General features: G+C 48.6%; 39 protein-coding genes and 1 tRNA gene (1 of these 40 running past the window's edge). 18 read left to right on the top strand and 22 right to left on the bottom strand.

Features of this window, described 5'->3' with window-relative positions:
* From FIM25_RS06290 to FIM25_RS06235, 12 genes are all read right to left on the bottom strand, one after another.
* Nucleotides 1-768, bottom strand: a 768-nt coding sequence (locus FIM25_RS06290) for an Rpn family recombination-promoting nuclease/putative transposase (protein WP_246052039.1), incomplete at its 3' end; no start/stop codon positions are given.
* Between the two features lie 152 nt (nucleotides 769-920).
* Nucleotides 921-2,456 (bottom strand): class I SAM-dependent methyltransferase, encoded by a 1,536-nt coding sequence (locus FIM25_RS06285; protein ID WP_139447410.1) that lies wholly within the window; start codon nucleotides 2,454-2,456, stop codon nucleotides 921-923.
* Between the two features lie 11 nt (nucleotides 2,457-2,467).
* Nucleotides 2,468-3,472, bottom strand: coding sequence for a DUF6447 family protein (locus tag FIM25_RS06280; RefSeq protein WP_139447409.1), 1,005 nt, complete (start codon nucleotides 3,470-3,472; stop codon nucleotides 2,468-2,470).
* A 34-nt stretch (nucleotides 3,473-3,506) separates the two neighbouring features.
* Nucleotides 3,507-4,316 carry a SapC family protein gene (locus FIM25_RS06275; protein WP_179953202.1) on the bottom strand — a complete coding sequence of 270 codons (810 nt, stop codon included), beginning with the start codon at nucleotides 4,314-4,316 and terminating at the stop codon, nucleotides 3,507-3,509.
* Nucleotides 4,317-4,348: 32 nt separating this feature from the next.
* Nucleotides 4,349-5,188 (bottom strand): FkbM family methyltransferase, encoded by an 840-nt coding sequence (locus FIM25_RS06270; protein WP_139447407.1) that lies wholly within the window; start codon nucleotides 5,186-5,188, stop codon nucleotides 4,349-4,351.
* Nucleotides 5,188-7,194, bottom strand: a complete 2,007-nt coding sequence (locus tag FIM25_RS06265) for a tetratricopeptide repeat protein (protein WP_139447406.1) — start codon at nucleotides 7,192-7,194, stop codon at nucleotides 5,188-5,190. The genes FIM25_RS06270 and FIM25_RS06265 overlap by 1 nt, the downstream gene beginning before the upstream one ends.
* 91 nt (nucleotides 7,195-7,285) lie before the next feature.
* Nucleotides 7,286-10,573 carry a DUF4214 domain-containing protein gene (locus tag FIM25_RS06260; RefSeq protein WP_179953201.1) on the bottom strand — a complete coding sequence of 1,096 codons (3,288 nt, stop codon included), beginning with the start codon at nucleotides 10,571-10,573 and terminating at the stop codon, nucleotides 7,286-7,288.
* 338 nt (nucleotides 10,574-10,911) lie between these two features.
* Nucleotides 10,912-11,907, bottom strand: coding sequence for an acyltransferase family protein (locus FIM25_RS06255; RefSeq protein WP_139447404.1), 996 nt, complete (start codon nucleotides 11,905-11,907; stop codon nucleotides 10,912-10,914).
* Between the two features lie 20 nt (nucleotides 11,908-11,927).
* Entirely contained in the window at nucleotides 11,928-13,238 is a 1,311-nt protein-coding gene (locus FIM25_RS06250; RefSeq protein WP_179953200.1) for an HlyD family type I secretion periplasmic adaptor subunit, read from the bottom strand.
* Nucleotides 13,239-13,381: 143 nt separating this feature from the next.
* Entirely contained in the window at nucleotides 13,382-15,127 is a 1,746-nt protein-coding gene (locus tag FIM25_RS06245) for a type I secretion system permease/ATPase (protein WP_218961310.1), read from the bottom strand.
* Between the two features lie 506 nt (nucleotides 15,128-15,633).
* The gene (locus FIM25_RS06240; protein ID WP_139447398.1) at nucleotides 15,634-16,968 is read right to left on the bottom strand and encodes a TolC family outer membrane protein; all 1,335 of its coding nucleotides are present in this window, start codon (nucleotides 16,966-16,968) and stop codon (nucleotides 15,634-15,636) included.
* A 211-nt stretch (nucleotides 16,969-17,179) separates the two neighbouring features.
* Nucleotides 17,180-17,386, bottom strand: a complete 207-nt coding sequence (locus tag FIM25_RS06235; RefSeq protein WP_139447396.1) for a DUF6447 family protein — start codon at nucleotides 17,384-17,386, stop codon at nucleotides 17,180-17,182.
* A 298-nt stretch (nucleotides 17,387-17,684) separates the two neighbouring features.
* Between FIM25_RS06235 and FIM25_RS06230 the strand changes: the two genes are divergently transcribed.
* The 6 genes from FIM25_RS06230 (at nucleotide 17,685) to FIM25_RS06205 (ending at nucleotide 27,145) form a co-directional block, all read left to right on the top strand.
* Nucleotides 17,685-18,497, top strand: a complete 813-nt coding sequence (locus tag FIM25_RS06230) for an ABC transporter permease (RefSeq protein WP_139447394.1) — start codon at nucleotides 17,685-17,687, stop codon at nucleotides 18,495-18,497.
* A complete protein-coding gene (locus FIM25_RS06225; protein ID WP_139447392.1) occupies nucleotides 18,494-19,735 on the top strand; it encodes an ABC transporter ATP-binding protein in 1,242 nt (413 codons plus the stop codon). The genes FIM25_RS06230 and FIM25_RS06225 overlap by 4 nt, the downstream gene beginning before the upstream one ends.
* Nucleotides 19,732-20,904, top strand: coding sequence for a class I SAM-dependent methyltransferase (locus FIM25_RS06220; protein ID WP_179953199.1), 1,173 nt, complete (start codon nucleotides 19,732-19,734; stop codon nucleotides 20,902-20,904). Before FIM25_RS06225 ends, FIM25_RS06220 begins: the two co-directional genes overlap by 4 nt.
* The gene (locus tag FIM25_RS06215) at nucleotides 20,901-24,647 is read left to right on the top strand and encodes a glycosyltransferase (protein WP_139447388.1); all 3,747 of its coding nucleotides are present in this window, start codon (nucleotides 20,901-20,903) and stop codon (nucleotides 24,645-24,647) included. Before FIM25_RS06220 ends, FIM25_RS06215 begins: the two co-directional genes overlap by 4 nt.
* 1 nt (nucleotide 24,648) lies before the next feature.
* Nucleotides 24,649-25,821, top strand: coding sequence for a glycosyltransferase family 4 protein (locus FIM25_RS06210; protein ID WP_179953198.1), 1,173 nt, complete (start codon nucleotides 24,649-24,651; stop codon nucleotides 25,819-25,821).
* 148 nt (nucleotides 25,822-25,969) lie between these two features.
* Nucleotides 25,970-27,145 carry a glycosyltransferase gene (locus FIM25_RS06205; RefSeq protein ID WP_139447384.1) on the top strand — a complete coding sequence of 392 codons (1,176 nt, stop codon included), beginning with the start codon at nucleotides 25,970-25,972 and terminating at the stop codon, nucleotides 27,143-27,145.
* A 210-nt stretch (nucleotides 27,146-27,355) separates the two neighbouring features.
* Here the strand turns inward: FIM25_RS06205 and gmd are convergent, their stop codons facing one another.
* The 3 genes from gmd to FIM25_RS06185 form a co-directional block, all read right to left on the bottom strand.
* A complete protein-coding gene (gene gmd / locus FIM25_RS06200; protein ID WP_139447382.1) occupies nucleotides 27,356-28,390 on the bottom strand; it encodes a GDP-mannose 4,6-dehydratase in 1,035 nt (344 codons plus the stop codon).
* Between the two features lie 34 nt (nucleotides 28,391-28,424).
* Entirely contained in the window at nucleotides 28,425-29,006 is a 582-nt protein-coding gene (locus FIM25_RS06195; RefSeq protein ID WP_139447380.1) for a YqaA family protein, read from the bottom strand.
* Nucleotides 29,007-29,633: 627 nt separating this feature from the next.
* Entirely contained in the window at nucleotides 29,634-29,954 is a 321-nt protein-coding gene (locus FIM25_RS06185) for a hypothetical protein (protein ID WP_139447376.1), read from the bottom strand.
* A gap of 610 nt (nucleotides 29,955-30,564) precedes the next feature.
* On the opposite strand from FIM25_RS06185, the gene yedE reads away from it, so the two are divergent.
* From yedE to FIM25_RS06130, 11 genes are all read left to right on the top strand, one after another.
* Nucleotides 30,565-31,650, top strand: a complete 1,086-nt coding sequence (yedE, locus tag FIM25_RS06180) for a YedE family putative selenium transporter (RefSeq protein WP_179953197.1) — start codon at nucleotides 30,565-30,567, stop codon at nucleotides 31,648-31,650.
* Nucleotides 31,651-31,803: 153 nt separating this feature from the next.
* The gene (locus FIM25_RS06175) at nucleotides 31,804-32,025 is read left to right on the top strand and encodes a sulfurtransferase TusA family protein (protein WP_139447372.1); all 222 of its coding nucleotides are present in this window, start codon (nucleotides 31,804-31,806) and stop codon (nucleotides 32,023-32,025) included.
* Nucleotides 32,026-32,188: 163 nt separating this feature from the next.
* Nucleotides 32,189-32,728, top strand: a complete 540-nt coding sequence (locus tag FIM25_RS06170; RefSeq protein ID WP_139447370.1) for a putative Se/S carrier protein — start codon at nucleotides 32,189-32,191, stop codon at nucleotides 32,726-32,728.
* On the top strand, nucleotides 32,719-33,576 hold the full coding sequence (locus FIM25_RS06165) for an NAD(P)H-hydrate dehydratase (protein WP_139447368.1): 858 nt from the start codon (nucleotides 32,719-32,721) through the stop codon (nucleotides 33,574-33,576). Before FIM25_RS06170 ends, FIM25_RS06165 begins: the two co-directional genes overlap by 10 nt.
* 115 nt (nucleotides 33,577-33,691) lie before the next feature.
* On the top strand, nucleotides 33,692-34,291 hold the full coding sequence (locus FIM25_RS06160; protein ID WP_139447366.1) for an aminotransferase-like domain-containing protein: 600 nt from the start codon (nucleotides 33,692-33,694) through the stop codon (nucleotides 34,289-34,291).
* Nucleotides 34,292-34,432: 141 nt separating this feature from the next.
* Nucleotides 34,433-35,377: a DMT family transporter gene (locus FIM25_RS06155; RefSeq protein ID WP_139447364.1), complete on the top strand. Its 945-nt coding sequence runs from the start codon at nucleotides 34,433-34,435 to the stop codon at nucleotides 35,375-35,377.
* Between the two features lie 120 nt (nucleotides 35,378-35,497).
* Nucleotides 35,498-36,028 carry a bifunctional pyr operon transcriptional regulator/uracil phosphoribosyltransferase PyrR gene (gene pyrR / locus FIM25_RS06150; RefSeq protein ID WP_139447362.1) on the top strand — a complete coding sequence of 177 codons (531 nt, stop codon included), beginning with the start codon at nucleotides 35,498-35,500 and terminating at the stop codon, nucleotides 36,026-36,028.
* Nucleotides 36,025-36,531: a MogA/MoaB family molybdenum cofactor biosynthesis protein gene (locus FIM25_RS06145; RefSeq protein WP_342774329.1), complete on the top strand. Its 507-nt coding sequence runs from the start codon at nucleotides 36,025-36,027 to the stop codon at nucleotides 36,529-36,531. The genes pyrR and FIM25_RS06145 overlap by 4 nt, the downstream gene beginning before the upstream one ends.
* Nucleotides 36,532-36,550: 19 nt before the next feature.
* Nucleotides 36,551-36,958 carry a hypothetical protein gene (locus FIM25_RS06140; protein ID WP_139447360.1) on the top strand — a complete coding sequence of 136 codons (408 nt, stop codon included), beginning with the start codon at nucleotides 36,551-36,553 and terminating at the stop codon, nucleotides 36,956-36,958.
* A gap of 121 nt (nucleotides 36,959-37,079) precedes the next feature.
* On the top strand, nucleotides 37,080-37,661 hold the full coding sequence (locus tag FIM25_RS06135) for a CBS domain-containing protein (protein ID WP_139447358.1): 582 nt from the start codon (nucleotides 37,080-37,082) through the stop codon (nucleotides 37,659-37,661).
* A 270-nt stretch (nucleotides 37,662-37,931) separates the two neighbouring features.
* Nucleotides 37,932-38,285: a TraR/DksA family transcriptional regulator gene (locus tag FIM25_RS06130; RefSeq protein ID WP_139447356.1), complete on the top strand. Its 354-nt coding sequence runs from the start codon at nucleotides 37,932-37,934 to the stop codon at nucleotides 38,283-38,285.
* Nucleotides 38,286-38,353: 68 nt separating this feature from the next.
* Here FIM25_RS06130 and yhbY read toward each other — a convergent pair whose 3' ends face one another.
* The gene (gene yhbY / locus FIM25_RS06125; protein WP_139447354.1) at nucleotides 38,354-38,686 is read right to left on the bottom strand and encodes a ribosome assembly RNA-binding protein YhbY; all 333 of its coding nucleotides are present in this window, start codon (nucleotides 38,684-38,686) and stop codon (nucleotides 38,354-38,356) included.
* 205 nt (nucleotides 38,687-38,891) lie between these two features.
* On the opposite strand from yhbY, the gene FIM25_RS06120 reads away from it, so the two are divergent.
* Nucleotides 38,892-39,863 (top strand): pentapeptide repeat-containing protein, encoded by a 972-nt coding sequence (locus tag FIM25_RS06120; protein WP_139447352.1) that lies wholly within the window; start codon nucleotides 38,892-38,894, stop codon nucleotides 39,861-39,863.
* Nucleotides 39,864-40,068: 205 nt separating this feature from the next.
* On the opposite strand, the gene pabB is transcribed toward FIM25_RS06120, so the two are convergent.
* The 6 genes from pabB to FIM25_RS06085 form a co-directional block, all read right to left on the bottom strand.
* Nucleotides 40,069-42,447: an aminodeoxychorismate synthase component I gene (pabB, locus tag FIM25_RS06115; RefSeq protein ID WP_139447350.1), complete on the bottom strand. Its 2,379-nt coding sequence runs from the start codon at nucleotides 42,445-42,447 to the stop codon at nucleotides 40,069-40,071.
* A gap of 2 nt (nucleotides 42,448-42,449) precedes the next feature.
* On the bottom strand, nucleotides 42,450-43,016 hold the full coding sequence (locus tag FIM25_RS06110; RefSeq protein WP_139447348.1) for an anthranilate synthase component II: 567 nt from the start codon (nucleotides 43,014-43,016) through the stop codon (nucleotides 42,450-42,452).
* A gap of 242 nt (nucleotides 43,017-43,258) precedes the next feature.
* Nucleotides 43,259-43,345: transfer RNA gene (locus tag FIM25_RS06100), tRNA-Leu, on the bottom strand.
* A 41-nt stretch (nucleotides 43,346-43,386) separates the two neighbouring features.
* Nucleotides 43,387-44,058 (bottom strand): L-threonylcarbamoyladenylate synthase, encoded by a 672-nt coding sequence (locus FIM25_RS06095; RefSeq protein WP_246052035.1) that lies wholly within the window; start codon nucleotides 44,056-44,058, stop codon nucleotides 43,387-43,389.
* On the bottom strand, nucleotides 44,048-45,814 hold the full coding sequence (gene purD, locus FIM25_RS06090; protein WP_139447344.1) for a phosphoribosylamine--glycine ligase: 1,767 nt from the start codon (nucleotides 45,812-45,814) through the stop codon (nucleotides 44,048-44,050). The genes FIM25_RS06095 and purD overlap by 11 nt, the downstream gene beginning before the upstream one ends.
* A gap of 93 nt (nucleotides 45,815-45,907) precedes the next feature.
* Nucleotides 45,908-46,300 carry the 3' end of a D-alanine--D-alanine ligase family protein gene (locus tag FIM25_RS06085; RefSeq protein ID WP_139447342.1) on the bottom strand. 552 nt of this gene lie beyond the right edge of the window, so only the last 393 of its 945 coding nucleotides appear in the window; its start codon lies off the right edge, out of view — the gene reads right to left on this strand; the stop codon is at nucleotides 45,908-45,910.

The following is a 46,300-nucleotide window of genomic DNA, read 5'->3' as shown; positions in this document are numbered from 1 at the left end:
AAGACGCATAATGGTCTGGAACTTCTCTCTGGTCTCTCCCTTCTGCTCTGCAAGAAACAAAGCCGATTCATGATCCCGCTTCCACCTGATGTGGGAATTATAGGCTTCACGCATATGTTCGTCCTGAGTAAAGCTCATGTACTTTTCTCTGGCGTTGGCTATCTGAGGATTGTTTTTCAAGATGTTTTCCATAATACCATCCTCCTTATTCAGGCCTTCATTTTTGAGATAATAAAGCCAGTTGTCCAGACTCTTATCCAGATTGTAAGCAGTAATCTTGGGAAGTTCAAGGAAATGCAGGGAAAGGTGATCCGTCAGGAGCAGTTCCGGCGTATCCTTTTCTCTAAGCATGAAGCAGAGGTGGTATCGATCCACATTCTTAAACATCTTAAAATCAAGGATATTGATGCAGACCACAGGACGCAGGGTAGAATAATTGTCACCTGTAACCAGCTGATCTCCGTAGAGGTCAGTCCAGTAATACAAAGCCCGTTCCCCGAAAAAGCCCTTATCCGAGTTCTGCATTTCCATATCAATCCACCTGCCGTCAGAAGATTTTGCCTTGATATCCAGTATGGTTTCTTTGGCATTGAGGATGGTCTGGATGTTGAAAGGGTTTTTAATCACAAGGTCTGTGATCAGAGGGAATCCTGAGTTTTTCATAACGGCATTGATAAAATCAATGAGAATGGGCTTATGCTCTTCCTTGCCGAAGAGAAACTTGAAGAAAATATCCGATGTGGGCTTTACATAAAAATCCGTGAGCATCTGGTTCAAGGGGGCCTCCCGCTGGTTGCTGGTTCATATGACAGGGAGAACCATAACCTGAAAAAGGGGCAGTGGGAAGGGGGGAGTAGGAAGGGGGGCAGCCAGCACAGGGCAGGCACAAAGAACCTGCCCTGTGCACGGCATTATACCCCCTACCCCACCTGCAGGGCCTTCAGCACGGGAAGCTGCTTTTGGGCAAACTCCTCAGCCTGCCGGGTAATCTCTGCGATGTTTTCTTCCATGGTGTCCAGGGCCTTGCCTTCCTTCACGATGCGCTGGCCCTGCGCCGCCAGTATATCCCAGACAAAGGCGGCCTGTTCCGCAGGCTGTTTTTTACCCTTGGCCGCTGCAAGCAAATAGAGCTGCTGGAACCGCCCCACCTGTATGCCGCTGCCCGTAACGGGGCTTGCAAGGTAGCTGATGTCTCCGCTGCTGCGGGCTTTGTCCATAATAAAGGCGTTCAGCTTATCCGTGCGCTTTTTCATCTTCTGGATGACACCATCCTCCTGAACGGCTGCAAAATGACCCGCACCGGCAAGCACCATCACAGACTGCAAGACCTGCACAAAGCTGATCTTCTTTTCATCCATGGCCTTTACTATCTGGCCTATGGTTTTGGGCTTATGGTCTGCCATGAAATCCAGAATGGGAAGATAAACACCCTCGTTCATGGTGGCTTCGCCCAAAGTGCCGTTTACCTTCAAAGATATATCCGGTCTGTGGGATACCAGCACCACCCGCTGCTCCCGGATGCTTTCGGCCTGCTCTAAGGGCTGGAGCTTACGGATGCCCTTGACCCAGTAATCCCTTCGGAACTGCTGGTTCACCATGAAGTCCCGGACTGTCTCACGGAACAGAGGATGGGGAATGTCCTTTAACAGGGCCTGCTGCTCTTCGGTGAGGTTCAAGGCATCAATGTGATCCATGTAATGTGCGGAACAGGCATAGGAGAGCTTGGCAGGTTCCAGCCATTCACCCATGGTGGATACATGCATGGGGTGCCAGTCTTTGTTGAAATACTCATGGGCAAGGTAATGGCGGTTCTGCTCCTTCACCTTGGTAAGCCTGTCGGCTATCTGGGTGTTGGCACGGGCGTAAAGGGGCTGGGTAGCCATGAGCTTTTCTGCAAAAATGAGGGATGCGTCTATGCGGCTTAGGATACCGCTGCCCTCGGCACCCATGACTTCGGAATGCTCTGTCATCAGATGACGCATGGGAGCAAAGGCAGCCCAGCCGGGTAAAGTGTTGTAGCTGATGTAGAGCACACCGCCCACATTGAGTTTCCTGCGGATGAAATCCACAATCACAGCCCGGTTGTCATCGGATATCCAGCTCCAGATGCCGTGCAGCCCGATATAATCAAAGCCGGGAAGGTCGTCTTTGGCACAGAACTCATCAAAGGCTGCATCGGAAAGATGGAGATCCGCACCGGATATATCGGCAAGGCCTCTGGCAAAGGCTGCCTGTGACGGGTTGAAATCCGTACCATGCCAGATACCGGGGGATGCGGCTGCGTGGATGTTCACACTTAAACCCTGACCAAAACCCAGCTCACAGGCGGTTTTTACTTCGGGATAGACAAGGCCTGCGTTCAGAAAAGCAAGGCGCAGCAGCAGGGGGTTCAGCTCTTTGTAGTATCCGTAGGTATAGCCGATATCCGATACATAACCCGATGACCAGTCTGACATGGTGATCCTTTCTATGATTGAAGATGGTTATTGCCCTCACCCATGGATGACTGCAAACCAGCGGCAAAGGCTGCCCGTGCCGTAAGGGTTATGGCCAGCCTGTTTTTCAGATGGGCAATCTGCTGATCCGTACTGTGGATGCTGATGACCAGCTGCCGGGCTTCATGGCTCAGTCCGGAGACCTCGTAAACACTGCCGTCCAGATCAAGTTTGGCTGGAAGAACAACAGGCGCATCCGGAGGCGGAAGAAGGGCAAGGTTAAAAACAGCGGGTGCAGCCTTTAGTTCTGCATGGGGAAGTTCCGGCCCGGATACAGAAGAATGATTCATGGAGGGGGAGCTGACAAAAGCCCCTTGTTGTTCCGAAGCAGTGTTTACAGGTGTATTGTTAAACAGAATAAGTCCTGAAGAAGATACGGTGGAAGGAGCGGGGCTGAAAGAAGAAGATGCGGCAAGCTCAGAAATGATGTTTGCAGCACGGGTTTCATAATCTTCCGGCAGCGCCTCTGTTTTACGAATGCCGGGAAAATACCTTAAAAGCATACCATGAAACAAACCGCCCACATACCATGAAACACCCAGAACAGGCAGTACAAGCAACACTGTGGTCAGAAAAAAACCCGCAAGATTTCCCGGTGTAAAATGCAGATGGGAAAGCTGGGTTTTCCAGAAAAGAAGGACCGCAATAAAAAAAACAAGGGCCATGGGCAAAGGAGAATCCAGCAGAGACTTACGGGGAAGACAGATGCAGTCATCATCCACAAGCCAGGCCCTTGCAAAGGCGGCTGCAAGGGTTTCCGGGGCATACCCCTTAGCTATCAGACGGGCAAGGCGGGTTTTATCTGCCTGATGCCTTGAAGCATAAGTGTTTTGTATGGCAGCAAGCAGAAGGACGGAGGCCAGATCCACAAATTTTTCCGCATCCCAAGAGGCCTCTGACAGAAGACTTTGTTTCAGCTCTGTGTCCTGTCGCATGTTCTCAAACCGGGGAAATTCACTGCAATGGTATCTGTTCATGGTTTCTTTTGCCTGAAGGGCTTAATCCTTATTGCTAAAATTTCAGCATATCATCATCTTCACCAAACAAGACATCCAGATCCACATCTTCAACCTGCTGAGCTGCAGCTTCCTGCCGTCCCTGATGCTCCAACATTTTTTCCAGACGCTCTATCAGATTGGTTGAAATCAAATGGCTGTAAATAAATGTCAGAATCCCCCTGTTTTTCAGATCCGCCAACTGCTCAAGAGGTAAAGCTTCCAGCGCAGCTTCATCAATACGATAAAACCCCTTAATCACAATCGGTACACCGTTTGCCTTATCCTGGACCTTTAAATCCCACTCCATAAAGAGATTCATCTCGGACAGTACCTTACAGGCAGCATATGTGACCCGTCTGTTGTGATCCGTCTGCTCATAAAAATGCAGCAGGTTTTTCATATCCGGTGAAAGGTTGCCCTCTTGATCAAATATACGGGAATATTTTTCACCCCTTGCCAGTTTTTCCGGCATAACCAACGCACTGTCCGGGTCAAAACACAGCACCATTTTATCGTCTGAAGCAGTACGGGCTATGCGAAAAGGATAAGTACGAAGCTGAGCGGGTATATAGTCACCCACCCACTGTCCCTGAGGGTTTACAAAAAGATTATTATCTTCTTTCAGGCCCAGCAAGGCAACAGGGAATAGCTGCTCTGAATCATCACGCATAAAAAGAACAGGAAAACTTAAACAAGCCTTGGCAAACTCCGCACCAACAAGGGGAAAATACATAAACCTTTTTGCATAGTGGTAATTATGCGATCGTATCCATACATATTCCCCGTGCTTAGATACGCTAATGGCCTCAAGATTTTGTGTCACTATATATTCTCCCTATTTTTCTTTACAACGAATCAGATTTTTTTTTGCAAAGGGTGTTTTTTACTATCACTTATTTTTTCTGCATTAATGTTAATATGGCTGTGTGTGGAATGAACACATATCATATTAAAAGAAGAAATTCCGGGCCACAAATTATATTTTATACCAAAATAATTCTTATCATTATAATAGGGCGTAATATGCCAATACAAAGAATAACCAAGCTCCCATAACAACTCTATCAATTCAGCAGAATATTCGACACGGTCGTTTTCAACATAAAGAAGAGGAGGAGTCACGGATATAAGCTTGCGCAAACCTGAAATAACTGCCGCTTCCATACCTTCAACATCAATTTTTATAAACGCAGGCTTTGGAAGGTAATTCAAATCACTCAAGCTTTTTGCTTCCACCCTTACAGCATCTGCGTCAGGTAATGACTTTTTACTATTAACCAAGGAAACAGCACCAAAGTTGCCCGGAGCATGGTAATTTTGAACCTTAACAACTAATTCTTGTGATCGATCTGCCAAGGCAAAGGGAAGGCAACGCACATTGTTAAGACCATTTATACTCACATTAGCAGCTAGATTGTTAAAGATAACTGGTTGAGGCTCAAAAGCAACAATTCTGCCTGACTCGCCAACAAGATGCGCCAAGGGCACTGTCAAAGCGCCAATATTAGCTCCTACATCCCACACGCAGCTACCTGGCTCAATCAATTTAGAAAATAATGAAACCTCATGCTCACAATACTCTCCATAAAGCTCAAGGGACTTTCCGATATAATGGTCATGTAAATTATACACAAAATATCCGTGCCGTCCTTTTACCATGCGCTGGGTCTCAGATAAAACCTTAATGTCATGCATTAAATGACCTCATAAATTGATTGAAACGATTTGTTTTTGTCTATCTTCTTCAACTTTGTTTTAAGCTTTTGAAGGTCATCATAAAGATCAAACTTTTCAGAAAACAGCTCGATGTAACTGGAGGCAGCCTGGTATCTTGATAATTTAATTGCAGCCAGACAGGAATTAAAAATATACTTTGGCTCATCGGGCTTTTTCAATACAGCTTGCTCAAACAAACTCAAAGCATTTTCAGGCAAAGCCCTTCTCATCATAATAACCCCCATCATATTCAACAATTCTGAATTATCAAAGCGATGTCTCAAATTTTCAACCAACAACTGCAACTTCCCCAGCTTAAGCCCTGTTGCCTCAGTGCGCAAATAGTTCATGGCTTGAGTTACATTCTCAATATCTGCCCCCGGTTCCATTTCCATTACTGAATCAGAATTACTACAAAAGCAAAAATCTTGTATTTTTTTAATATGTTCACGTTTTTTAGTAGCCTTAAAATTTCTGGCTACTTTCAGGGGTACATAGCCACCGACATGCCACTCCTTGGGGAGGGTATGCCCTTCAGGAAATGGCCGGGTATCATAACCAACATCGTAGAAGGTGTCATGGGTCAGGGTATAGGGCTTGATCAAGGGCCATATATACCTCTGTTGAAACTGTTGATCCGCCCAGCGGCTCATTCCAGGGCGGTAGTAATCTTCAACAAGCTTTTCCAGATCCGGCAACCAGCCTGATACGCCACCCCAGAGACCTGCCAACATAATTTCTGCGTGCTGAACATGATCCCGCATAAGATGGAAAGGCTTACCCGAATCCAGCCACTCCTGAACGGCCAGATATTCCTTGTCGTTTAGCAAGGCATCGCAATCACGACAAATAAAATAATCAACATCAGGATCATTTGCAGCATAAAATCGCCAGAAAAGGCCAGTATAACGCCCTCTGGATTCATCCATCAGCTTTACCTGAGCACCCTCTTTACGCAAAGCATCAAGAATTTCATCCGGAACGCTGCTGCCGCAGTAAAAACGAGCTGTCCAGCCCGGATATATTCTTCTGGCAAGCTGTGCATTGGCAACGGCTGCAAGGGTATATTTTTCATTATCACCAAATAAGCTGAAGGCAATAATATTACGCTCAGGCTTGTCACTATTGAATTCTGGAAGAGTGCGATCTCCCCAGCCCGCCGTTACTTCCTGCACCCAGTTCAGATCCGCACTTTCATGGCCGCTTCTGTCCTTAAACTCCAAAAGCCATTGACCACTAGGAATGGCGGTTTGATCTTCACCGGCTTTGCCGTAGGTTTTAAGTATTTCTGTGTGGTACCCAAATCCATCTCGCAAATTTTCCGGTATTAAATCAAGCCAGGCTTGTGATTTTTGGAAATTAATCTGCTCCCGGTAAAGACGGGACAAACGCAGATAAATATTAATATCCGGGTTAGCGGAATTTGCCTGATTTTCATCTTTTGCAAGAAGAATTTCTTCCAGCTTTTCATATTCTTCAAATTCAAAAAGCAAATCAAAAAAATAAGACTCCAGCTGGGGAGTCATTTCCTCATTCTTTTCAAGGCAAGCGTTGTAATAGGACTGCAGCAGCTCAAACATCGGTCTGCGGGCATCCCTACTCATATATGCCATATAAAGACGGATTACATACAAAGGGTTGGAGGCATCCAACGAAACCAGGTACTCTCCAACCTGTTCAGCCTTCCCATAGTCTTTATAATGTAAATGGATCAAAAGCAGATTATTCAGAGCATCTTTAAAATCAGGGGCTGCTTCCAGAGCTTTGCTAATATACCGATATGCCTGATCAAACTGCTCTCGGGCAAGATATATGGCACCGATATTGCCTAAAACAACAGCATGATCTGGTCGAAGTCGTAACAACTTATGATAGCTTTGCAGAGCCTTTTCATAATTGCCTTTGACATGAAGACGCTGAGCTTCTTCAAGATGACGAATAAAACCCTTAGAAGCTGGTATAGCGATTCGCTTTCTTCGTTTCATAGATTTCCACACCGGGAGGGCATATATGAAAAAATCCCCACCCGAAGGTGGGGATTTCTAAGTTAGACAAAAATGATACGATACTAATTATTTAGGCTGCTTGTAAACCCAGATCAAATACGGATTCAACATTGGTAACACCAGTCAGCTCAACAAGGAGATCATCATCAGCATCGAATCCTGCTGTCGCATCGGCATTGGTAACATAGGTATTGCCACCAAATTCGAACACGGAGTTACCAGTGCTTGCAAAAGCAGCTGCTTCTACAGCAGCCCAGCTGGTGCCAGCAAGGGCAAGCTCGAGACTGCCAGGGGTTCCTGAGGCGTCCGCTTCAACAAGAGTATAAGTTCCATCTAATGCCAACTGATCACCACCGGTCAGGCTGAAGTCCGTGATGGTAACTTTGCCTGTGATACTGGTTCCTGCATCAAGGTATTCCTGCTGAGCTTCGTAATTATCCCAAGTTTCAGAAACAGGGTCTGTTGCCGCAATATAAGCAAGATCAGCACCATCAATCACTAGGCCCGATCCTGCTTGTTCCGTTGAGGCTGCAAGGGTTATGGTGACAACTCCACTTGTATTGCCGACAGTGATACCCTGCAGTTCAGGATTTACCAACTCATTTGTTGTTGCATCCGTTGCAGCAACTGCTTCTGAAATAGCAGTTGCAATGGCACCACCAACGTCATCGGCAGTAAGTTCTGAGGCTACAGTACCTGAGGGAGCAGCAGCTCTTAATTCAACGGTGATTTCTACACCATTTAGCGTTATAGTCATCACTTCTGCAGGCGTATCACTTGCTTCGGCATCAGAAGCTATCGTTTCTGCAGTGAATGATACTGCATCCGTCACTCCTGCTGTTGTTGCCGAAGTAGCTGCGCTATCAGTCAAGTTAAAGATATCTGCACCCAAACCACCCGTCAGCGTATGCTCGCCATTGGCTTTTACCCAAATCACGTCATCCTGAATACCACCCACAACCGTTACATCTCTACCTTCACCGACAGTAATTTCATTGGTACCGATGTTGGAGCCGATGATCTCGGCCGTACCCTGAGCAACACCCGTTACATCCTGATCAGCAAGCTCAACGATAAAGTCACCCTTCAGCTCACGGGCATTAATTTCAATGTTTTCTGCCTTTGAGCCGACAGCCTGATCAAATTCAACTGCGCCATTGCCTCTTATTTCAGACTGGGACAGTGCATTGAGACTCGCATCAACTGTAAACTCTTCTGCCGTTGTGATATTGAGAACCTGTACTTTATTCAGGTCTGCAGAAGTAAGAGTAAAGTCTTCACTTGCCGTAATATCAATCTGGTTGGCTTCTTTAGCGTTGAGTGTAAGAGCACCTTCACCGAGGGTAAGATTCAGGGTTTCGGCTGCATCCACATTCAATGTTGCAGCAGCTCCCATTGCTCCTTCTGCCAGAACATTCACCTGCGTTGCCTTAGCTGCGGTAAGCGTACCATTAAATTCAGTAAGCTCAGCACCTTCAGTGGTATCTTCCGCATTTTGCTTAGCAGATTTTACAACAAGGGTAACCAGCTCTGCTTCGGCAGCAGTCATCTCACCAGTATAAGTGCTGTTTTCAGATACCATGAATGTAACATTGGAGGCATTAACCGCTACGACATTGGCACTGGAGGAAGTAGCGTTACCAACATTTGCCTGCAAATCACCTTTGCAGTCCACAAAATCTACCTTGCCTGCTACGGTGGCAACGGCAAGATTACCGTACCCATCGTAGGTCAGGGTACTTGCTGAACCACTGGCCAGCGCCACAGTCAGGTCCTCTGTCTGCATGTTGGCCAGAACAACCGGCCCTGTTACCCTTGCATATACAAATGTTTCCAGATCCTGAATCTTGGTGCCGTCAATGGTGAGCCTGCCCGCAAGGGCACCAGACTGCGCCACAGTAAGCTTTCCAACCTCCTGCATATCCAGACTAAGGGCACGGGAAGTGGTATTATCGGCATTGATCCGCAAAGCATTACTGCCTTCGCCGCCGGATATGGCCGCTGTGGCGGAAAGACCGCTCACATTAACCGTAAAGCTGTTGTCACCACTTCCGCCCTCAATGGATGCAAGCTTGGAGCTGGTTATACCGGTAAGATCACCAGTTACAGTACCTTTACTGTCAGAGGCATCAACAGAAGTTACAGTGCTGGCCACATTACTAAAGGCCAGAGTCCCTGCGCCTGTAACAGTAAGCGTCTTGGAGCCGTTTCCATCCAGATCAATGCGATTGTACGAGGACATGGCATTGAGGGTAAGATGTTCAATACCATTGGTCTTCAGGACAACGGAACGGGGATTATCGGTATTGTCACAAAGATCACCAAGCCGCCCCACACCATTCAGGCCAAGGGTAAGGGCATCGTTCTGACCAGCTACGGCTTTAGCATCAAAACCGATATTAAGGTTACTGTCTCCGGTGCCTTTTGCCTGTGCCTGACCTGTTACCTCAACGGTAATTCCCGCTTCAGCAAGGTTGGTAAGCTTCACGGCACCTTCGGTAGCGTCCAGCTTATAAGTTTCCACATCCTCAACGTTTTTGGCATTGAAGGAACGCTCAAACTTGGTGGAATTGGTCAGTTCAACGGTTCCCACGTTCTTCATGAAACCGCCATCATCGCCACCGCTGAAGCCATTGAAATTGGCATTCATGGTTACCTGAAGGGTATTGTTGCCTTCGCCACCATCAATCTGATCTGTTGCGTCCAGGGTACGCTTGGTAGCAAGGTTATCCACCACACCCTTGATGGTGTCGTTATTCTCTGTGGTCTTGAACCCTTCTTCTGCATCGGGGCCTACAATGTCCTTACCAGTAGTGAGGGTAATGGTCTCACCGGGAACGCCGGGATCGGGGACGTCTGCATCAACTTTTTCCTTAGCTGCGGCAACAGTAGACTCATCATCTGTTACCTCGGAAACATATCCCACAAACTCATCAAGTTCAGAAACTTTAAGGTCTTCTCCGGGTACCTTATCTGCCGTGTAATCGGATACTGCAACACGGTTGTTAAAGGTAGCATAACCCACAGGATCAATTTCTTTATTATCTTCTATAGCGGCTATAAATTCTGCGGCTACTTCACCTCGGCTCGCACCACCTTCAAGGGATGCCACCCAGTGATCAAGGCCTTCTGCATCCGGAGCTTTATTCATGGTATTGAGATAAAGCATTTCTACAAAGGCTGCATCATCATCATACTTATCACCATAAAACTCTTCAGCAGCATCGGTTTCAACCATGCCCTGAGCTGCAGACTGCATGTCTTCCGCACCCTGCCAGAACTTGTTACCTGCACCTTCGGAAGCCCGGCCGAACAGTGCCACATAAAGTTGAGAAACCTGCGTTTGTGTTAAAGCCATGAGTCTATACCTCCACTTAATGTTGTTTTTGCCCGGATACCAAGACATTGCACAGCCCGGGAGTTTCCGAACTTCTCAAACCAACGTTTACTTACCGGATACAAAAACCATTCCGAAGCAAACAAATTTTCTGAACTAAATTTTTCAAAGGCACAATATCAAAAACAGCACGTACCATGCAACAAAAAAAAACAAAACAAAAATATTATCAGTCAAAAAAGATTGTTTGCCTGATTTTTTCAGCTTACAAAAAACATTATCACATATACTTTTTTGCCAAAAAACAAAACCCTTAACCCCATAAACCATTTAAACAAACCCCGAAAAAAGCAAAAAACTTATTTTTTTGCAATGCGCCAATACGTCACCGGAGATTCTATAAATCTCACACCGAACCAGGAAATAAAAACACTTAAACAAATAACAACGGTGGAATAAAATAAGCCGCCCGCATTGGCTTCCGAAGACCAGCCCATATGATCCAGAAACCATATAACCAGAAAATGGCTGAGAAAAACCCCATAGGAAAGACCTGCACAAAAGGCATTGCCCTGAAGGTGCCTGCCTGATTTATGCATCATATAAAGAAGAGGCAAGCCCATGGACAGACCAAGAAAAGTTTCACGGATATAGTCTGCCCTGTGAAAACCCTTCATCCAGAGAAAAGAAAAAACCACAAGCGCAGCAAGCCAGATAATAACAGGAAAACATCTGTCAAATAAATCAGCACGCCCTCTGTGGATCTGAAACAGGCAGCTCCCCAGAACAAAAAAGAACAAAACTCCCGGCAAAAGCCTGTAACCAAAATAATCCGTATGCAAAAACCCGAACGCAGCCATAAGAAAAACAAGGAAGCTGGCCGTTGCAAGAAGATGCTTCAGGGGCTTAAAAATAAAAAGAAACATCATTAGCAGATAAGCCTGCAGCTCTGCACCAAGGGACCACGCAGGAGGAACAATGCAAAGCCCATGCCCGGAAAGAACCCCGCTGTCAAGCCACATATAATAGTTCAGCGGTACAATGCTAAAATTATAAAATATTTTTACTACAGTAAAATCAGCAGGACCATAACCCGTTGTCAGAAAAAAAGCAACGGTCAGAACGCAGACATAAAGATACAAAGGGTAAATACGCAAAAAACGATCCCTTAAAAAGCGGAATACCAGACCGGAACCACCGGGAAGTATTTCATGCCAGAGCTTTGAAACCACATACCCGGCCAGCATATAAAAAATAACAACGGCAACAACTCCGGGATTCATATCAAAAAAACGCACATGAATATGGGAAAGAAGTACCATGCAGGCCAGGATAAGACGAAAATACCCTACCATTAAAACTACTCCTCAGAAAGCTACTCCTCTTTGAAGGAAACAAAAAGTCTTTCTATAAAAGGATCAATCAGATAACGCAGCAGGGTTCTTTCTCCTGTCTTGATGACCACCTCAGCGGGCATACCGGGAACAAGCTGCCTGTCCCGGCCAAGCCTTTCAAGCTCTTCGTGGGGAATGGCAATCTTGGCCATATAGTAGGGCATTCTTGTGTTTTGATCAATAAGCCTGTCGGGAGAAACTGCAAAAACATCCCCCTCAATTACAGGTGTGTTTCGGGTATCAAAGGCACTGAAGCGCAAATCCGCCTTCATATCACCATGAACCCGGTCAATGTCTTTGGGCTGAATCTGGGCCTCAATAATAAGAAGAGAATCACTGGGAACAATCTCCATAATCTTCTGGCCGGGACTGATCACACCACCGATGGTGTGAGTTTCAAGGGAGAGAACAATACCATCATCGGGGGAGCGGATTTCCGTGCGGCGAAGCACATCCTTTACCGCCTCATACTGCTCCATAAGGGAAGCAAGCCTGCGCTGGGTCTCACTGAGTCCGGACTCTACTTCCTTCTGAAAATCCTGATCCAGCTTGAGAATGCGGAGACGCAGCTCTGTAATATGGCCATTTGCCCTTGAGATGTTTCCGATATCCTCAGACCTGCGGGAATTTACCTCCTCAAGGCTGCGCTCCAGAGTGAGCAGGTTATTTCTGGGATAATGCCCCTCATTCACAAGCTCCTGAAGGTCGGATATTTCATCCAGCAGAAGGCTGGCCTGACGGGTCCTGCTGGAAAGGGCCGACTCAAGGGTTTCAATATAACGCTGCTGGGAACCGATGTTTTCCTCCAGAATCTCCTTTTCCCTGAGAAGACTGCCCCTGCGGCTGGAGAAAAGCTCCCGCTGGGTGTGAAGAATCTCCTCCGCAACCGAATCCTTGTGGAGAAGGAGATCTGCAGGGAAGGCGATGCTGTCATGGCCAAGCCTTTCCGCAAGTAGTCTTGCATGGGTGGCCTTGGCACTGATGTACTCACTGCGGACGGCTGCGTACTCCGCACGGGGACGGACATCACTTAAGCGGATAAGGAGTTCATCTTTTTTTACGGGCTGGTTCTCCCGGACATAGATGGCATCCACAATGCCGCCATAAAGGTGCTGCACTGCCTTGCGGTGGGTCTCTACGGAAACAATGCCCTGACAGACTATACCCTTATCAAGGGGAGCTGTGACGGCCCAGAAAACAAAGGAAAAAAATCCCAGTATGAGAATGGCAAAGCCTGTAAAAATGGCCTTGGCCGGATTGGTATCTGGTTTTGGTATTTGGGGGTTCTGCATGGGGATCCTCTTTGAGCGTAAATAATGTTGCCCTAAAAGCGAACGGACAGCGACTGCACACATACAAAATACACGGACAAACAAAGACTGACACGGACTGACAGAAACTGCCTGAACTCCACACGGACAAGCAGCCCCATCCCTCATGTAATGGCCTTGCGGGCGGCGGCCTCGGCATTAGCCCGCTGCTCCTGTATCCAGCGCAGCACGTCATCCCTTGGACCAAAGGCCTGAAGCTGGCCTGCGGAAAGCATCATGAGCTTATCCACGGTACTGAGGATGTTGGTTTTATGGGTAATGACAAACACCGTTTTTCCGTCCGCCTTCATCTGCTCTATGGCCGACACAAGGGCCTGCTCTCCCACATCATCGAGATTGGAGTTGGGTTCATCCAGCACCACCATGACAGGACTGCCGTAAATTGACCTTGCCAGTGCTATGCGCTGGCGCTGGCCTCCGGAAAGAACCACACCGCCCTCGCCTATATAGGTATTATATCCGTCGGGAAAGTGCAGGATCATCTCATGGACACCTGCTGTCTGTGCCGCTTTCACAACCGCAGCATCATCAATATCTCCGAAGCGGGCAATATTTTGAGCAACGGTGCCCTCAAGCAGCTCTATGTCCTGTGGAAGATATCCGATAAAAGGACCCACCTGCTGCCTGTCCCAGCTATGCATCTCGGCACCGTCCAGACGGACGGCACCCATGGCCGGCGGCCATGCCCCCACAAGGAGACGGGCCAGCGTGGATTTACCCGATGCACTTGGCCCCACAATACCAACAATCTCTCCGGGATGCACCTCAAAGGTAATATTTTTAAGTATCTGGGCATTGGAATTGGGAGCTACTGCCACAAGGCCGGCTGCACTCACGCGTCCCTTGGGAGGCGGCAGTTTCAGAGACTCCGTATCCGCTGGAAAAAGAGCAAAGGTTTCTTCAAGACGCTGATAAGCACCCCTTGCCGTGACAAACTGCTTCCAGGTACCGATGAGAAGCTGCACAGGGGCAAGGGCCCGGCCCAGAAGGATGGAACCTGCGATCATCATACCCGCGGTCAGTTCATGCTGTATGACATAATAGGCACCAAGCCCCAGAATAAGGGACTGGGCCGAAAGGCTGACAAATTTAGTGATGGCCTGCACGGTGCCCGCCCGCTCACTGGCAACGGACTGCCATGCAATGTGGGCCTGATGTTTAGGATCCCAGTGCCTTCTCACGTTATTCAGCATACCCATGGACTCAATAACTTCCGCATTGCGAAAATTCATGTTGGCAAAGTTGGTGGCAGAGGCATAGTGCTTATTGGACTCTCCCAGAGGTGCACGGCTGGTCCATTCCGTGACAAAGGCAAGGAAAATAAGAATAATGGCTGCTCCTAAGGCAAAAAGCCCCAGAGCCGGATGCAACATGAAGATAATGAAAATATAAATGGGTGCCCAGGGGGCATCAAAAAAGGCAAAAAGACCATTACCCGTAAGAAACTGCCTCACCTGAGTCATGTCGCTGAAGGTCTGGGAAGCCCTGCCCGATGCACCGCGCAGGGACCTTTCATAGGCCACGTCAAATACCCGGTCACAGCTTAAGGCATCTATCTTGTTGCCAGCCCGCACCATGACCCGGCTTCGGACACCTTCAAGGGCCGCAAGAATGACGTAGAACATGACCACGATGATGGTGAGCATGAAAAGGGTGGTCTGATTGGCGCTCATGAGTACACGGTCATAGATCTGGAGCATATAGACGGCTGGGGTAATCATCAGCATATTGATCACAAAGCTGAAAATTCCAAGGGAGAAAAAGGTGGTTTTAAAGGTAAGCAGCAGCTTTGCCAGCTCTCCCTTTTCCTTGTTTCCCTGAGCAGCTGATTGTTTTCTTAAGGGTTTCAAATCATAGCCTTTCATAACTGGTAACGGTTCAGCCTCAGGGGGCTGAAACGGATAAACTTTTGCACGGGCTTCGAGGGCCTCAGCCTCCGGGCTGCACGGACAAGGACAACACGGACAAACAGGGACTGACACAAAAACCAAAAGCACACGGACATGCAGCGACTGACACGGACACACACAAAAACCGGACAGACTCTGTCAAGGCTGACGGAACCACAGCCCCGGACGGTACTTACAGCCACCTGGCTTCGAGAGCCTCAACCTACTGTACACGGACAAACAGTGACTGACACGGACACACACAAAAGCCGGACAGACTCTGTCAAGGCTGACGGAACCACAGCCCCGGACGGTACTTACAGCCACCTGGCTTCGAGAGCCTCAACCTACTGTACACGGACAAACAGTGACTGACACGGACACACACAAAAGCCAGGCAGACACAAGTGCCAAGCCTGACGGTGACCACAGATCCGAACAGATACTTACAGCCAACGGGCTTCAAGTCAGCCACCGGCAGGGTTACCGGATACTGCCAGAAGCCGGTTCAGCTCCTCCATATCCTCATCTTCAAGGGTACCGGCATGGAAAAGCAGGCTCAGGCGGGCCATGACATGGTCATAACGGGCCTGAAGCAGCCGGGTGCGGGAATTATAAAGCCTTCGCTCCGCATCCAGCACATCCGTGGGCGTACGAATACCCGCCCTCACCCCCTGAGAACTGGATTCCACGGCCAGTATATTGGCATCAACGGCTTCCTCCAGTGCATAAATACGCGCCGAAGCACCCTCTATCCGGGTGTAGGCCTCGGTGACACGATGGACGGCATCCCTTTTCATATGATCAAGATCCGCCTGTGCTTTTTTTACAATGGCCTTTGCTTCCCTGTGGCGGGCACTGGTTTCTCCACCGGAGTACAGGGGAATATTCAAATGAACGGCTGCGCTGGTGATGGTATCATCGGCAGCCCTGTAATGGGTGCTTTCATTGGTATCCATATGCTGCAGAACAGCATCCACGGTGGGCGCATGGCGGGACAGTGCCTGCCTCTCACCATTAATATAAACCTGCAGATAATATTCATGGTACCGAACCCTGAGATTGGCGGCAAGGGCCTTTTCCTGCCAGTCTTTCAGGGATAAACCCGGAGGATCGTAGGCAAGGTGAAGTCCAAGGGGCAGAACATCTTCCACGGGAACACCGGTAATGCGGGAAAGCCTGTCTTTTTTTATCTGAAGGTTACTTTTTGCCTCAATAATACCGGCCCTAACCTCCAGCAGACGGGATCTGGCCTCAAGAACATCGCTGCGGGTAGAAACTCCCCGTGCCTCCATGGCCTGAAACTGTTCCATCTGGCGAGCAACAGCGGCTTCCTCGGCAAGGAGAAGGGACATATGGTCTATGGATGCCAGAAGATCAAAATAGGACTCCGCCACCCGCAGCTTAAGATCTGCAGCGGCCATATCCCCCGCCACTCTGACAGCCATCACCTGAGGGCCGGATTTTCTGTAATGGTAATAGCTTTCAAGGTTGAAAAGGGGCTGACGCAGACTGACGGCATAGCGCCGGGTTTCATATTTATCATAGCGGTCCGAATCCGAATGGGTAAAGCTCGCCCCTGCGGAAAAATGGGGCAGAAGGCCTGATCTGGCCTGCGCCCTGAAGGTTTCTCCGGCTTCCATTTCATAAACACTGGAAAGATACTCCGCATCGTGACTTCGGGCAAGCTCCCAGGCTTTCAGAAGGTCCATGGGACCGGCAAAAACAGAGGGCATTAAAAAAAAACAGGTAAGAAAAAAAATAAAAAACAGCGGATAGAACCACGGGGCTTTTTTCTGCAAGGGACTTTCCTTTTTAATGAATTTGTACCCGGTAAGAATCCCTGAAAAAACAGGCCAGTCTTAGTCCTGCCATGGCTTTGTTGTCAAGATTAATCTTTAATAAAGCATGGCGGGCAGAGCGCACAAATGAAAACATAGGCATAAAACAACAAATAAGGACAACCCGTAATGCCGGACCGTCCTTATTTTATTTTTTTCTTAATGCTGATTTTCAGTTTTTACTGATGGCCTGTTTCAGGGCATTGGCATAGGTTGCGCGGGCTGTCTGAAAAATTGCTAGCTGCCGCTGCACCCTTTCAATTTCCTGATCCGTAACACGAAGATTAACAAGCTGATTTTTTGCATTCTCACTGAGATCATCGAGATTGTAATCAACGCCGTCAATGCTTATTTTCTGATTATTTTCTTCCGCTACCATAAGATAACAGCTCCTTTTTAAATTTAAATTTTCAATAAAAAAACATATTAAACAAAAAGATCAGTATGACACAACTTTTTTATTCTGCCATTATAATCAACTTTTGACAAGGGTGAGAGCCTATAACCTTTAACCTGAATCCCGATCTAAGTGACGCACTATAAATGACAGAGCAGCCGGACGGTGTGATTATGGCTTAGAAAATCTCAGGTCTTGAAAATCTGACACAAACCGTTATAGTTCAGCGCTGGATAAAAAGAGGTAATGGTTCAAATTCTGAAAGGACGGAATCAGCTAAATGGAAATACCGCCGTATTCAAAATGGGTTCCAAAGTTTCCATGGGCTTACAGCTTTTTTATTCTGTCATCCATCAGAAACGAAATCAAAATCCGGTTTGCAAGAAGTAGATTCGGCGGCATCTGGCTGATTCTGAATCCCCTTGCCCAGGTGGCAATTTTCGCTTTTATTCTTTCCGCCGTGCTTTCCGCCAAACTGCCGGGTATTGACAATCGTTATGCCTACGCCATTTACCTGACAGCCGGCATTCTTGCCTGGAATCTTTTTACTGAAATAGTCAACCGCTGCCTCACCCTTTTTATTGACAACGCCAACCTGATGAAAAAAGTAGCCTTCCCCAGAATAGTGCTGCCTCTGATTGTCATGGGCTCTGCCATATTCAACAATTTTCTTCTGTTTATGGCCATTCTTTTCATATTCGCATTCCTGGGGCATATGCCCACCCTGTATATTTTATGGCTGCCTTTTCTCATGGTACTTACGGTACTTTTTGCCACGGGAACCGGACTTATTCTTGGAATACTCAATGTTTTTATCAGGGATCTGAATCAGGTTGTACCCATTGCCCTCCAGCTTCTATTCTGGTTTACCCCAATTGTGTACCCTGCAGAAATAATACCGGAAAAGCTGCAGCCATGGCTTCATTTCAACCCCCTTTTCACCATTACAGAAGCCTATCACAGCATTCTTGTATATCAACGTGCACCACAGACAGGTGGTATTCTTCTGCTCTGTATTTTTACCTGCCTTACCCTGGTTGCGGCACTTTTTCTCTTCCGCAAAGCCAGCAGGGAAATGGTGGATGTACTATGAACCATAATAAAACAAGCGAATCCTTTTGCATACATACCGTTAATCTTGGCAAGGCCTACAAGGATTATAGCAGTGAATGGCGGCGTATTGCATCATGGATGGGCATCAGAACCCGCCCCATTCCGGAAAAACGAGTCCTGCGCAATATCAGCTTCAGGATGGGACAAGGAGAGGCCATTGGTATTGTCGGCCAGAACGGAGCCGGCAAAAGCACCCTCCTCAAACTCATTTCAGGCACATTGCACCCCAGTGAAGGGCATATACACATTTCCGGACGCATCTCCGCCATACTAGAACTGGGCATGGGATTCAACCCGGAACTTACAGGCAGACAGAATGCCCTGCATACCCTGGGGCTGCTGGGTTTTCCCCATAAACAGATTATGGATCTCCTTCCCGGAATAGAGGACTTTGCTGAAATAAACAGCTATTTTGACGAACCCGTAAGAACCCTATCCAGTGGAATGCAGATGCGCATAGCCTTTGGCGTAGCCACCTGCGTTCGCCCGGATATACTTATTATTGATGAGGCTCTTTCCGTAGGTGATGCCTATTTTCAGCACAAAAGTTTTGACCGTATCCGCAAGTTTCGGGAAGCAGGCACAAGCATGATTATTGTCTCCCATGATAAAAATGCCATCCAGACCTTCTGCGACAGAGCCATACTGCTGGATAAGGGAAATCTTCTGATGGACAATACTCCTGAAAGCGTTCTGGATTATTATAATGCCCTCATTGCTGAAAAAGAAAGCTGCAGGCCAAGGATGAACTACCTGGAGAACAAAGGCATACAAACGATTTCAGGTACGGGTGAGGCAGAGGTGGAAACCCTTGATCTTCTGGACAGCAATGGTCATAGTACCGAAGAAATCCACACGGGGGAACCCGTCTGCCTTCGCATAAAGGTCTCCGTAAAAGAAGATATCCCCGAACTGGTCATAGGATACGTAATAAAAAACCGGCTGGGTCAGGATGTCTTCGGCACCAACACCCACAACCTCGGCTGCAGTCTGCTTAACCTCAGGGCAGGTGAAAAACCAGAGTACCATTTTTATTTTCCGGCAAATCTTGCCCCCGGCTCATACTCACTGGCACTGGCACTGCACCGGGGTGCAGACCATCTGGAATACAACTATGAATGGCGGAATCTGGCTCTGATGTTTCATGTCCGCAACACACACCATCCGGTTTTCAGCGGCCTGACATGGATACCCCCCAAAGTGGAGTATGCACGATGAAAAAAGAAAAGGAAGAAAAGGGGTCTGACCCCTTTTTCTATAAAGCCTTTGAAGAAAGATTCAGGGGACCCCGTGAGCTGGTATATGAAAGACTGAAGGTATATCTGCCCTTTATACTTCCATTCAAGGATATCTTCAGCCCATGCAAGGCTCTGGATCTCGGATGCGGACGGGGTGAATGGCTGGAACTGCTGAAAAACAACGGCTTTGAAGGCAGAGGAGCAGATACCGATGCTACCATGCTGAGCATATGCAACTCAAGAGAACTCTGCGTTGAACAAAAGGATGCCCTTGACACACTTTCACAGACCCCGAATGAAAGCATGGTACTGGTCACGGCCTTCCATCTGGCGGAACACCTGCAACCGGACCAGCTTCTGAAACTTTTCCATGAAGCCAGCCGGGTACTTCATCCAGGCGGACTTCTGATCATTGAAACCCCGAATCCGGAAAATCTGAGGGTCGCCACCCGTGACTTCTATGTAGACCTGACCCACAGAAAACCCCTGCCTTCTCACCTGCTGGAATTCATGGCTGAATATGAAGGTTTTGCACAAATTAAAACCATCGGCCTTAATGAAAACAAGGCTCTCCATCAGACAGAAACCATTACTTTGCAGGAATTTTTCCACGGTGCAAGCCCCGATTACGCCATAATTGCGCAGAAACAGGGTGAAAGCCCGCTTATGGATACAGTACAGCGAACCTTTAAAGAAAGCTACGGTATACCTCTGGATTTACTGGCAGAAAAATTTGAAAAACGAATAATAAAGGCAGAACAGGGGTGGTCACACTACAACAGAGTTGTAGAAAGTCGATCTTGGAAAATAACCCGCCCCATCAGAACCGGCAACCAGAAACTGAGCCGTGCAAAAACCCTTTTCTCCTCATACCGCAGGCGGGCAGCAGATTCTCTTAACCCACGGAAATTTTTTCAAAAACAGGTTCGACAACTTGCGACATTTACCCTTTCCAGCCCCCTGCTCAAAAAAACAGCTACAGCCTTTCTCAACCGGATACCCGGACTTGAAGCCAGAATAAGACAAATTATTCATGGCACAGGAAGACCCATAGTCCAGAAGTCAGCACAATACCTGTCACCAAGGGCCGGAGCAATTCACCAGCACTTGAAACAACAGATTAAAAAACACCGGAAAGCAATTAAGTGAGACTTGTTATTGATTTGCAGGGCGCACAGTCCGCAAGCCGCTTCAGGGGGATTGGCCGGTCATCCATGGCCCTGGCCACAGGCATTGCACGACAGGCCGAAGGCCATGAAGTCTTTATTGTCCTTAATGGTATATTTTCTGAAACCATTGAAAGTATAAAAAAAACACTCCAAAAAATTATCCCGGCACAGAATATATGCGTATGGCAAGCCACTTCTCCGGTATGCGCCGCTGCAAAGGACAATGTCTGGCGAAAAGAAAGTGCTGAATATCAAAGAGAAGCATTCATTGCCAATCTCAGACCAGATGTACTTTTCATCACAAGCCTCTTTGAAGGATATGCAGATGATGCTGTAACTTCAGTAAAAAAGTTACCATCCCCATACAAAACTGTTGTTCTTCTGCATGACCTCATCCCACTCATTTACCCCGAAAACTATCTGCATACTTCTGACCGGAAAATTTTTTACGAAGAAAAAATCGAGGCACTCCTGAAAGCCGATCTTCTGCTTTCCGTCTCCGAAAGTTCCCGTATGGAAGCCATGGAAAAGCTGGATATTTCCGGCGACAACATCGTCACCATTTCATCGGCAGCTGACCCCATATTCAAACGGACCGAAACTGAACAGACATGGCACATACTCTCAGCCCATGGAATCGACCGCCCCTTTCTGCTTTACGCACCCGGCGTCAGTGATTTCAGAAAAAACATCGAGGGTCTCATCAGGGCCTTTGCCCTGCTCCCGGCCCATATCCGCCATAAACGTCAGCTTGTACTCGCCAGCAGAATCCCCCAAACCGTTCGCAGGCCCCTTGAAAAACTGGCCGCAAAATGTGGGCTGGAACATGATGCCATAGTTTTCACAGGCTATGTTGATGATGAAAATCTGGCAGGACTTTACAGCAGCACAGAGCTTTATGTTTTCCCATCAATACACGAAGGCTTCGGCCTGCCCGTTCTGGAAGCCATGGGTTGCGGCGCACCTGTCATAGGCTCCTGCACCAGCAGCATCCCGGAAGTCATCGGGTGCGGGGAAGCCCTTTTCAACCCGCATCAGCCTGAAGATATTGCCCGTAAAATAAAAGAGGTGCTTGAAACCCCCGCCCTGCACCAGCGTTTAAGGAAGCATTCCGCAACAAGGGCTTTATGTTTTTCATGGGACAAAACCGCAGAACGGGCTATGGGTGCAATGGAAAAACTTTTCCGTAAAAATCCTTGCATAATAAAACCAGAGAAACTGTCTTCAAAACGACTTAAGCTGGCCTTTGTTTCCCCACTGCCACCGGCCAAAAGCGGTATCGCCGCATACAGCACGGAGCTTATTCCGGAACTCAGCCGTTACTACGACATAGAACCCGTGGCCACACAGCCTCAGCCCACAGATCTGCCGGGATGGTCCGGCACTGTAAGAACGCCTGAATGGCTGCTTCAGAATGCAGAACACATGGACAGGGTTCTGTACCAGTTCGGCAACTCCCCCTTGCACAGCCCCATGATACAACTGCTGCAGCAGGTGCCGGGGACTGTGGTTCTTCATGATTTCTTTCTCAGCGACCTGAAGATTTTCATGGCAGAAAACGCCATGCTGCCCGGCTCAGTGGCCGACGAACTCTACGCATCCCACGGGTATCCTGCATTAAAACAACTCCAGCAGGAGGATGTCAGCGCATGTAAAAAAAGCTGGCCCATGAATCTGGACATTCTTCAACATGCAAGGGGAGTGATGGTGCATTCCAGGCACGCCATTGAACTGGCCGCTTCCTTTTACGGAGAAAAAAGCAGAGAAAACTTCATCTCCCTTAAGCACCTGAGAACACCAGCGGAAAAAACAGACCGCATGGAAACAAGAATCCGGCTGGGCTTTTCTCCTGAAGATATGATTGTCTGCTCCTTCGGCTTCATAAATCCAGTAAAATGCATCGACAAAATTCTCAATGCATGGTTCCAGAGTTCCCTGGCAGAAAGACCGGACTGCCACCTCATTTTTGCAGGTGAGAACCACGGAGGAGAATATGGCAGGACACTACTGAAAAAAATAAAAGAAAAAGGATCTGAAAAGCAGATACGCATAACAGGCTGGTTAAATGAGCAGGATTACCGGAATTATCTTTCAATAGCTGACTTTGCCATACAACTCAGAACAAGTTCCAGAGGAGAAACATCCGGAACTGTTCTGGACTGCATGAACCACGGTCTTGCCACCATCATTAATGCCCACGGCAGCATGAAGGAGCTTCCCGAAAATACGGTTCTCATGCTGCAGGATGTTTTTTTGGAAAAAGATCTTGCCCATGCAATGGAAATGCTGGCATCAAACGAAAACAAACGCCTTGAACTGGGATCCGAAGCAAAAAAGCATACAGAACTGCATCACAACCCCGCAAGCTGCGCCCTAAGCTGTCAGCTGGCTTTGGAAAGTTTTTACAACAGGGCATCAACAGATCTCCATGCCACCACCAAAGCCATTGCCTGCTGCAAAACAGGCAGGGCAACAGGTGAAGACATCAGAAAAACCGCCTTATCCCTTGCCCGGAACTTTCCGCCCCGCCCAAGGGAAAAGCATCTTTTTCTGGATGTGACAGCAACCAGCAGCCGTGACCTGAAAACAGGCATAGAACGGGTAACCAGGGCCATAATGCTGGAATTGATCCAGTCACCTCCACCCGGCTTCCGAACTGAACCTGTATATCTGCACAAAGAAAAAGGGGACTGGAACTACCGCCATGCCCGTTCCTATACCCTGAGCCTTATCGGGCACCCTCAGAAAAACCCCAACGATGACATTGCTGAAATTTTTGCTGAAGACATTATTCTGGGGCTGGATATTTCAGGAGAAAAACTCATTGAAGCTGAAAAACAGGGGTTATTTAAAGACTACAGGAACAACGGAACCCGAATTTTTTTTATCATCTATGACCTGCTGCCCATCAGGCTCCCTTCCTGTTTTCCACCGGGCGCAGATTCCCGGCACCATGACTGGCTGCTGGCCACTGCCCGCATGGATGGCGTCATCGCCATATCAGAAAGCGTGGCTAAAGACTTCAGAGAATGGGTTGCAGAACAAGGGGAGATCAATCAGGATCTTTGCATAGAATGGTTTCATCTGGGAGCAGATACGGAAAACTCCGCTCCAAGCACAGGACTGCCTGAAAACGGAGAGCAGATACTGCAGTCCATTGAAAATACCCCCACCTTTCTCATGGTGGGAACGCTGGAACCCCGCAAAGGACATCTGCAGACCATAAAAGCCTTTGAAAAGTTGTGGGAAGATGGCATCAACGCAAGGCTTGTTATTATCGGGCAGGAAGGCTGGCCTGATCTGAACCGGGAACTTCGCCGCACCATTCCCCAAATCGTCCGGACAATCAGAAAGCATCCTGAAATAAACAGAAGACTCCTCTGGCTGAACCGGGTAAGCGACACCTTTCTCAACAAACTTTACAAGGCTGCGGCCTGCCTTATTGCCGCCAGCGAAGGCGAGGGCTTTGGCCTTCCACTCATTGAGGCCGCCCGCCACGGACTCCCCCTTATGGTAAGGGATATCCCGGTTTTCAGAGAAATTGCCGGTGATCAGGCTTTTTATTTCCATGGAACAGAACCTGCTGACTTATCTGAAGCCGTCATCAGGTGGCTGGAACTGTACAACAAAAAGCAGCATCCCGCATCCCATGGGCTGGAATTCCGCACATGGCAAAGCAGCGCCGGGATGCTTAAAAATATTATCATTAAAGAAAGCAACTGAAATGCGAATCCTTCTGGGCCTGGACCCGCTTCGCCCTCCCCTTACAGGTATCGGCAGTTACACAAAGCATCTGGCAGAAGAGCTGATCCGTATGCCGGACCTGGAAGTTGGAGGGTATGGATTCGGAAATATATTTTCTCCTGAAAAAATGATAAAATTGCTGTCTGCAACTTATCTTTTACAAAATAAATCAGCCACAGGACAGGACCACATCAAAAACAGGCTCAGGGAAATACCAGGAGCCTATGCCCTGCTTAAAACCCTTATGCATAGAAGCATGAAACAAAAGCTGGAACACTCCAATCTCAAATTTCTCTGCCATGCACCGGATTTTATACTCCCCCGCTCGTCCGGTAGAAATGTTGTCACCATACATGACCTTTCCCATCTGAAATATCCTGAAACACATCCCCCCGCACGGGTAAAATGGCTTAAAAAAATGCTGCCTGAAACCCTCAGGCGGGCATCTGGCATAATTACTGTCTCTGAATATATCCGAAAAGAACTACTGGAATCAGGACTGATACCGGATGGCAAACCCGTTTATGCCATACCCAACGGCTGCTCTGCTGGCTTTCACCCAAGAAACCGTGATATGGTATTGCCAACCTTAGCAAAGTACAAGCTTGGCTGGCGCAGATTCATCCTCGGCGTAGGCACTCTGGAGCCCAGAAAAAATCCATCGGGTCTTGTGGAAGCCTACCTGAAACTACCGGATGAAGTGACTGAATCATTCCCTCTGATTCTTGTGGGTGTCAAAGGCTGGAAAAACCAACAACTAAATAAAATACTTAGTCATGTCACTCCCGTAAAAAACATTCACCTCACAGGATATCTGCCCGAAAAGGAAGTACAGGAGCTGACGGCATCTGCGGCTGTCTTTGTTTATCCATCGCTTTATGAAGGCTTCGGCCTGCCCGTTCTGGAGGCAATGGCAAGCGGCACTGCAGTCCTGACTTCCAACAGAGGAGCCCTTGCTGAACTTGGAGAAAAAGGGGCAATGCTTGTAAATCCGGAAAAGCCCTCAGCCATAAGCAAGTCCATGGAGATCATGCTGACAGACCCTGAAGAAAACAGGAAGTGGCAAAAGGCCGGGAGGAAAAAAGCAGCCCTGTATTCCTGGAAAAAATGCGCCACTATGACCTCAGATGTTTACAGGATGGTCAATGGCTGAAACCCTTCCATTTCAAAAACAAAGCTTGCCCGAAAACCCATCATAGGCTATTGCTCTACAGGTTCTCCGGGATAAAAAACCGAATACTGTATGAATACTTTATCCCGGCTCTCAGAAAGAGACTACCTAACCCCAGAGCATGAAATAAATGACACAGACCGTACTTCTGGTAAACAAGTTTTACTCTCCATCCATCGGTGGAATAGAAACAGCCGTCAGGCAATACGCCCACTGGTATCGTGAGATGGGATACAGGGTCATTATTCTCTGCTGCTCCCATACCCCACAGAAAAAAACAGTAAAAGAAACCATTCAGGGAATAGAGATTATCCGCACGGCATCCATGGGTAATCTCTTTTCCGTACCCATAAGTCTTCCCTTTTTTAAATATTTTTTCCAATTGGCCCCATTGTGCAACCTGCTTCACATCAACCTGCAGTTTCCATGGGCAAGTATGGCTTTCTGCCTCATGAAAAAAAAGATCTCAGGCCGAACCATAATATCCTATCACTGTGATGTTTATCGTCAGAAAAAACTAAAGCTCATAACCTATCTCTTTGACCGCAAAGCGGTTCGGGATGCAGATACTGTAATAACAGGAAGTCAGATCCTAAGAGAAAGATCTGAAGTTCTATCAAAAATAAAACGTACTGTAAAAATACTGCCATATTCCATCAACCTTTTACAGTTAGACAAATATCTGAACCAACAGCTGATTCCTCTGCCTGATGCATTCTGCTCTAAAGGATACTATATTTTCTTTGGCCGCATGGTAAATTATAAAGGTGTCAGAATCATAGAAAAAGCCTTCATGAAACTTATGCTTGAAAACAAAGCTGTTAATCTTCTGGTTTTCGGTATTGGCCCGGAAAGTCATCGTTTTCACAATCTTGTAAAAAATTATCCTGAAAACATAATCTTTTACAATCAAACCTTTTCACAGCAGAAAAAATACCAGATGCTGAAGGGTGCAAAAGCCTTTCTCTTCCCATCTCAATACCCGTCCGAGGCCTTTGGTATAGCCCAGCTTGATGCCATGGCCATGAAAAAAACCATCATCAATACAAAACTCCCAACGGGAGTAAACTGGGCAGCACCGGACGGTGTATGCGCCATAACCATTGAAGCCGGGAACGTAAAAGCCCTTGCGGAAGCCATGCAAGGATGCGAAGAAGGTAAATTCAATCTGCAGGAACTGGGGGAGGCAGGAAGAAAACGGGTGGAAGATTATTTTGACGAAGCAGTAATAAAAAAAGAATTTTTTAAAATCGTTAACTCAACCTTAAATAAAAAAAACTTTACAATTACTGATAAAATTCATTAAGTTTTTTATAAACACTCATGAATCTGGGCACTGGGCTCACACCGTTCCAGACAACAAAAAACCCACAATATGCGGTGGTTTACTGACAATTAAAAGCACATGATATTGTATGCCGGAATGGTGTGAGCCCAGTGCCAAATCCGGAAGACCACCTTCAAACCTCCTGAAAAAAATCATTCCCTGCGCAGAATATATGGCTGTCTTCTTCTGCTAAAAACAAAGCCCGTCCCGGTGTCTTCTATAGTCCGCTTCCACCATCATGCGGCAAAGTTCCTCCAAGCCAGTATGGGAATCCCAGCCCAGCTCCTTCTTTGCCCTGGAAGCATCACCAACAAGAACATCCACCTCCGTCGGGCGATAGAACTTAGGATTCACCCGCACACGGACCTTTCCCGTATCCCGATCAAAGCCTTCTTCATCCAGCCCCTCGCCCCGCCACAGAATTTCCATACCCGAGGCCCGGAAAGCCAGATTAACAAATTCCCGTACGGTATGGGTACGCCCCGTGGCCAAGACATAGGAGCCGGGTTTTTCCACCTGCAGCATCTTCCACATTCCCTCTACATATTCTTCGGCATACCCCCAGTCCCGACGGGCATTCATATTCCCCAGCTCCAGAGTGCCTTTTTTTCCAAGGCTGATCTTTGCAACGGTATCGCTGATTTTACGGGTGACAAACTCCATGCCCCGCAAAGGGGATTCATGGTTGAAAAGAATACCGCTGGCGGCAAAAATACCATAAGCATCCCTGTAATTCACCGTCATCCAGTGGGCATAAAGCTTGGCCGCGCCATAGGGATTGCCGGGATAAAAGGGCGTTTTTTCATTCTGGGGAGATTGCAGGGCTTTTCCAAACATTTCTGAAGTGGAAGCCTGATAAAACCGAATCTTTGGATTCACAATGCGGATGGCTTCCAGAAGATTAACAGGCCCAAGACCCGTAATATGGGCTGTTGCCAGGGGCTGGTCAAAGGACACCCCCACAAAACTCTGGGCTGCCAGATTGTAGATTTCATCCGGCTCTATATCTTCCACCAGCCTCACCGAAGCCGCAGCATCGGTGAGATCATACTCCACAAGGTGAAGGTTGGGATGCTCCAGCACGCCCAGAGATTCCATACGCCAGAAATTTGAGGAACTGCTACGGCGATAAGCCCCGTAAACCTCATAGTTTTTATTCAGAAGCAATCTTGCAAGATAAGCCCCGTCCTGGCCTGTTACTCCCGTAACCAGTGCTTTTTTCATGAAAAAACTCTCCGTATTGTTCCATGGATTCTATCTAGCCGACAAAGCGAATCAGCAGAAAACCACCTATCAGAAGTATCACAAAAAGAATGGCCAGTCTGTCAAAGTAACGTTCGATAAAGGCCCGTATACCGGGGCCGAATTTCCAGATAAGAACCGCAACGAGAAAAAAACGTGCAGCCCTGGAAAAAACAGAAGCTGTGATAAAAACCGGCAGACTGATGGCAAACATGCCTGCAGCAATGGTGAAAACTTTATAAGGTATGGGAGAGAATCCTGCAATGGCAACGGCCCAGGCATCATAATTATTGTAAAGCTCTCCGATGCGGGCCACCTGCTCCTCTGCCCCGTAAAAGGCGACAATGGGTGCGCCTATGCTGCCCATAAAAAACCAGCCTATACCATAGCCTGCAATGCCACCAAGGACAGAACCTGCCGTACAGACCCCAGCATAAAAAAAGGCTCTGGAAGGCCTTCCCACACAGAGGGCAATGAGAAGAATATCCGGTGGAATGGGAAAAAATGAGGATTCTGCAAAGGCAATTATAAAAAGGGCCAGAACTCCCCACGGGGAGTCCGCCCAGCTTAAAACCCAGTTATAGAGACGACGCAGCACAAAACCAGCCTTTCCGTTGAAATGATTGAATAATCATATATAATCCGCCAAGGTGATTTTTAAGTCTTATAGCCATAACTGGCACCAATAAGGCTGGACCTAGCCTGTAACTTTTAAGATATTCCAGTACAGACAGATCTGCTATAAAAAACGGTGCAGATTGATGCATCCGTCAAACAAAACCCAAGGTACTATCCAAAAGGCTTTTTTCTGAAACCATCATAAAACGTTTTACTATAAAGGCCACCATACCGGAAATCAAGTTTCTAAACTAATATTTGTTCGAAATCCGTGCAGAATTTATCAAGCGTGGGACCAAAAGCACCTTGGGATTCCTTCAGTGATAGCAAAATCAGCCGCAGAAAAATCCTTACCCACCCTGAAACCCTTAGCAATTAAGGCAATACTGTCTCCGAAGAAAATCTGGTTAAAAGAAACAAAAAAAGATGTCGAAGCAAGAATTCTTACCTTGCTTCAGGCATCGGAGGGCATTGATAGAGATGGGAAAACAAAACAGCTGTCAAGCTGATTGCCATGGCTGACATGACAGGTATGATTCCGTAAAAAAAAGCCGCATATGCTCTCAAAAGAACATAAGCGGCTTTTTTTATTAGAATAATTTTGGAATCAGTGAAGACGGGGCTGGATCAGGTCATTTTCAATACGCGCTGCAATCACAAGCGCCTGACTCATGAGATCATGGATGGCAAAAAGTTCTTTTTTCAACTGACGGATACCACCATTGGGAAGGGAAGGCAGGGAAGCTTCGGCAAAAAGATCAGAGAGGACTTTGGACTTGGCCGAAAGGCTGTCCATGCGCTCGGAAAAGGCGGCCACTTCATCGGCCCACTTGCGAAGCTCTGTTTTATGCTCTTTGTTCTGACCTGCAAATACGGGCTGAATGGCGCTGATGTCATAATCCGGGCTGCGAAAGGTGAGGGAAAACATGATTGCATACTCCTTATAAAACATGGGTTGTACCGCTCATCCGCCTCTGGCGGTCTGCGGAGTTATCGGGGTTCTCCCCTTTTTTTTTGCTTCTGCTTAACTGCAGGAACACAAGGCTCCTGAATGAACACTCTTGTCTGCAAAAGCATTTTCAATGCCACGCATAAAAAAACGCCTTCATAAAAAGTCAAAAAAACGCACATGGACATGTAAGCGACTGATATAAAATCTGATAAAATCTTTCAGCATCTGCTTTTCTTTTTCATCCTGCCACAGAAAGACCTTCCGCATCAGCCAAAGAAACAGACAAAAAACGAACATTAGCCATACAATTATGGTACAGGCGCATTCTTGCTGAACAAAAATAGAAAAAATCTATCCAAATACAAACACCCATTGAAAGGAACGATTTGATCCCGGCCAGCCCCATTGCCTATATCTATGGGCCACAGGGGTATTCATACAGAAAAGCTTGACCCGTTGGAGCCATACTCCGGCAAGCAGAAGAGGTCAGGAAAAAATAACCGCATAAAAAACCTTCACCGTTTTCTTTTTAAAAATCAGCGGTGATTTCATCCATATTACCTGAACACGAGGAGAAAAAAGACTGATGAAAAACTATTTTTCCACCCGATGGGGCATCATTGCCGTAGGTGCCCTCATCGGCCTTCTGGCGGCACTTTTGCAAAAAATGGGAAACCCGCCCAACATGGGGATCTGTGTGGCCTGCTTTGAAAGGGACATTGCAGGGGCTTTAGGTCTGCACAGAGCAGAGGTGGTGCAGTACATGCGCCCTGAAATCATGGGCTTTGTACTCGGCTCCCTTGTGGCAGCCCTTCTTGCCAGGGATTTTCGGCCCCGCACTGGCTCAGCACCCGTGATTCGCTTTGCCTTAGGCTTTTTTGCCATGATCGGTGCCCTTATTTTCCTTGGTTGTCCATGGCGGGCTTTGCTCCGGCTGGCCGGCGGGGACTGGAATGCAATTTTTGGACTTTTAGGGCTTGCGGGTGGTGTTTTCATCGGCACCCTCTTCCTGAGGGGCGGCTACAATCTGGGGCCTGCAAAAAAAGCTCCGAAATTTGTGGGCTTTGCCATGCCCCTTATCATGGCAGGCCTTCTGGTTCTGGCCTTTATGAATCCACCCATGGCAGGAGAAGGTAAAAGCGGGGTTCTCTTCTACAGCCTCAAAGGCCCCGGTGCCATGTATGCCCCACTTTTAATCGCCCTTGCCATAGGCCTTCTTGTGGGTGGTCTTGCCCAGAGAAGCCGTTTCTGCACCATGGGTGCCCTGCGGGATCTCATCCTTTTTAAACAGATGCACCTCTTCTCAGGACTCATAGCCCTTGTGGCGGTGGCTTTTCTTGCCAATCTTGCCTTCGGGCAGTTTAATCCGGGATTTGAGGGCCAGCCCGTGGCCCACAGCATGGGGATATGGAACTTCATGGGAATGGTGCTGGCAGGCCTTGCCTTTGTTCTGGCAGGGGGTTGCCCCGGCCGTCAGCTCTTTCTTTCCGGAGAGGGGGACGGAGACGCAGCCATCTTTGTGGTGGGCATGATTGTGGGTGCCGCCTTTGCCCATAACTTTGCCATGGCCAGTTCTCCTGCGGGTATCGGTGCCAACGGCATCACGGGCCTTGTCATCGGCCTTGTGGTCTGCCTTGGGATAGGTTTTTTTGGCATGCGGAAACAGGCCTGAGGCAAAAAAGACCCTTCCAGGGCCTTCCTTTCACCCCGGCCGCTCTGGCTTCGAGAGCCTCAGCCACCACCCGGAGAAAGAGGGAAAAAAAGGGGTTTCCCAAAATAAACTTTTCACGGCCGGTATCCGGCCTATCCATAAAGGAGATTTTCCATGACAGAAATTCTTGATGAACGGGGACTTTCCTGCCCCCAACCCGTACTGGACACCCTGAAAGCCCTGCCCTCGGTTCAGGGTGGAAAACTAAGCGTACTGGTGGACACGGAAGCCGCAAGGGAAAATGTGGCCAGAGCCGCCGAATCCAAAGGATGGCAACTGGCATCCGTGGAGGAAAAAGATGGCGAATACACCCTGCATCTGGTAAAAAACGCCTGACCTTTACTTTAAAGGAAGACCATGGCAGCACGAAAACCACTCGCCACTGCTTTCTTCAGATACAGGGCAGCCATAAAATCCTGACTCCATCCACCCGCTAAAAAATTCTTTTAGCGGGTGTTTTCAAAAGCTACCCCTCTGCTGGCACATTTAAGGAAAGTCCATGTTTTTCAGAAAACTCTTCGGTAGAAAAAAAGCAAAGACTTCCCGGGCCGACCGGGGCATGCTCCTTTTTGACCACACCTCCGATGTGATACAGGCGGAAAATATTCTCAAGGCCGAGGGCTGGACCATTAAAGTCATGGGACCACCACCGGAAATCCAGAGGGGATGCGACCTTGTGGTGGAATTTCCCCTCATGGAACAGATGCGCATTCTGGAAACCCTGAAAAGCGCCAAGGTTCACCCCGTGGACGTGGTGCCCGTAACCGGGCCTCTCCTTTCCCCTGTGGATCTTTTCCACACCAAGGATTTCGGAGAATACCTCATGGTCCGGGCAGCCAACATGAAAATCACCATAGAGAAAAAAAGCCGCATGATTGTAAATATTTCCGGTGGAGGTTGCCCGGATGTGCCCTTTCTGGCGGACCAGCTAACGGGCAAAATTCTGGAAGATGCCCCCCAGCCCCGGGAAATCGGGCATACCCTCTGCGGATATGCTCTGCAGCTTGCCTATGAGGAGATCAAACGCCAATGCTTGTGATTGCAGGAACCGTACCCGATCTGAACTTTCCTCTGGTTACAGGACCGGCCCGCCTTGAGGGCGACAGTCTGAAGGTGGGAGATCATCTTATCCCCGTTCTCAGGGGTACACCAGCCCTTGTGGCTGCGGCCATCCGGACGGCGGAGGTTGTGGGAGACCAATCTCCCCATGTGATTCTGGCAGGAGATACGGGCAGAGGCGGAGGCAGCCGTCTTGTCTATCGGCACATAGTGGAAAATGCCCAGAGCTTTGCAGGCACAACCCTTACCTTCCACTATCTCCAGCCCGACGTGGACTGGCACAACCGCATCCTCATGGCTCTGGATGCCCTTTCCCTGCAGCCTGTGCGCATTGCGGATGCAGGATTCATGTATGCTGCAAAAATGAGCGGTTATGCCGCATCCTATGATCTTTTCACCCCTGATGTGGGCGAGCTGGCCTTCCTTGCCGATGAAAAAGCGCCCCATCCCTTTTATACCAGAGGCTTTATTCTCCATCAGGATCAGAACGCGCCGGAACTCATAGAAAGGGCCTATGCCCATGACAATGCCGCAAGGTACCTTCTGGTGAAGGGGGCTGTTGACATGTTTGCCTCCGGAGAAAAAATTCACTGGCGCATAGACAGCCCCGGCTGCGAAGTGATGGAGGCCATGGGCGGCACAGGAGACACCATCACGGGAATGGCCTCCGCCCTTATTGCTTCGGGTATTGATATGGAAAAGGGCTGCCACATGGCAGCCCTTGCCAACCGCCATGCAGGAATGCTGACAAGCCCCACACCCGCAACCCAGGTGGCGGAAATTGTCCGGGCCATTCCACAGGCTCTGGCAAGCTTGCAGAAGGGCTGAGAAAGCCCATACTTTTTTTGTACCCCCCTGTTCCTTTTATGGGAAAAACTGTACCCATAAAAAATGAAAACAACTGTATCTGTTTTTTTTTCTGTCAGGGGCATAGGGTGGGTGCATGAAAAGGGAAACGCAGGATAAAAAATACCGTTACGAAGAAGTCCAGCACCGCATGATGCAGATGGTGGCGAGGGCCTGGGACAAAAAGGGAGAAGTCCTGCTCTGCGGCTCTTTTTCCAAAACACTGGCTCCGGGCTACCGGGTTGGATGGCTGGCCGCCGGACGTTTCCGGGAGCAGGCCTTCCGCCTCAAAATAATGGTCTCTCTGGCTTCAGCCAGCCCCACCCAGCTTGCCGTGGCAGAATTCCTCCACTCCGGAGGCTATGAGCATCACCTACGCCATATCCGCAGAATCTATGCAAAAAAAACAGCGGCCATGGCCGATACCATCCACCGTCATTTTCCTGCGGGCACCCGCATCACCCGTCCCCAGGGAGGATTCACCCTCTGGGTGGAAATGCCGGAATCCGTCAATTCCATGGTGCTTTATGAAAAAGCCATGGCTGAAGGCATCAGCATTGCGCCCGGCTCCCTTTTTTCCACCACCTCCCATTTCAGCCACTATGTGCGCCTCAATGCGGCCGCATGGTCGGACCGGAACGCATGGGCTGTGGAAACCCTCGGAAAGACAGCCCGGACCCTGATGGACAGTTCCTGAAAAAATTCCGGCAAGATAATGTTCAGGCCGCTTCCGGGATTAAAAATACCCGGGAATTGATCCCTAAGCCCATCAGCCATGCACAGCACTTTTTACCGGCTGGTGTTTTGTCATAAAGGCTTATCCCAAGGAGTCTCATCCATGCGCAATATTCTTTTTTATACCTTCACGGTTCTCATCTGGGGATCCACCTGGATTGCCATCACCTTTCAGCTGGGAGACATGGACCCCATGGCTTCCGTGGCCCTGCGCTTCTGTCTGGCCTCCCTGCTACTTCTCTTTTTCTGCTTTTTCAGACGGATCCGAATGCGTTTTTCACCCAAAGAACACATTGCCATGGCCCTGCAGGGCTTCTTTCTCTTTGGTCTGAACTACTGGTTCATCTACCTTTCGGAGCTTCACATCACAAGTGGTCTGGCTGCTGTTCTTTTTTCCACCATTGTGCTCATGAATGTAATCAATGCCGCCCTTTTCCTTGGCAACAAGGTCAGGATGGAAGCCATCTGGGCTGCGGTTCTCGGCCTGACTGGCATTGTTCTTGTCTTTTGGCCGGAGCTTAACGGATTTCATCTTTCCGACAGCGGACTCAAGGGGGCTTTATTCTGTCTGGCCGGAACATGGCTGGCCTCCATAGGCAACATACTTTCCGCCAGAAACCAGAAAAAAAGCCTGCCCATAATCCAGACCAACGCCTTTGGCATGGGATATGGCGGTATAATTATGGTCTTTTTTTCCATTGTACTTGGAAAAAGCCTGATTCCTCCCTTCACCTTCACTTATATGAGCTCCCTCTTCTACCTTGCCGTCTTCGGCTCCATTCTGGCCTTTGGCTGTTACCTCAGCCTTGTGGGCAGCATAGGACCGGAAAAGGCCGCCTATGCCACCCTTCTTTTCCCCATTGTGGCCCTTGGTTTTTCAACATTTTTAGAAGGCTATCAGTGGAGTATTTCCGCTGCTGCTGGTGTGGTGCTGATTCTTGGGGGCAATTTCCTCATGATGAGAAAAAAGAAAACCATTGAGAATGACAATAAAATTTTTCCTCTTCCTGAGCCGGATACGGCCCCCATGGAAAAACAGGCGGCATGAAAAGGTAGAGAAACCGTCCCATACAAATTCTGCGTGAAGCTTCTTTCTTTTGTACTGCCCCCTTGTAAGGCCGCAGTGAATCCGCTAATCTTTTCACTGGCATAAATTCAGGAGGCAGAAATGGAAAAACAGATTCTTGAAGCACGGGACATGGACCGCATCCTGACCCGCATGGCCTATGAAATTCTGGAGCGCTATCCGGATACGGACAGGCTTGCTCTGGTGGGCATCCACACCCGCGGAGTCTTTCTTGCGGAAAGGCTGGCCCGTTATATTTACGAAATTGCAGATCTTCCCGTAAAACAGGGAACCCTGGACATTACCCTCTACAGGGACGACTGGACCCGCATTTCCCATCACCCCATACTGCGTTCCACCAATATCCCCTTTGATGTGGACGGCATGGATGTGGTTCTGGTGGATGATGTTCTGTACACGGGCCGTACCACAAGGGCTGGCATGGATGCCCTCATCGATTTTGGCAGACCCCGCCATGTAGGCCTTGCCGTGCTGGTGGACCGGGGGCATAGGGAGCTTCCCATCCATGCGGATTTTGTTGGCCGGCGTGTGGAAACGGAAAAACATCAGACAGTGAATGTGCGTGTTGTTGAAGAAGACGGAGAAGATCTGGTTCTGGTGGAGGTATTGTGAAGCTTCTGGGAAAAAAAGAACATCAGACCATAAAAAATCTGAAGATGGCCATTCTGATTGTATCCAGCACACGAACCCCTGAAAACGATAAAAGCGGCAACTGGATGGCAAAGGAAATCAAACGGGAAGGGCACACGCTGGTTTCCCGAAGAATTATTCCCGACGATTTTCTGGCCATCGGCGGTGCTGTACTGGATGCGGTACGCATGGATCAGGCAGATGCCGTTATTGTCAGCGGTGGTACTGGACTGACCCGTATGGATGTAACCATAGAAGCCTGCCGCCCCCTCTTTCATAAAGAGCTGACCGCCTTTGGTCCCCTTTTTGCCCGCCTTTCCTTTGAAGAAATCGGAGCTGCTGCCATGCTGTCCAGAGCTTCTGCGGGAAGTATCGGCGAAAGTGCCGTTTTCTGCATTCCCGGCAGCCTGAAGGCCTGCAAACTGGCCTGCAGAGAGTTAATTTTCATGGAAGTTGGGCATCTGGTTGCCCACCTGAGAAACTGATAAGGGAGATTTTTAAGATATGCTTATGGCATCCATTGAGAAGTTTTTAGCAGACTGGACTGTGGACGGTGCAGGCATCAAACCTGTATTTGAAAATTATCTGAGACTTCTTACGGAAAAAGAAGGAGTTGAACTGGATTTCAACGAACGCGCCGGAGTCAGCTACTCCCTCCGGGCCAGACACGTAAACCAGAAAAGCCGCAGTCTTTTTGCCATGGTGGACATTATTGACGACGACCCTGAAAACCGCTGGCTTTCCGTATGCTTTTACGGTGACATGGTTACAGACCCCGATGAGCTGGGCGATCTGGTTCCGGGCGGACTCCTTGGCGAGGACGGCCACTGTTTTGACTTAGAAGATGCCGAAGGCGCGGACTACCTTCAGGCAAGACTGGAAGAAGCCTGCAGCAATGCAGCCAAAGGATAAAGTCATTTACCCTTATCTGATACTTCGGTCTTCCGGTTTCCTTCCCCCATATTCTGCTGACAGTTAGTGCTGCTTATGTCAGCGAGCCATTCCACAATCCATTCCAAAGGAGCAAACCCCCATGAAAAGTGTTATGGTAAAAGAAGTAATGATCCCCTTAAGTGAATACAGCACCGTTTCCGGCGAACAGAGTCTCTATGATGCCATGCTTGTGCTGGAGGAAGCCCTGAACCGCATGAAGGCCACCTGCGGTGAAGGCCACAGAGCCGTGCTGGTTTATGATGAAAAAAATGAAATTGTGGGCAAACTCAGCCATCTGGATGTGCTGAGGGCCCTGGAACCCAAATATTTTGAAGTCGGCGATGGCAGCCCCATGTCCTTAGGGCTTTCCCGATTCGGTCTGAGCCCCAAATTCATGAAAGGCCTGCTGGATCAGTTCCGGCTCTGGGACAAGCCTCTGAAGGACATTGCCAGAAAAACTTCTAAAATCAAGGTCAAGGATGTCATGTATACCCCGTCCGCCGGTGAGTATGTGGATGAAGAGGCAAGCCTTGATGAAGGAATTCATCAATTACTTCTGGGCCAGCACCAGTCGCTGCTGGTAACCCGGGGGGAAGAGCACGCCACCGTTGTGGGCATTCTTCGCCTTGGTGATGTTTTCATGAAAGCCGTTGAACTGATTAAGGAAGAAAAGGAAGGCTGAAAGTAATTATTCAGCACAGTTTTATAAGTATCATACCTGCAAGGCAGACGCACAGGCAGCCAGGGTGCCTTGCAATAGAGCTGAGCCCATGAAATTACAATGTTGGAATTTCTGAATAAAATGTGTTGAACAGTTAGGGCTGAAAAAACCCGCAACCGCCATGGGGGGAAGAGCATCCTCCGGCGGTTGCTTTTTTATATACTGCAAAGTACAAATTATCTATAAAACTGTTCATACAATCCAAATCAGTTAAAAGAAAGATTATGCTCCATGGAAAAGACAAAACTGGAAGCCTGCAGACAGCGCCTTGAAGAACGCTTGGAAGAAATACTGAAAAATCAAGCCTTTTCAAAGGAAGAAAATTCTCCTCTGGAGCTGGATCAGGCCCGGGTAGGAAGGCTTTCCCGGATGGATGCCATGCAGCAGCGGGCCATGTCCAAAGCAACATCCTCAATGCTGAATGCGGAAAAAAACCGCATAGAAATAGCATTAAAAAGGATTAAAGCCAATGATTACGGATACTGTATGCACTGTGACGAAGAAATCGGTCCAGGCAGGCTTTCCGTAGACCCCAGTATTTTGATATGCATAAGCTGCGCCCGTTTAGCAGAAAGTTCAGCATAGGCAGGAACAGCCTGATGCATTCTGGCGGCTAAGCCTCCGGTTTCTTCAGCGGCCTCTGTCAGAATCTCTTATGCCGGGGGGGCCTTGACAGGATTTTTCGGGATACGGATTTTCCTTTTTTCCGTAATTCTGCAGGGCCGGTACAGGGTAATGGTATGGCCGATGCTGCCAACCAGAACAGCTTTGCTTTTTTCAATAATTTCAAGACAAAGGGCATCTTTACTCTCCTTTTCCTTAAAATCATTGAAACGAACCTTTATGAGTTCGTGGGCATGCAGGGCTTCTTCGATGGAAGCCAGTAAAGGAGGTGTAACCCCATGCTGACCGATTATTACAACCGGTTTCATGTGGTGGGCCAGGCCTTTGAGATATTGTTTCTGAAACCCTTTAAGTTCTGTCATGATTACTTCCTTTATAAAAAATATTTCCACAGTTATTCTGCAGAAAAAGAGAATGCCAATTTTTCTCGCCAACATCAAACCTTTTGCACCAATACCTTTTAAATGACAAGGGTTTTTGTTATAAGTGAAATAATCACCCTCCGATGGCTTCATCTGGCCCCGGAATGAAGCATTCTCCACGGAACCTTTCCAAGGAAAACCAGCCATGGCAACCCCCATCCCGCCACCTCCTCCCTGGACTCCAAGGGTCGATAAAAAGAAGAGTGGAAAAAAGACCGGCCTGATCCGGAACTTCTATGATTATATAATTGCCAGCCCCATAATAATGACCATCGTTGTTTTTTTAGGATGTACCCTTCTTGTTGTAAGCCTCACCATGCACTGGGATTATTATTCAGACTCCTTCCGGGAAGAGGTCATGGCAGAAGCCCATGGTGTTCTGATGGATATCCTTCTCATCGGCGTAGTGCTTTTCTGGTTTCAGCAGAAGGGAAGAAACCTGATGGAAAAACGCCATTACAGGGATGAAATCGATGACTTCAGAAACTGGGAGAGTGAAGAAGCAGCCAGAAAAACCAGAGGCAATATCAGAAGACTGAACAAATATGGCGTCACCCGAATGGACCTGAACAACTGCTACCTGAGGAGCATGGACCTGCAGGGCGTGGATTTTTCAGGAAGTTACCTCTGGAGTGCGGATCTGAGCTGGACGGATCTTAGAAAAAGTATCTTTGAAGATGCCAATCTTGAGAATGTAAACCTTGAGGCCGCCAACCTGACGGGTGCCAATCTGAATCGGGCCTATTTATGGAAAACCAACCTTGAAAGCGTGGATCTTCAGCATTCTTTCCTGGAATATGCCATGCTCCGGGAATCCCGTCTTGCAAAGGCAGACCTTGCCGGAGCCAGCCTTCTTTATGCGGATCTTACGGGGGTTAATCTGGAAGATGCCAACCTAATGGGTACTGATCTGCGCTATGCCTGCATGGAGCATAGCTGCCTGGATGGTGCGGATCTCCGGGGTGCAAACCTTGAAAATGCCACAGGCCTTAGCGTGGATTCCTTTCTGCGCATCCGCAGTTTACAGGGCGCCATGCTGGACAGGGATCTGGAAACGGAAGTCAGAGAACGCCTTCCGGATGTCTTTCTGCCACCGGATGATACGGAAGACTGGTAATGAATAGTGGAGAGTGGGTTTTTGTAGGGGCAGGCCCCCGTGCCTGCCCTACCGGCTCCGACTGATCGAGGGTCTGTTGTTAAGGATTTTAAGGTCGTTAAGGTCGTTAAGGTCGTTAAGATCTTTAAGATCTTTAAGGTCGTTAAGGTCTTTAAAGTCTTTAAAGTCCTTAAGGAAGGTGAGGAAAAAAGGCCAGATAACCCTCTCAGGCATCATAACCTAAAGCGGTACGCAGAGCTGTAAATGCCTCCGTATCCGGCGCTGAAAAAGAAACGATTCCCTTTATATCCCCACTCTCTTTTGCCCCTTCCCCTTGTAAGTCCATCTCAGGCCCAAAGCAGGATGATCCGGCCCCGGTTCTCACTTCTTTAACCCACATGGGTCCCTTAAGGCTTGAAAAGCAGAAAAAGTGTTCCGCCCTTTCAAGATCTTCCCAAAAAATCTTTTTTTCATGAATTTCAAAACCCAAGGACCTGAAATATTCCATGGCCTTCTGTCGGGTAATGCCCGGAAGAACGGGACCTGTGGGGATTAATATATTTGTTTCGGAAACCAGCATAATACTGCTGAAGGAGCCTTCCAGAAGACTTCCGTCCGGAGCCTGAATAAGAACTTCATCCGCCCCCGCAGCCACGGCCTTTTCCCTTGCTCTGGCAAAGAAAACATAGGCCATGCTCTTATGTCTGGCCATGGGAGAATAAAAGGGCTCCGGATGGAAGCAGAGGATCAGACCGTCCCGGCTTTGAGGAATATCAAGGGGCCTCAGCATGGCCGTAAGGGAAAGAAGATTTCCCCCCGTATCCATGGCCATGAGGTGAAGCTGCCCCCTTTCCGCAGCTTCCGGATTTTTACGACAAAGCATACTGATAATATCTTCCCAGTTCACAGAAGGCAGGCCCTTTCCCGTCACCACCGGTGCCGACAGCCTAAATCGCTCTGTATGCTCCTCAAGATGCAGGGCTTTCCCCCGTATCATGGCAATGGTTTCAAAAACCCCCCTGCCATGGCGCAGAACCGGAGTGTCTGCCATAATTTTTGCCTCGGAAAGGGGAAGAAAACGTCCGTCCTGCCACAGCTCAGTTTCCTTTTCCTTTTCCTCAAATTCCGGTTTAAGACCAAAAGCCTTAAAAAAGGGAGCTGCCTTGTGCAGGGTTTCTTTATATTCCTCTTTTGGATCAGAATCCCAGACCACCCCTCCGCCCGTGGAATAATGGGCCTTCCCGTCCTTGCAGATCACCGTGCGGATGGCCACATTGAGATCCATGCTGCCATTAAAACCAAGGTAGCCCAAGGCTCCGGTATAGGCGTGGCGGCGTCCGGGCTCCAGCTCATCAATCAGCTCCATGGCCCGTATCTTGGGACAACCCGTGACAGAGCCCGGCGGAAAGGTAGCTTTCAGGATATCCCCCGGCCCGGTCCCCTTTTCCACCTGTGCAGAAACCACAGCCACCCTGTGGAAAAGATGGGGCCAGACTTCCGTACGTGCGGGAACATCAACACGAACACTGCCGGTCACGGCAATCCGGCCCAGATCATTTCGCACCAGATCCACAATCATGGCCAGTTCTGCCCCGTCCTTTATGCTTTCTTCCAACTCTTTTTTCAGGAGGGCATCTTCTTCCGGAGTTTTTCCCCTGGGCCTTGTGCCCTTAATGGGGTGACTTTCTATCCTTTGGCCCTTCATTTTTAAAAAACGTTCCGGCGAAAGGGATGCCAGCTGGAAATCTCCGGCCTGCAGAAATACGGAAAAGGGCTGGGGGGCAGCTTCCTGCATTTTCAAAAATAGGGTCCAGGCCGACCCCTTAAAAGCAAGGGAAAAACGCTGGGAGAGATTGACCTGATACACCTCTCCTTTCCCTATATGATCCCGGATACAGGCTACGGCATTCCGGTACATCCGGGGCGTGAAGGTGGAAGAGAGAGCGCCGTGGTGAGGAATCAGTTGCCGGGTAGATTCAACTCCGGAAATATAAGCATTTTTTATTTCCACCTCCCCATGGGCTAAAGATTCCTTGCCGGAAAACTCGGAAAAAGCTCTGAAGGATTTGAGAATATCTTCAAAATCATCCAGCATACGCAGGGCCTTTTCTGCTTGTTCATTCTCAAGATAAAGGGCTTTCACCATAATCTTTTTTTCCGCCCTCTGCTTCCAGACCACAAGCCTTGGGGCAAAAAGCCTGTATCCGGGCAGAAAAAGATCATCCATCACCGTATCCGGCAGATTTTCCATATGGTTTTTAAGGTCATAGGAAAAAAAACCAAAGAGACCGAAGGGAAGACCATCCTCTCCATCGCCATCAAAGGCACAGGCCTCCATTACCCTGTCCAGAAGCTCTAAGGGAAAAGGGCTTTCTGCTTTTCCATATTCTGAAATTACTACTGTCTTATCCTTTTCACATGAAAGCTCCAGAAAGGGCTGACAGGCAAGACCGTGGATGCTGGCTTCCGGGTGCTCTCCTCCGGAAAGAAAAACCATGCTGCCCTTCTGATCCTGAAAAAGGGCGGTGAGATCCTGAAAATCTTCTTCAAAATCAAAACTCCGGCTAAAAAACCCGGCAGGTCTGGAAACAAAAGAAAGGTCCATGATCAGAGCACCCCCAGAAAATTAAGGGCCATTTGATGGCCATACTCGCTTAAAAAACTTTCCGGATGAAACTGCAGGCCAAAAAGGGGAAAATCTCTGTGAAAAAGAGCCATGGGGGTGCCATCTTCACTGCGCCCGCATATGCACAAGGGACTTTTCTCCGGGATCTCCACACAGAGGGAATGATATCGACAGGCGGTAAAGGGGCTGGGAATATTTTCAAGAACACCCCGGCCTTCATGGGTGATCATACTCGTTTTTCCGTGCACCGGCTCTGGCGATAAGATGGTTTTTCCGCCAAAGTGTTCTGCAATGCACTGCATTCCAAGGCAGATGCCAAGGATTGGAATTTTATCCGAAAAATACTCCAGCACCTCCATGGAAACTCCGGACCGCCTGGGATCATCAGGACCGGGACCGATAATGATGCCAGCCGGTTCTGTATCTATAATTTCAGACAGGACAGTATTGCTGCGCAGCACCAGAGGCTTTTGACCTGCCATGGCAAAGAGCTGTACAAGGTTGAAGGTGAAGGAATCGAAATTATCTATAAGGATAAGGGGTTTCATGAAAGACTTTCCGGGATTTGCTGCGATTCCCGAATCTGTGATTATGAAAATTACAGGGCATTCCACAATGGAAATGTTTAACAGGTACAATACCTTTGATAACGATTACAACATCACTTGCAAACAGCCTGGGTGTCTGTGCATCTGCCTGACAGGTATGATACCTATAAAACATTCGGAACCATTACAAAAAAAATCCTGAAAGCCTGTTTCTGGCCTTCAGGATCTTTAGGAATTTCAATTGGTACCGGAGGAGAGACTCGAACTCTCAAGGGCATAAGCCCGGCGGATTTTGAGTCCGCTGCGTCTACCAATTCCACCACTCCGGCATCTGCGTTGTTTTTTTAGTGCAAAGTCCTGTTTTTGTCAATCACTTTGCCGTTTTTCGCAAGAGTGCCTTATGAATGTCTGCGGCAGAAACCGCCCCTTCCCTCAGAATGCGGGGAGGGGAAAACGTCGTATCCACCACAGTTGAACCTTTGCCGCCATGAAGGATACCTGCATCCAGAATACAGTCTGCGGCTGCCATCAGTTCCGGAGCCAGATCTTTTACGGATGCACTGCCCGGCATGCCGGACAGATTGGCGCTGGTGCCTGTGATGGGACACCCTGCTGCCCGCACAAGGGCCGCTGCCACTGGATGTTCCGGCACGCGGATACCTATTTTACCGGTTCCCGCAGTCAGGCTTTCCGGCAGATGATTTTTTGCCCGAAAAACAAGTGTGAGGCGACCCGGCCAGAAGGTGTCCATGAGCAGTCGGGCTTCTTCGGAAACCTCTTTCACATGGCTGAGGGCGGCTTGTCTGTCTTTCACCAGTATGAGTAAAGGATTGCTTTCCGGTCTGCCCTTGGCCGCAAAAACCCTTTCAATGGCTTCCGGATTCATGGCATCCACACCCATACCGTAGAGGCAGAAGGTCGGGAAAATAACCAGACCTCCCTTTCGGATACATAAACCGGCCTTTTCCACCACTACTGCGTCCTCAGGGGAAGAAGCCATGGAAAAGATTCTGTGCTGAGACCACGCCGTATCAGGAAACAAGGGCCTTTGCCTTTGCTTCTACTTTTTCCGCCATTTCTTTTTTGTAGTCCGTCAGTTTTTCTGCCAGATCCGCATCGGCAATGGCCAGCATCTGTACGGCAAGGATACCGGCATTGTAGGCACCGGGTTTTCCAATGGCAACGGTGGCCACAGGCACTCCGGGGGGCATCTGAACCGTGGAGAGAAGGGCGTCCAGCCCCTGAAGTGCGGAAGAATCAATGGGTACACCGATGATGGGCAGGGTGGTACCTGCGGCCATGGCACCTGCCAGATGAGCAGCATGACCCGCACCGGCAATGATCACACCCATGCCCTTGCCCCTTGCAGAAGAGGCAAAGAGAGCAGCCTTTTCCGGTGTTCTGTGGGCGGAAGCAATGGTCATCTCATAGGGAACGTCAAATTTTTTGAGTACGCTGACCACTTCCATCATAACGGGAAGATCGGAGTCGCTGCCCATAACAATACCCACTCTGGGCGCACGGTCCTGCTTTTCAATGGCTTTCATGGCAATATCCTTTCTAAAATGACTATCTTTAAATGAAATACGGGAAACAGCTTGGTAAGCGTTGGCTGCTGCCAGCTTCACATCGTCTCCAAGGGCGCTGACACCCAACACTCTGCCACCGCTGGATACAACGGCTCCTTTATCCGTGGCCGTACCCGCATGGAAAACCACGGTGTCCGGAAGAGTTGCAGCGTCTTCAAGGCCAATAATGGTTTCACCTTTATCATAGCTGCCCGGATATCCGCCTGCTGCCATGACAACGCATACGGCAGCCCTTGGGTCCACCTTCAGGGAACAGGTGTGCAGGCGTTCTTCCACCACGGCTTCCATTAATTCCACAATGTCAGACTGTATTCGCAGCATCAGGGGCTGGGTTTCAGGATCACCAAAACGGGCGTTGAATTCCAGCACCCTGATCCGATCCCTGTGGATCATCATTCCAGCATAGAGCACGCCCTTGAAGGGACGGCCTTCTGCAGCCATGGCCCTGACAGCAGGTTCCAGCACTTCCTTTGTGATTTTATTCTGCATGAAAAGATCCACCACAGGGGCAGGGGAGTAGGCTCCCATGCCACCGGTATTGGGGCCTTTATCACCGTCATAAACGGCTTTGTGGTCCTGGGAGGAGGGCAGGGTGAGGATGGTTTTTCCGTCGGTGAGGGCAATGATGGAAGCTTCCTCGCCCTCCAGCCTTTCTTCCACAAGGATAGTGGCACCGGCTTCACCAAAAGCCTTTTCTCCCAGCATGTTATGTATGGCTTTTTCAGCTTCTTCCATGGCAAAGCAGACCACAACTCCTTTACCAGCGGCAAGGCCGTCGGCCTTAACCACAACCTGACCCTTGAGGCTTTGTGCAAAAGCCAGCGCCTGATTTGCATCCTTAAAACTCTGTCCCTTTGCCGTGGGAATGCCATAACGGACCATGATATCTTTGGCAAAGGCCTTGGAAGCTTCCAGCTCCGCAGCCTTTGCCGAAGGGCCAAAGATTTTAAGACCGGAAGCCTCAAAAAGATCCACAATTCCCGCAGCCAGGGGAACTTCCGGACCCACAACCGTAAGGTCAATGGCATTGGAAAGGGCGAAGTTTTTCAGCTCATCAATGGCATCCGCAGGGATATCAACGCACTGGGCCATGGCAGCTATGCCGGGATTGCCCGGTGCGCAGAAGATTTTTTTAACTCTTGGGCTTTGGCTGATTTTCCAGACAAGGGCATGTTCTCTTCCGCCACTTCCAATGACAAGTATATTCATGGTGCCTCCTTGGGGGCCATATCTTTTTTTGTATAAAAAAGCTCTGGTTTTCACCAGAGCCTTATAACTGGTCTGTTTTTAAATTCTGATTCCTTAAAACCCTAACGGGCTTTTTTTTAACCGTAAGCGGATCAGTTCGTCAATCAATTTTGCAAAAGAGATGCCAGCTGTTTTTGCAGCCAGAGGAAGCAGGCTGGTTTTTGTCATGCCGGGCAGGGTATTGGTTTCAAGAATGAAGAGATCATCACCTTCAAGGATGAAATCCGAACGGCTGTAGCCTTCACAATAAAGACTGTTATGGGCAAGTATGGCGGCCTCCTGCACCTTTCGGGTCAGGGCTTCTGAAATGGGGGCAGGGCAGATTTCTTCCGTTGCACCGGGGGTGTATTTGGCTGTGTAGTCAAAAAACTGAAATTCCCTGCCCGGACGAATTTCAATGACGGGAAGGGCTTCTACAGGGTCATTGCCCCATACGGCGCAGGTCAC

This window comes from Desulfobotulus mexicanus (assembly GCF_006175995.1).
GTDB classification, from domain to species: Bacteria; Desulfobacterota; Desulfobacteria; order Desulfobacterales; family ASO4-4; genus Desulfobotulus; species Desulfobotulus mexicanus.
This window is presented reverse-complemented; position numbering and strand designations above follow the sequence as displayed.

Bases quoted from the DNA above. Each gene is read 5' to 3' on its own strand.
- FIM25_RS06285 (WP_139447410.1), bottom strand. From the start codon at position 2,456: ATGTCAGACTGGTCATCGGGTTATGTATCGGATATCGGCTATACCTAC.
- FIM25_RS06280 (WP_139447409.1), bottom strand. From the start codon at position 3,472: ATGAACAGATACCATTGCAGTGAATTTCCCCGGTTTGAGAACATGCGA.
- FIM25_RS06270 (WP_139447407.1), bottom strand. From the start codon at position 5,188: ATGCATGACATTAAGGTTTTATCTGAGACCCAGCGCATGGTAAAAGGA.
- FIM25_RS06265 (WP_139447406.1), bottom strand. From the start codon at position 7,194: ATGAAACGAAGAAAGCGAATCGCTATACCAGCTTCTAAGGGTTTTATT.
- FIM25_RS06260 (WP_179953201.1), bottom strand. From the start codon at position 10,573: ATGGCTTTAACACAAACGCAGGTTTCTCAACTTTATGTGGCACTGTTC.
- FIM25_RS06255 (WP_139447404.1), bottom strand. From the start codon at position 11,907: ATGGTAGGGTATTTTCGTCTTATCCTGGCCTGCATGGTACTTCTTTCC.
- FIM25_RS06250 (WP_179953200.1), bottom strand. From the start codon at position 13,238: ATGCAGAACCCCCAAATACCAAAACCAGATACCAATCCGGCCAAGGCC.
- FIM25_RS06235 (WP_139447396.1), bottom strand. From the start codon at position 17,386: ATGGTAGCGGAAGAAAATAATCAGAAAATAAGCATTGACGGCGTTGAT.
- FIM25_RS06230 (WP_139447394.1), top strand. From the start codon at position 17,685: ATGGAAATACCGCCGTATTCAAAATGGGTTCCAAAGTTTCCATGGGCT.
- FIM25_RS06225 (WP_139447392.1), top strand. From the start codon at position 18,494: ATGAACCATAATAAAACAAGCGAATCCTTTTGCATACATACCGTTAAT.
- FIM25_RS06220 (WP_179953199.1), top strand. From the start codon at position 19,732: ATGAAAAAAGAAAAGGAAGAAAAGGGGTCTGACCCCTTTTTCTATAAA.
- FIM25_RS06210 (WP_179953198.1), top strand. From the start codon at position 24,649: ATGCGAATCCTTCTGGGCCTGGACCCGCTTCGCCCTCCCCTTACAGGT.
- FIM25_RS06205 (WP_139447384.1), top strand. From the start codon at position 25,970: ATGACACAGACCGTACTTCTGGTAAACAAGTTTTACTCTCCATCCATC.
- gmd (WP_139447382.1), bottom strand. From the start codon at position 28,390: ATGAAAAAAGCACTGGTTACGGGAGTAACAGGCCAGGACGGGGCTTAT.
- FIM25_RS06185 (WP_139447376.1), bottom strand. From the start codon at position 29,954: ATGTTTTCCCTCACCTTTCGCAGCCCGGATTATGACATCAGCGCCATT.
- yedE (WP_179953197.1), top strand. From the start codon at position 30,565: ATGAAAAACTATTTTTCCACCCGATGGGGCATCATTGCCGTAGGTGCC.
- FIM25_RS06175 (WP_139447372.1), top strand. From the start codon at position 31,804: ATGACAGAAATTCTTGATGAACGGGGACTTTCCTGCCCCCAACCCGTA.
- FIM25_RS06170 (WP_139447370.1), top strand. From the start codon at position 32,189: ATGTTTTTCAGAAAACTCTTCGGTAGAAAAAAAGCAAAGACTTCCCGG.
- FIM25_RS06165 (WP_139447368.1), top strand. From the start codon at position 32,719: ATGCTTGTGATTGCAGGAACCGTACCCGATCTGAACTTTCCTCTGGTT.
- FIM25_RS06160 (WP_139447366.1), top strand. From the start codon at position 33,692: ATGAAAAGGGAAACGCAGGATAAAAAATACCGTTACGAAGAAGTCCAG.
- FIM25_RS06155 (WP_139447364.1), top strand. From the start codon at position 34,433: ATGCGCAATATTCTTTTTTATACCTTCACGGTTCTCATCTGGGGATCC.
- pyrR (WP_139447362.1), top strand. From the start codon at position 35,498: ATGGAAAAACAGATTCTTGAAGCACGGGACATGGACCGCATCCTGACC.
- FIM25_RS06140 (WP_139447360.1), top strand. From the start codon at position 36,551: ATGCTTATGGCATCCATTGAGAAGTTTTTAGCAGACTGGACTGTGGAC.
- FIM25_RS06135 (WP_139447358.1), top strand. From the start codon at position 37,080: ATGAAAAGTGTTATGGTAAAAGAAGTAATGATCCCCTTAAGTGAATAC.
- FIM25_RS06130 (WP_139447356.1), top strand. From the start codon at position 37,932: ATGGAAAAGACAAAACTGGAAGCCTGCAGACAGCGCCTTGAAGAACGC.
- yhbY (WP_139447354.1), bottom strand. From the start codon at position 38,686: ATGACAGAACTTAAAGGGTTTCAGAAACAATATCTCAAAGGCCTGGCC.
- FIM25_RS06120 (WP_139447352.1), top strand. From the start codon at position 38,892: ATGGCAACCCCCATCCCGCCACCTCCTCCCTGGACTCCAAGGGTCGAT.
- pabB (WP_139447350.1), bottom strand. From the start codon at position 42,447: ATGGACCTTTCTTTTGTTTCCAGACCTGCCGGGTTTTTTAGCCGGAGT.
- FIM25_RS06110 (WP_139447348.1), bottom strand. From the start codon at position 43,016: ATGAAACCCCTTATCCTTATAGATAATTTCGATTCCTTCACCTTCAAC.
- purD (WP_139447344.1), bottom strand. From the start codon at position 45,814: ATGAATATACTTGTCATTGGAAGTGGCGGAAGAGAACATGCCCTTGTC.